Origin of the sequence: Bradyrhizobium lupini (genome assembly GCF_040939785.1) — a bacterium.
In the GTDB taxonomy this organism is placed as follows: Bacteria; Pseudomonadota; Alphaproteobacteria; order Rhizobiales; family Xanthobacteraceae; genus Bradyrhizobium; species Bradyrhizobium canariense_D.
The window spans coordinates 4,204,931-4,260,044 of sequence record NZ_CP162553.1 but is presented as its reverse complement, the minus strand read 5'-3'; the positions used below and the strand labels follow the sequence as shown (position 1 = coordinate 4,260,044).

At 63.2% G+C, this 55,114-nt stretch carries 58 protein-coding genes, 1 tRNA gene, 1 other RNA gene and 2 pseudogenes (2 of these 62 cut by a window edge); 37 read left to right on the top strand and 25 right to left on the bottom strand.

All coding sequences use genetic code 11. The features are described from left to right. Positions 1–477, bottom strand: the 5' portion of a protein-coding gene (locus AB3L03_RS20110; RefSeq protein WP_368506929.1) for a hypothetical protein. Its footprint begins 630 nt before the window's first position; the window shows 477 of its 1,107 coding nt (coding positions 1–477); its start codon is at positions 475–477; its stop codon lies off the left edge, out of view. Between the two features lie 263 nt (positions 478–740). Between AB3L03_RS20110 and AB3L03_RS20105 the strand changes: the two genes are divergently transcribed. Continuing rightward, positions 741–1,226, top strand: a complete 486-nt coding sequence (locus AB3L03_RS20105) for a hypothetical protein (RefSeq protein ID WP_368506928.1) — start codon at positions 741–743, stop codon at positions 1,224–1,226. Positions 1,227–1,762: 536 nt separating this feature from the next. On the opposite strand, the gene AB3L03_RS20100 is transcribed toward AB3L03_RS20105, so the two are convergent. Continuing rightward, complete coding sequence (locus AB3L03_RS20100; protein ID WP_368506927.1) at positions 1,763–2,263, bottom strand: type II toxin-antitoxin system VapC family toxin; 501 nt, start codon at positions 2,261–2,263, stop codon at positions 1,763–1,765. Beyond that, positions 2,264–3,013: a hypothetical protein gene (locus AB3L03_RS20095; protein WP_368506926.1), complete on the bottom strand. Its 750-nt coding sequence runs from the start codon at positions 3,011–3,013 to the stop codon at positions 2,264–2,266. Between the two features lie 514 nt (positions 3,014–3,527). Between AB3L03_RS20095 and AB3L03_RS20090 the strand changes: the two genes are divergently transcribed. The 4 genes from AB3L03_RS20090 (at position 3,528) to AB3L03_RS20075 (ending at position 7,384) form a co-directional block, all read left to right on the top strand. Beyond that, entirely contained in the window at positions 3,528–4,067 is a 540-nt protein-coding gene (locus tag AB3L03_RS20090; protein ID WP_368506925.1) for a hypothetical protein, read from the top strand. A 105-nt stretch (positions 4,068–4,172) separates the two neighbouring features. Continuing rightward, the gene (locus tag AB3L03_RS20085) at positions 4,173–4,937 is read left to right on the top strand and encodes a hypothetical protein (RefSeq protein WP_368506924.1); all 765 of its coding nucleotides are present in this window, start codon (positions 4,173–4,175) and stop codon (positions 4,935–4,937) included. A 339-nt stretch (positions 4,938–5,276) separates the two neighbouring features. Next, positions 5,277–5,591 carry a hypothetical protein gene (locus AB3L03_RS20080; RefSeq protein WP_368506923.1) on the top strand — a complete coding sequence of 105 codons (315 nt, stop codon included), beginning with the start codon at positions 5,277–5,279 and terminating at the stop codon, positions 5,589–5,591. Between the two features lie 593 nt (positions 5,592–6,184). After that, positions 6,185–7,384 carry a DNA methyltransferase gene (locus AB3L03_RS20075; protein WP_368506922.1) on the top strand — a complete coding sequence of 400 codons (1,200 nt, stop codon included), beginning with the start codon at positions 6,185–6,187 and terminating at the stop codon, positions 7,382–7,384. Here the strand turns inward: AB3L03_RS20075 and AB3L03_RS20070 are convergent, their stop codons facing one another. Genes AB3L03_RS20070 through AB3L03_RS20060 form a run of 3 tightly spaced genes read right to left on the bottom strand, consistent with a single transcriptional unit; the run spans position 7,385 to position 10,834 of the window. Next, positions 7,385–9,211, bottom strand: coding sequence for a hypothetical protein (locus AB3L03_RS20070; protein WP_368506921.1), 1,827 nt, complete (start codon positions 9,209–9,211; stop codon positions 7,385–7,387). 11 nt (positions 9,212–9,222) lie between these two features. After that, entirely contained in the window at positions 9,223–10,281 is a 1,059-nt protein-coding gene (locus tag AB3L03_RS20065) for a hypothetical protein (protein ID WP_368506920.1), read from the bottom strand. Positions 10,282–10,291: 10 nt separating this feature from the next. Beyond that, complete coding sequence (locus AB3L03_RS20060) at positions 10,292–10,834, bottom strand: hypothetical protein (RefSeq protein WP_368506919.1); 543 nt, start codon at positions 10,832–10,834, stop codon at positions 10,292–10,294. A gap of 21 nt (positions 10,835–10,855) precedes the next feature. Here AB3L03_RS20060 and AB3L03_RS20055 point away from each other — a divergent pair, with 21 nt between their 5' ends. Next, positions 10,856–11,440, top strand: a complete 585-nt coding sequence (locus tag AB3L03_RS20055) for a hypothetical protein (RefSeq protein ID WP_368506918.1) — start codon at positions 10,856–10,858, stop codon at positions 11,438–11,440. A gap of 37 nt (positions 11,441–11,477) precedes the next feature. On the opposite strand, the gene AB3L03_RS20050 is transcribed toward AB3L03_RS20055, so the two are convergent. The 3 genes from AB3L03_RS20050 to AB3L03_RS20040 form a co-directional block, all read right to left on the bottom strand. Next, positions 11,478–12,215 (bottom strand): hypothetical protein, encoded by a 738-nt coding sequence (locus AB3L03_RS20050; RefSeq protein WP_368506917.1) that lies wholly within the window; start codon positions 12,213–12,215, stop codon positions 11,478–11,480. 785 nt (positions 12,216–13,000) lie between these two features. Continuing rightward, a tRNA-Arg gene (locus tag AB3L03_RS20045) sits at positions 13,001–13,078 on the bottom strand. A 163-nt stretch (positions 13,079–13,241) separates the two neighbouring features. Beyond that, complete coding sequence (locus AB3L03_RS20040; RefSeq protein ID WP_204512749.1) at positions 13,242–14,741, bottom strand: ATP-binding protein; 1,500 nt, start codon at positions 14,739–14,741, stop codon at positions 13,242–13,244. A 382-nt stretch (positions 14,742–15,123) separates the two neighbouring features. Between AB3L03_RS20040 and rpmH the strand changes: the two genes are divergently transcribed. From rpmH to dapE, 14 genes are all read left to right on the top strand, one after another. Continuing rightward, a complete protein-coding gene (gene rpmH, locus AB3L03_RS20035; protein ID WP_008542748.1) occupies positions 15,124–15,258 on the top strand; it encodes a 50S ribosomal protein L34 in 135 nt (44 codons plus the stop codon). Positions 15,259–15,284: 26 nt separating this feature from the next. Then, positions 15,285–15,698, top strand: a complete 414-nt coding sequence (gene rnpA / locus AB3L03_RS20030) for a ribonuclease P protein component (protein WP_204512750.1) — start codon at positions 15,285–15,287, stop codon at positions 15,696–15,698. Positions 15,699–15,711: 13 nt separating this feature from the next. Further along, positions 15,712–17,553 (top strand): membrane protein insertase YidC, encoded by a 1,842-nt coding sequence (gene yidC / locus AB3L03_RS20025; protein WP_368506916.1) that lies wholly within the window; start codon positions 15,712–15,714, stop codon positions 17,551–17,553. A gap of 125 nt (positions 17,554–17,678) precedes the next feature. Next, positions 17,679–18,332: a ribosome biogenesis GTP-binding protein YihA/YsxC gene (gene yihA / locus AB3L03_RS20020; RefSeq protein WP_085351580.1), complete on the top strand. Its 654-nt coding sequence runs from the start codon at positions 17,679–17,681 to the stop codon at positions 18,330–18,332. After that, positions 18,332–18,697 carry a DUF423 domain-containing protein gene (locus tag AB3L03_RS20015; protein WP_368506915.1) on the top strand — a complete coding sequence of 122 codons (366 nt, stop codon included), beginning with the start codon at positions 18,332–18,334 and terminating at the stop codon, positions 18,695–18,697. The genes yihA and AB3L03_RS20015 overlap by 1 nt, the downstream gene beginning before the upstream one ends. Positions 18,698–18,928: 231 nt before the next feature. Beyond that, entirely contained in the window at positions 18,929–19,816 is an 888-nt protein-coding gene (argB, locus tag AB3L03_RS20010) for an acetylglutamate kinase (RefSeq protein WP_007597683.1), read from the top strand. Positions 19,817–19,884: 68 nt separating this feature from the next. Continuing rightward, the gene (locus AB3L03_RS20005) at positions 19,885–20,871 is read left to right on the top strand and encodes a DUF1036 domain-containing protein (RefSeq protein WP_368506914.1); all 987 of its coding nucleotides are present in this window, start codon (positions 19,885–19,887) and stop codon (positions 20,869–20,871) included. A 202-nt stretch (positions 20,872–21,073) separates the two neighbouring features. Beyond that, positions 21,074–21,766, top strand: coding sequence for a pyrimidine 5'-nucleotidase (locus tag AB3L03_RS20000; RefSeq protein WP_085351583.1), 693 nt, complete (start codon positions 21,074–21,076; stop codon positions 21,764–21,766). 25 nt (positions 21,767–21,791) lie between these two features. Next, the gene (locus AB3L03_RS19995; protein WP_085351584.1) at positions 21,792–22,697 is read left to right on the top strand and encodes a LysR family transcriptional regulator; all 906 of its coding nucleotides are present in this window, start codon (positions 21,792–21,794) and stop codon (positions 22,695–22,697) included. A 109-nt stretch (positions 22,698–22,806) separates the two neighbouring features. After that, positions 22,807–23,166 carry a carboxymuconolactone decarboxylase family protein gene (locus AB3L03_RS19990; protein WP_094183287.1) on the top strand — a complete coding sequence of 120 codons (360 nt, stop codon included), beginning with the start codon at positions 22,807–22,809 and terminating at the stop codon, positions 23,164–23,166. A gap of 4 nt (positions 23,167–23,170) precedes the next feature. Then, the gene (locus AB3L03_RS19985; protein WP_368506913.1) at positions 23,171–23,455 is read left to right on the top strand and encodes a hypothetical protein; all 285 of its coding nucleotides are present in this window, start codon (positions 23,171–23,173) and stop codon (positions 23,453–23,455) included. A gap of 296 nt (positions 23,456–23,751) precedes the next feature. After that, positions 23,752–24,597 (top strand): 2,3,4,5-tetrahydropyridine-2,6-dicarboxylate N-succinyltransferase, encoded by an 846-nt coding sequence (dapD, locus tag AB3L03_RS19980; protein ID WP_085351667.1) that lies wholly within the window; start codon positions 23,752–23,754, stop codon positions 24,595–24,597. A 102-nt stretch (positions 24,598–24,699) separates the two neighbouring features. Beyond that, complete coding sequence (locus AB3L03_RS19975) at positions 24,700–25,350, top strand: DUF805 domain-containing protein (RefSeq protein ID WP_018453026.1); 651 nt, start codon at positions 24,700–24,702, stop codon at positions 25,348–25,350. Next, the gene (dapE, locus tag AB3L03_RS19970; protein WP_018453025.1) at positions 25,347–26,513 is read left to right on the top strand and encodes a succinyl-diaminopimelate desuccinylase; all 1,167 of its coding nucleotides are present in this window, start codon (positions 25,347–25,349) and stop codon (positions 26,511–26,513) included. The genes AB3L03_RS19975 and dapE overlap by 4 nt, the downstream gene beginning before the upstream one ends. A gap of 164 nt (positions 26,514–26,677) precedes the next feature. Here dapE and truA read toward each other — a convergent pair whose 3' ends face one another. From truA to def, 3 genes are all read right to left on the bottom strand, one after another. Then, positions 26,678–27,415 carry a tRNA pseudouridine(38-40) synthase TruA gene (truA, locus tag AB3L03_RS19965; protein WP_026232440.1) on the bottom strand — a complete coding sequence of 246 codons (738 nt, stop codon included), beginning with the start codon at positions 27,413–27,415 and terminating at the stop codon, positions 26,678–26,680. Positions 27,416–27,535: 120 nt separating this feature from the next. Beyond that, complete coding sequence (gene fmt, locus AB3L03_RS19960) at positions 27,536–28,459, bottom strand: methionyl-tRNA formyltransferase (RefSeq protein ID WP_018453023.1); 924 nt, start codon at positions 28,457–28,459, stop codon at positions 27,536–27,538. 12 nt (positions 28,460–28,471) lie between these two features. Continuing rightward, positions 28,472–28,996, bottom strand: coding sequence for a peptide deformylase (def, locus tag AB3L03_RS19955; RefSeq protein WP_007597693.1), 525 nt, complete (start codon positions 28,994–28,996; stop codon positions 28,472–28,474). A 171-nt stretch (positions 28,997–29,167) separates the two neighbouring features. Here def and AB3L03_RS19950 point away from each other — a divergent pair, with 171 nt between their 5' ends. From AB3L03_RS19950 to AB3L03_RS19940, 3 genes and pseudogenes are all read left to right on the top strand, one after another. Next, entirely contained in the window at positions 29,168–30,367 is a 1,200-nt protein-coding gene (locus AB3L03_RS19950) for a DNA recombination protein RmuC (RefSeq protein WP_018453022.1), read from the top strand. Positions 30,368–30,429: 62 nt separating this feature from the next. Then, positions 30,430–30,731: pseudogene (locus tag AB3L03_RS19945) on the top strand (GIY-YIG nuclease family protein). Between the two features lie 86 nt (positions 30,732–30,817). Beyond that, on the top strand, positions 30,818–32,182 hold the full coding sequence (locus AB3L03_RS19940) for an MFS transporter (protein WP_018453019.1): 1,365 nt from the start codon (positions 30,818–30,820) through the stop codon (positions 32,180–32,182). 139 nt (positions 32,183–32,321) lie between these two features. Here AB3L03_RS19940 and AB3L03_RS19935 read toward each other — a convergent pair whose 3' ends face one another. From AB3L03_RS19935 to ffs, 5 genes are all read right to left on the bottom strand, one after another. Next, positions 32,322–32,759 (bottom strand): hypothetical protein, encoded by a 438-nt coding sequence (locus tag AB3L03_RS19935; protein ID WP_007597700.1) that lies wholly within the window; start codon positions 32,757–32,759, stop codon positions 32,322–32,324. 26 nt (positions 32,760–32,785) lie between these two features. Next, positions 32,786–33,388, bottom strand: a complete 603-nt coding sequence (recR, locus tag AB3L03_RS19930; RefSeq protein WP_368506912.1) for a recombination mediator RecR — start codon at positions 33,386–33,388, stop codon at positions 32,786–32,788. A gap of 1 nt (position 33,389) precedes the next feature. Then, positions 33,390–33,719, bottom strand: coding sequence for a YbaB/EbfC family nucleoid-associated protein (locus AB3L03_RS19925; protein WP_007597704.1), 330 nt, complete (start codon positions 33,717–33,719; stop codon positions 33,390–33,392). A 105-nt stretch (positions 33,720–33,824) separates the two neighbouring features. Continuing rightward, entirely contained in the window at positions 33,825–35,642 is a 1,818-nt protein-coding gene (locus AB3L03_RS19920) for a DNA polymerase III subunit gamma/tau (RefSeq protein WP_247820943.1), read from the bottom strand. Between the two features lie 95 nt (positions 35,643–35,737). Next, an RNA gene (gene ffs, locus AB3L03_RS19915) (signal recognition particle sRNA small type) lies at positions 35,738–35,834 on the bottom strand. A gap of 193 nt (positions 35,835–36,027) precedes the next feature. On the opposite strand from ffs, the gene AB3L03_RS19910 reads away from it, so the two are divergent. The 9 genes and pseudogenes from AB3L03_RS19910 to AB3L03_RS19870 all read left to right on the top strand — a co-directional run bounded on the left by AB3L03_RS19910 (position 36,028) and on the right by AB3L03_RS19870 (position 43,507). Then, the gene (locus tag AB3L03_RS19910; RefSeq protein ID WP_204512757.1) at positions 36,028–36,873 is read left to right on the top strand and encodes a transporter substrate-binding domain-containing protein; all 846 of its coding nucleotides are present in this window, start codon (positions 36,028–36,030) and stop codon (positions 36,871–36,873) included. Positions 36,874–36,997: 124 nt separating this feature from the next. Continuing rightward, on the top strand, positions 36,998–37,660 hold the full coding sequence (locus AB3L03_RS19905) for an amino acid ABC transporter permease (RefSeq protein ID WP_368506911.1): 663 nt from the start codon (positions 36,998–37,000) through the stop codon (positions 37,658–37,660). Then, entirely contained in the window at positions 37,657–38,454 is a 798-nt protein-coding gene (locus AB3L03_RS19900) for an amino acid ABC transporter ATP-binding protein (protein ID WP_085351590.1), read from the top strand. Before AB3L03_RS19905 ends, AB3L03_RS19900 begins: the two co-directional genes overlap by 4 nt. Beyond that, positions 38,454–39,209: an SDR family NAD(P)-dependent oxidoreductase gene (locus AB3L03_RS19895; protein WP_368506910.1), complete on the top strand. Its 756-nt coding sequence runs from the start codon at positions 38,454–38,456 to the stop codon at positions 39,207–39,209. The genes AB3L03_RS19900 and AB3L03_RS19895 overlap by 1 nt, the downstream gene beginning before the upstream one ends. Further along, entirely contained in the window at positions 39,206–40,333 is a 1,128-nt protein-coding gene (locus AB3L03_RS19890) for a muconate cycloisomerase family protein (protein WP_368506909.1), read from the top strand. The genes AB3L03_RS19895 and AB3L03_RS19890 overlap by 4 nt, the downstream gene beginning before the upstream one ends. Positions 40,334–40,600: 267 nt before the next feature. Beyond that, positions 40,601–41,020, top strand: coding sequence for an HIT domain-containing protein (locus AB3L03_RS19885; RefSeq protein WP_018453010.1), 420 nt, complete (start codon positions 40,601–40,603; stop codon positions 41,018–41,020). An 11-nt stretch (positions 41,021–41,031) separates the two neighbouring features. Beyond that, the gene (gene nudC, locus AB3L03_RS19880) at positions 41,032–41,970 is read left to right on the top strand and encodes an NAD(+) diphosphatase (RefSeq protein ID WP_204512760.1); all 939 of its coding nucleotides are present in this window, start codon (positions 41,032–41,034) and stop codon (positions 41,968–41,970) included. 7 nt (positions 41,971–41,977) lie between these two features. Beyond that, complete coding sequence (locus tag AB3L03_RS19875) at positions 41,978–42,931, top strand: sugar kinase (protein ID WP_204512761.1); 954 nt, start codon at positions 41,978–41,980, stop codon at positions 42,929–42,931. 67 nt (positions 42,932–42,998) lie between these two features. Next, positions 42,999–43,507: pseudogene (locus tag AB3L03_RS19870) on the top strand (Lrp/AsnC family transcriptional regulator). A gap of 144 nt (positions 43,508–43,651) precedes the next feature. Here AB3L03_RS19870 and AB3L03_RS19865 read toward each other — a convergent pair. The 6 genes from AB3L03_RS19865 to AB3L03_RS19840 form a co-directional block, all read right to left on the bottom strand. Beyond that, on the bottom strand, positions 43,652–45,151 hold the full coding sequence (locus tag AB3L03_RS19865; protein ID WP_368506908.1) for a phosphomannomutase/phosphoglucomutase: 1,500 nt from the start codon (positions 45,149–45,151) through the stop codon (positions 43,652–43,654). A gap of 190 nt (positions 45,152–45,341) precedes the next feature. After that, positions 45,342–45,851, bottom strand: coding sequence for a TIGR02281 family clan AA aspartic protease (locus AB3L03_RS19860; protein WP_026232438.1), 510 nt, complete (start codon positions 45,849–45,851; stop codon positions 45,342–45,344). 260 nt (positions 45,852–46,111) lie between these two features. Then, positions 46,112–47,047 (bottom strand): transporter substrate-binding domain-containing protein, encoded by a 936-nt coding sequence (locus tag AB3L03_RS19855; RefSeq protein WP_368506907.1) that lies wholly within the window; start codon positions 47,045–47,047, stop codon positions 46,112–46,114. 91 nt (positions 47,048–47,138) lie between these two features. Next, positions 47,139–47,729, bottom strand: a complete 591-nt coding sequence (locus AB3L03_RS19850; RefSeq protein WP_018453003.1) for an SCO family protein — start codon at positions 47,727–47,729, stop codon at positions 47,139–47,141. A 24-nt stretch (positions 47,730–47,753) separates the two neighbouring features. Next, positions 47,754–47,948 (bottom strand): hypothetical protein, encoded by a 195-nt coding sequence (locus tag AB3L03_RS19845; RefSeq protein WP_026232437.1) that lies wholly within the window; start codon positions 47,946–47,948, stop codon positions 47,754–47,756. A 274-nt stretch (positions 47,949–48,222) separates the two neighbouring features. Continuing rightward, entirely contained in the window at positions 48,223–48,693 is a 471-nt protein-coding gene (locus tag AB3L03_RS19840) for a hypothetical protein (protein WP_368506906.1), read from the bottom strand. A 293-nt stretch (positions 48,694–48,986) separates the two neighbouring features. On the opposite strand from AB3L03_RS19840, the gene AB3L03_RS19835 reads away from it, so the two are divergent. The 4 genes from AB3L03_RS19835 (at position 48,987) to AB3L03_RS19820 (ending at position 52,583) form a co-directional block, all read left to right on the top strand. Continuing rightward, positions 48,987–50,645 (top strand): FAD-binding dehydrogenase, encoded by a 1,659-nt coding sequence (locus AB3L03_RS19835; protein WP_026232436.1) that lies wholly within the window; start codon positions 48,987–48,989, stop codon positions 50,643–50,645. After that, the gene (locus tag AB3L03_RS19830) at positions 50,646–51,566 is read left to right on the top strand and encodes a PHB depolymerase family esterase (protein ID WP_368506905.1); all 921 of its coding nucleotides are present in this window, start codon (positions 50,646–50,648) and stop codon (positions 51,564–51,566) included. Between the two features lie 133 nt (positions 51,567–51,699). Beyond that, complete coding sequence (locus AB3L03_RS19825) at positions 51,700–52,050, top strand: RidA family protein (protein WP_007599359.1); 351 nt, start codon at positions 51,700–51,702, stop codon at positions 52,048–52,050. Between the two features lie 167 nt (positions 52,051–52,217). Further along, complete coding sequence (locus AB3L03_RS19820) at positions 52,218–52,583, top strand: nuclear transport factor 2 family protein (protein WP_368506904.1); 366 nt, start codon at positions 52,218–52,220, stop codon at positions 52,581–52,583. A 72-nt stretch (positions 52,584–52,655) separates the two neighbouring features. Here the strand turns inward: AB3L03_RS19820 and AB3L03_RS19815 are convergent, their stop codons facing one another. Together AB3L03_RS19815 and AB3L03_RS19810 are read right to left on the bottom strand one after the other, a co-directional pair. Then, a complete protein-coding gene (locus AB3L03_RS19815) occupies positions 52,656–53,576 on the bottom strand; it encodes an amino acid ABC transporter substrate-binding protein (RefSeq protein ID WP_247820938.1) in 921 nt (306 codons plus the stop codon). Between the two features lie 12 nt (positions 53,577–53,588). Continuing rightward, positions 53,589–54,884 carry a dicarboxylate/amino acid:cation symporter gene (locus AB3L03_RS19810; protein ID WP_027569994.1) on the bottom strand — a complete coding sequence of 432 codons (1,296 nt, stop codon included), beginning with the start codon at positions 54,882–54,884 and terminating at the stop codon, positions 53,589–53,591. A gap of 207 nt (positions 54,885–55,091) precedes the next feature. Between AB3L03_RS19810 and AB3L03_RS19805 the strand changes: the two genes are divergently transcribed. Beyond that, positions 55,092–55,114, top strand: partial view of an NADP-dependent oxidoreductase gene (locus AB3L03_RS19805; protein WP_018452994.1) — the start only. The gene runs 979 nt beyond the window's last position; the window shows 23 of its 1,002 coding nt (coding positions 1–23); the start codon lies at positions 55,092–55,094; its stop codon lies off the right edge, out of view.

Sequence of the window (55,114 nt, the reverse complement as noted above, 5' to 3'; positions counted from 1 at the left end):
CACCGGATTTGCTGGATCGCGTTGATGCTTGCTGTCGAGTAGCAGCTTACAATAGTAATACAGAGGCACTTCGGCGAGACGTCCAGCAAGAAGACGCGCCGCATCGTGCCTATCCACGTCGAGAGCAACTTGCGCCCAATGTCCATATGCGGCTGGCACCACAAATCGCAAGAACTGCGGATCTGAGCCACCTCTGTCCACGATGGCTCGCATTCCATCGAATTGAGCTTGGTAGCTGCGAGAGCCCGGTTCGGCAACAATCTCCCTGAATGTATTCTCGAAGTGCTCCAGCTTTTCTGGGTCCTTCACCTCGTGCAGCCCCTTCTTCACATAGTAGCCAGTCGTCCGACAGAACCCACATCTCGCCCGCGCCGCAGCTTCGGGATTTAAGATTGCATCGCCGTCCGAAGAGGAACGAGTTCTTTCGAAGTGCCTCACTATGAGCTTGAATTTCTGCCTTTGGGACAGCAAGGCCATGAAGCGCTCCCGCGAGAAGTCACGCTCCAGAGAAGGTGGGCCTGACATTGTTCAGGCGCAATAGAAGCTAGTGAACAGCGTCCTATTCAGCGATCGCTTCTATGAACGCCCGTTCATGCAGTGGGAACGGCGTGAGCGGACGTAAACCGAAAGCACGTTGAGGCTGAACTTCGACCACGATTTCTGAGGAGAGCCCGGCGGGCCGACGACGCCTCGTCGTCAGCTAGACCGCCGGCGAACTCTAACAGGAAGGTGGCAACCACATGTCCAAAATCAATTCAATGATCAAGAACAGCCTCCCGAAATACCTGCGGTCAGCGGCCTGCGTAGGCAGCCTTTTTGCCATGAGCGCGTCTGCCGACGCGGGCACAATCGTGGACAGAAAGATCGCGCAGTTCGGGCTCGAACCCCGTTTGACGTGCGGCAAGTGGGTGTATCCTCGGCCCGGGGCCAAAGTATGCATCGGCACGGGACACACGGAGTTCCTGCAGCACGATTTCCGGCTGGTAATCGATGGGCCTGAACCTGACGCCGCGGTGCGGAAAGTTCTGGAAGAGGCCGTCACCGCTGCTGTCACTGCGGCTCTGGGCACTGGCATTGCCACACCCACCCCCGATCCGGCGTCCCACGTCGCAGCGGCCCTGGTCGCGGCTAAAGCGGCATTTGTCAGCTATCTTGCGGCCCGCGGCATGGAACGGCTCCTGAGCCAATATGACATTCGCATCGATCATCGGACCTTCTGGTCCTGAACCCACCCCGCCCTCTGCAAGAGGGTAAGCGCCGCCTAATAAAACCGGGCTCAGATCGCTGGCAAACCCCGTCGATGTTCCGGCGGGGTTCTGCTTTTAAGAGGCATTGAGCGATTTTCACGCGGGTGCGGGTTGCCGCGCGAGTGCTCGGGCCAATTTCTTGGTGTCCGGGCGGCGGCGATAAGGTTGGGTGCCAGCAAACGGACCCCGGCAGCGCGCGTAGCTGTAGCGGCATCAATGGCAGACGCCGGGTGAAATTCGGCTTCAAAGTACGTTGTCGGGCACAATCAACGATTGCCGCTGTCCGCCGAGCAGTAGCTGTCGGCTGGCGTCGGTCCTTTTGGATATTCTGGTCACTCCCTCCGGGCGGCACTTACTCCCAGCGCATCACAGATGGGGGATGCCAACTTGGAAGATTTGGGCGCAGACACGCCACACGTCTGACGCGATGCTGGCAGGGTACATCCGGGACGGCGAGCTTTTCGTCGGTATGCGGCGTGGGCCCTGCTACGAGCGCGAGAACCGCGTTCGGCCGACTACAATTTATCGAACAGATCGGGGGTTTTTTCCGGCGGCTCGGGCAAATCTCCAAGTCGGATAACTTCCAAACCCTCCGCTTTGCTATAGCGCCGAATATCGTCATCGTTCGAGTAAATGCAGTCCGCGCCCTCGACCCTCGCGATGGCAATAATTTGCCGGTCGAATTTGAGCTTCGCCCAGCTCTCGGCGCCTTCCCTCTTATCGTTGTTGCGCGACGCCCGCCGATGCCGTTCTGCCGCTTCCACCGCTGCGCGCGGGCCGAACGCCGCAATCCTAAAGCGCGGCGTCCTGTTCAGAATGTCCAAATATTGGGGTGCGGCATCGCCAGCCCCGATGAGTAGCTCGCTAAGGGCCGGTGTCGGGACAACGATGACGTCCCTCTGTTTATCGAGCATTTGGATGAGATGCAGGAGCTTCACATCGACCGCGCCAAAGCCTTTTACGCGAGGGTCCAGCAAGGGGATGAGGAACGATGTATCAAAGACCACGACCGCCATCTAGTGGCGGTCCTTATCGTCGCGACGCAGGCCGAGAATATCGGTCAGCGCGTCATCACTCTGGTGCCATGTACTGCCCTCGACAGCGCGAAGCTGACCGACGACGTCACCCATTGGGCTGTCCTCAAGAACCTCGAAATCATAGATGTCGAACTGCTCCAGCTCCCAGGTGCCGTTTTCGTCTCGCATCCATTTGCCGCTACCTTGCACACGCACTATGCCGTTGAGGTAATACGGTGCGAGCCGTCGCGCGACGTCTTCGCCGCGCACGTTGCAATGATATTCAGCGTCCCCGTCTTTGAGCCAAACCGGTATAGTTTCGTCACGACCGCCGATGCGAATGATCCGACCATCAAGGGTGCCGACTTCCCGGAACGGTCCATAGCGCACCGGCTTTGGCCGCGCGCGACCGGGAAATTCGATGACCTTGCTCTGGCTCGGCGAAATGAGCACGGCAACGGCGCCGTCCTTTGCGAGCAGGTTATCGATGTTCTTGTACGCCTGCATCGCATCTTTGGGGCCATCCCCGCGACTGACCCGCGTCACGCGCTCCTCCACCTTCGGAAAGGCGACCGGCTCGATGTTCGACACCAGCACGGCACTGCCCGGTTCAAGGTGTGAGAAATGCACGCGCTCGCGCTCGCCCAATAGGCTGGCCAGCTCGGCCATGTACTCCGCCAGGCGGGCCATAGGCAGGCTATCGACGCTGAAAACGTCGATTTTCAAGCGATATTGCTCGTGCTCCGTCACGTCCGTCGTTCCTCCAATGTTCCAAACATAACACCACGCAAGGCAAATGGTATGTGGAGCTGGTCAATTTTTTCCTCACAAGGCCATACAAGCCGGTTCGACGCCAAGCCTGTGGCCAAGCCGTTGGGCAGCTAGCACGCACGCGAGTGTGCGTTGGTTGGAAACGTATTTTCCCCCGTCGGGGAAGGCCCCAAAGGTGAGGCTTGTGCCGACCCAGACTAGTGCCGACTGCGTTGGTCCTGACCAAGCTGACATGATCCCCGACCTGTTCAAGGGGGGGTGTGCTCGCGGACGATGATGTCTGGGGGCGCGTGTCGGCCTTCAGGGCGCCGCGCACCCTCCAAGAGCATTAACTCAGCACCCGGGCGGTAAATTAATTAAATCGCAAAAATAATCGCTTCGGTGTTAAATAATAATCCTGTGGGTGTTATAAAGAGAGCGTTTTAAAGCCCCGCAGCGCGGGACGTGCCATCTTTAGTCGTGAGGTTGCCGTTAGGGCGAGGGGGGATTTTCGATGAACATCATGCAGTTGAGCGCCTGCGCTGCCGCAATCGTGGCAGCGGCAGCATCGTTTCCCGCGTCTGCGCAAGATGTGGACCAGGCTACTCGAAGCCGAGACGTGATAAGCCAGCCTATCCTTCCTGCTCCGGAAAAGGGCAAGGGCGACATTATCGTGAAGTTCGGTGACGCGACCCGCATCTACTTCAAGAAGCCGATTAAGCGGATCAAGATCGATGACGAGTTTTTGGTCAAGGCCGCCCCTCAGACCGATCATGTCGTAGAGTTCAGCGGCCTCTCTCCCGGACGCTCAGCAATCACTGTCGAGGACGCGGATGGAAAGAGTTCTTCGTGGGATATCGATGTCCTGGTCGTGAGTGAGCCTCACGCAGTGAAGGTCTATCAAGCGGAGCACATCAACAGACAAACGGGCGAACGCCGTTCAGACAGCAGCTCAGATATTGGCGGTTACGTCACGCTCAGTTGTAATGAAATCGGATGTCGCGAGCTAGAGCCCGAGATACAGGCGAGATTTCCGGCGGGCACTCCACGCTAATGCTACCACCTGTGCTCCCCATTTCGGTGGATGCTCGGGGATCATTCTTTACTCACGGTGGCCTAGAGCTAATATCTCTATTATTTCAATTAGCGGTGTTAGCCAATGTATCGCATTGCTTTCATCCTAGGGCTTCTGGTCACCCCAGCTCTCGCTGAGGCGATCACGCACGACGAGGCTGTCAAGCTGGGTTCTCTCGGCGAGAAGGCCAAGAGCGATATTCAAAAGCACCTCGAAAGCAAGAACCTGAAAGTTAACCTGATAGAATTGATTTGGTCCTGTAGTTTCCAAAACGTTGTCTGCACGGCGAGCGCCAAACTCAAGTTCACTGGCCACGCCCTTGTCGTGTCGCCCGGGGGTAACACCCAGGTAGCGGAGTGCGAGGCGACCGCAACCCCGGAAGAGACTGACGCTGCTTCGTCCTGTCGGGTGTTCGCTCAAAATCTTAAATTCAACGAGCGCGAATGCGCGGTGGCGGCGCAGTATTTCAATATTTGCGCGAAGAGCCTCGATGAGAATGACGGCGAGTGCATCCCCGCCGACGTGAGCCATAAATGGTTACGCTGGGGCGACAACAGCACGCTCGCGATCGAGCTGCGACATCATCTGCCGTACTCTCGATTGACGTCGGACCAGGGCACATTCGACATTATGTGCAAGAATGTGTGCTACGAAAAGATGACCGCTCAGATGGCGCTGAAGAAGTTCTGCCGCCGCCCCGCGCCCGCAGGCTACGATGAGATCGTGATCCAGGAGGCGGAGGCCGCGATGCTGCGGCATTATTCGCGGGGAGAAATCAGTGCTGCTGATGCCCTCCGGTTGGCAGCGCCGGTCGCGAGGGTACTGAAGCCAGTTCGGACCAAGCCGTAGCCCGGCCCCGGTCCCTCAACCTGACGGAGGGTGGGATGAAATGCGCCATTCTGGCCCTGGGGCTGCTGATCAGCCCGGCCCAAGCAGCGAAATACGACACAGCCACCTGTGACCGGATTGTACATCTTTGACGCCTGCTCGGTGTCCGAAAAGCTGCCGCAGTGCTATATGGTACATCGCGCTGGGGCGGGCGAGAGTAAGGACCTAATCACGTTCTCGGACGCACACCCAGAGCTGGACCTAGGCCGCTGTGTGATCAGGTCTGCCACGGCAAGAGCACCGTGTTGAAAGCGACCAGAAACTTCTGCCCCCACTACCGGCCCGAGCCGTGAGTTGCCCATGTATCGTGTTGTGATAGCCCTGGTGCTGCTCATCACCCCGGCCGCTGCCGAGACCTACACCGCGCGGGAGTGCGAGACCATCGGCATGCTGTTCGCCAACTGTGCAATTAGGCCATCGTGCGAGGACGTCCGTAGCGGCTACGAGGCACGGCGCCTGAGGGAGATCATGGATAACCACGAGAGCTGGATCAAGGAAACTGAGCTGGAGCCGGGGCAGCGCCCCTTCAATCAGCTCTGCCAGCAGGTCTGCGATGGCAAGATGACGGCCGCCAGCGCCTCCCGGAAATACTGCCCGGCCCGGCCCAGGTCGTAGCCCAACCCGGCTTCATCTCTCCCACGCGCGATGTAGGTAATGTGTCCTCGGGGGAGACGAAGGTGGGTTTGCCTCCTTGCAGCGCATCTCCAGGACCATGCTTGAGCGAGGTAGGCACAACTGCATATCTCTGCCAGTCGAAGCCACGGCCCGCCAGTTCGCGTTTTCTTGAGCCATCCACACCTACACCCCTCCAAGAAATGAGGCGCCTTGGACGAACTCGCCTCGGTGTAGGCGTCGTCTGAGGGCCCCCCGGCTATCCTCCCGCGACTTGCGTCTACTAGGCTGAACGAACCCTGCGGATGCGGCGAATGCCTCGCCGGCCGAGAACCGTCGAGGCGACAGGGCTCGATCCATCTGGATACCTAGTGCTTCGCTGCGGCGGGATTAGCGACTAGCGCACATCACAGGTTGGGGCTGCCGCCGGCGACTGGTCCTCGATCGCGCCAACTCGTTGTACCCACATCTTTTTGCCTTCAATGGCCGGAAGTTTCGCTTTTGGCCTACTCATCGCCTTCCTTCGGGAGTCTCTTTGCCCTATGGCGATTCGCAGGTAAGGCGACGTTAACCAAACTTGATATTTATGGTTACCGATGTATGACCACCGGGACGATCTGGGGCTTTCCGACGAGGCGCAAGCCGTGCTGGTCGCGGCTGCGCGCGACCCCTCGCCCGTCCGTGGTCTGACACACGGCTATTACAAATATCCCGCCCGCTTCTCGCCAACGTTCGCGAGCGCGGCCATCAAGGCGTTCACGAAGCCCGGCGATCTTGTGCTCGATCCTCATGTCGGCGGTGGCACCACGCTCGTGGAGGCGCTGGCCTCCGGCCGTGAATCCGTAGGTGTGGACATCAGCTCGTTGGCCGAGTTCATCGCGAGCGCCAAATGCATGGTCTACTCGGAGGCCGAACTCGAAACATTGGAGCAATGGGCCGGCAAAGTTGCGTCCTTAGTTGACATTCATCGACCTTCCACACCAATCAGCGATTACCAAGAGCTCGGGTACTACAAGCACCTCGACAATAGGTCACGCTGGCGGCTGCGCAAGGCGATTGAGCAGTCGGTTGCCGCAGCAGTCATGCTCGGTACGCCGCGCCTTGAGGCATTCGGCCGGTGTGTGGTTCTGCGCAGCGCGCAGTGGGCGCTCGACGGGCGCAGTAAGCGCGCGACCATCAATGACTTCCGGCAGACCCTCCAGGAGACCGCTAAAGATATGGTCGTTGGCGCGCGCGAACTCCGTCGGTCGGTGAAAGCGCACGGCCGGCAGCCGGTCACGATTTTTCGACGCAGCGCGATCGGTATCCACCAAGAGGCCTCGTTGACTGCGATGCGCGCACCTCGGCTGGTGGTAACATCTCCACCGTATCCCGGAGTGCACGTTCTCTATCACCGCTGGCAGGTGGACGGCCGCAAGGAAGCGCCGCTGCCGTTCATGATAGCCAACAAGCTCGATGGCGCGGGGTCGAGTTACTACACGATGGGTGACCGGAAATATCCCGGCCTTCAAACTTACTTCGAGAACATCAAAGGCTCGATGTCGTCCGTCGCCGCGCTCGCGGACAAGAACACGGCCGTGGTGCAGATGGTGGCGTTCTCGTCGCCGGACTGGCAACTCCCGCGCTACCTCGAAGCCATGGAAGAAGCCGGTCTGACCGAATTTCGTCTGCCGATACTTGAGGGAGAAGCTGACGGACGGCTGTGGCGCAGCGTCCCCGGCCGCCGGTGGTACAGCGCTCAGCGCGGCACGACACCGGGCAGCCAGGAAGTCGTCCTATTCCATCACCGCCGCTAACTACTTCTCGGCGACATCCATCAGCTTGATCATGGTGAGCGCGACGCGCCGAACCTCGGCACGCCGAGCTGCGTCAGCGGCATCCACGTCGTCGTCTTTCTTCCCGATGGTCGCCTGATACATCTGGTACAGGTGGAAGGCGATGTGCGACGTGTACTTCGTGAGCTTGCGTTCAACGTCCTTTTCCATGTTGCGCTTCGCCAGCGCCTGACGAAACTCACGCAGCGCCACCATGTCCTGATTGATGATAAGGATGAGCGGTGCGCGCTCGGTGGGCTTGAGGAACGCTCCCGCATCTTCGTCGGTCCACTCGTCGGAGTTCCAGCATGGCTGGTCGTACTCGTCGCGCGTGATCGTCTTCAGCTCGTAGGGCGGGCGCCGCATTGAGCCCGTCTTGAACTCGCTATCTACCAACCGCGGCGCTTTCTCCTCCTTGACCGCAGGCTCCGGTGGATCGACAACATCAGCGTCGAATGACGTCACGAGCTGACGGCCCTTTGGACCCGTCGCTAACACCTCGAACGTGAGCCGCTGCCCTGTCTGCCACTCGGGGAGCGGGGACACCAGCATGGTGAAGCGGCCTGCGGAGGGGTCCGAAAAATGGATGTCGGGCTGAGTGCCGCTCAGCAGCTTGGCTGAAAACTTCCACGACGCATCATCGCCAGTGATCAGGCGATCTTTGCCGTCCCACCGCATACGTACATGCGTCCCAGTGTCGCCGCGGCGGACCTGCACTGGCTGGCGCGACGTGACCTTCAGCTTGATAGGATCATCCGAGAGCTTCGGGTCTGGCTTGTCCGCATCGGGTTTGACCAGAACGGAAAGTTCGAGCCGGCGCGACTCCTTGATGCCATTGAAGCGCGCGGTGACTTTAATGTTGGCCCGCACCGGGTATTCGTCTTTGTCGAAGTCCTGGGGCTCATTGAACAGAAGCGTCAGCTTGCCCTGGTCCTCTAGGCGTTCATGCTTCACGTTGAGTTCCAGAACCTTGGAGTCGCCCTCCACGGTGAATTGCTGGATCGCGGCCCAATGCCCGGATGGGATGGATTTGATGGCGATCTCACGCGACACGTTCGGCCGCAAGCGGATAATCGACGCAGCAGGTTGAGACGTCAGCACTGGATAGTCCGACGCCTGGCCAACATCGGGCGGCAACAGCGTGACGACGCCGCCCTTCACGACGGTCTTGAAGCCGAGTTCGTCGCCGCCGTGCGTGTCACCGGCTGAACCTATGCCTTCAACGAAGGAATGCCCCTTGTCGTGGTGCGACTCGATGAGCTGATCGAGCGTCTGCTTGACCTTCTCGTCGCCCGCTGACAATTCCGAAACTGCCTCTTCCGCCTCCTGTTCCAGGCGTATCAAATCGGGGTCGCCCTTCAAGGTCGCCACGACGCGCTTGGTGACGGCTTCCCGCACAGCGCCGCGATAGAACCCCTGGCGCGACCCCTGCATCAGGCGACCGATCGCTTCCTGCGCGAGTCCGTCAACGTCGATCATGATCATCATGCGCGAACGCAGATAGCGGAAGCCCAGTTCCTGCACAATGAAGGTGTTGTCGTCGAACTCCTGCCGCTGACCGTTCACCAAGAAAACCACGCAACGCTTGCCCCGGCTCGCCTCCAGATAGCTGCTGATCGGCGTCGCGCCTTGGCTCTCCAGCATGAACTCTTCGCCTGCCTCGAGATCGAGCGGGAGCGCCGCCTGCTTCTCGGCGCCTTTCTTGTCCTTCGGCGGCAACACGAACACGCGGATGGAAATAGTGCCTAGGTCTTGGACCGGAAGATCATCAAACAGAAGCGGCTCGGCCTGCAGTGCTGATTCAGACATTGCGATTTTCCTCACACCACCGGCAGCTGCGTGAACGACTTATCGAGCGCTGCCGGACCAAACCGGCGCACGCGCAGGGCAAGGCGCTGAGCGGTACCCTTCATCGGGTCCGCCGTGTCCTTCAGCGCGTACAGTTCGTACGGCATCACCGGGTTGAACAGCACATGGTTGAGTGACTGATACATCAACCTGGCAATCGACGACTCCGAAGCGCCGAAGTCATAGGCGATGTGGCAGAAGTGCGCGCCCTGGCCGAACTTCTCGGCATGGGCCTCCGCGATGGTTGGTACTCCGCCGTCCTCCGCTGCAGCGAGGTACGCAAAATACGGATCACGCCGGCCCTTTGGCTGGATTTCCCTCACAATGGACCAGCCGACGCCGGCACCTTCGCCCTGCTTGCGGATGTCGTTGGCACGACGCGAGATCACAACGGAATACTTGGCGATCGAGAAGGCGGAGGAGCCGCCCTGGCCAAACACGCCAATCAGATAGGGCTTGTCAGCTTTTTCGGTGCGGCCGAGCGAAAGGAGCGTGCGGTGCACGTTCTCTGGTGTCTGGCCCATCCCGTGATCGCGCACGGTGACGGCGAACTGCTTGGACTTCTTCTCGAAGTCCAGCTTGATTGAGAGGTCCTTGCGCACCTTGTCGGCAAGCGCGGACTTTGCCTTGCGCTCGTCATCGTCAAGGCGCTCGATCTGGTCGAGCCGCGGGAAGCCGAAGTAGCGGAGGACCGCTTCGCGCGGGGTCGCCGGCATAACCGCAGCGCGATTCTTCGCGAGCTCGCGCAGCCGGGCGAGTTCGATCAGCGCCTCCATGCCATTGACCAGGCGCTCGGCGAGAGGGTTCATCGGCTCTCCGGCCAGCTTGATGCGCCCGCCATTGCCCCGGTCGCGGCCCACGGGCACCCAGTGCAGGTTACCGGGCTGCCATCTGCCGGCTCGTTCAGTGTCGGAGAGCCACTGGTATTGCTCGGGCGGCACGATGGGCAGACCGGCCATGATGGCCTCCACCTGCCCGGTCGAACGGGCGCTCGACAGTCGGGTCAAAAGGTCAGGGGCATTCAACGGCATTCCAACTTCCTCACAGGCTGAAATCGACGGAATCCTTCGTACCGGACTGCATCATCCGGGCTTTGAGCGCATCAATCTCACGTTGGAGCGCCCCTGCGATCTTCTTAACGTCGGCCTCGGTGTACTCGTAGGCCGACCGGTTACCCAATTTAGCGATTACGCGAATGGCCTTGATCGCATTACGGGTTCGATTCTCAGCCAATTCAACGAATTTCTTGCGCTTTTCAGGGCTCCCTTTAACCTTTTCGGCCGATTTTTCTAGCATGAGCGCCTCCGTACAGCTTGAAATTCCGACAATAAAATCCAACAATATTTCCCCTAAATTATCCAAATACAGAGTCCAGGAGAATCTTGGCAAATTGGCATAATTCGACTTGAATTCGACCGATAGCGGCTTGGCCTGCTCGATGGGGTCCCGGGCACCGGCGTACGGCTTGCTTCCGAGGGCACGAAAAAAGATACTGACAGCGGTAGCTTTGATGATCTGGCGGACACTGTGTCCGCGGCGGATAGGCCGCAGGGGCTCGGAACGTGCGGGTGCCTTACGCTCCAACAACCTTCATGGACTGGGCAGATGACCAGCGACCAACACGCCAAGGGTAGCTTCGCGCTCGTGGGCGAATTCCTTCATCGCTGGTCACAAATGGAGCAAACGCTCCATCTCTGCGTCTCCGCGGGAACGAAGCTCGACGCTCTAATGAATACTGTCGTTTGCGCCAACTTGACCATTCGAGAGAAGTTGAACATCGTCCGAACATTGGTGGACATTTCGAGCATAGAGGACGCCCTGAAGGCCGATTTTAAAAAATTGCTCAGAGATATTGGCGACTACTCGACGGTAAGAAACATGCTTGTCCACGACCCTTTCATGATCGGCGAAGACGCTCCCGCCGTTTATTTCATGACCGTTAAGGCGAAAGGGTCGTTCGACACCCCCGGCGTCCTTTTTGATGAAGCGAGCTTTCGCGCCGAGTACCGGAAGATCAAGCAATTCACGTCAGGCCTAGAGCAGGTGGCAGTATGGCTCGAAAACTCCTCCTTCAGCCCCGATCGGCTCGACATTCCTATGCGAATCGTGAATTCACCAGCGCGTCCAAATCCCCGTGCCCGCCAGCCTAGTTCTGATCCAAACAATCCGAAATCTGAGCGCGACGCTTAGATTGAGAATACTAGGCCCTGTCTTGCACAAATGAGGCTTACGTCCACCCCGTCCGGTGCAAAGTCGCAGCTCGCGCGGTGGGATGCTTAGGCTGGAACTGCTCAGCGCCGTGTATAAAAGCGCCCTTCCAGTCTAACCAGCAGGACGGCGGGTCGGGGCAGATAGCCCGAGCTTTCGGCCACCTAGGGACAACAAGGCGAAATGCCTCATCGACCAGACTCTGCACCAAATCAGCCATGAGGCCTTCGGTACCTCGGATGGGGCGCTCGCAAACGAAAATTTTCGCCAGCGAGGACCCGAGCGAGTGCATCAAGAATTCCGCGCCGACAGAGCGACGACCAATATCCACTTCTACGCGGCTTGATTGATCAAACCGCACTTTGACGATGCGTGCATGAAGGTGCGTCGGCAGAAGTCTCAGCAGCTCCCTCATAGAGGAGATGAGACGTGCTTCGGCGCCCAAGCCGCACGCGGGATCGTACCAATAGTTCGCCCTATAGCCGCACCTGGAATTGAAGAATGCGTCAAAGACATCGCAGTTGACCGGAAACTGCAGTATCGCCCGGACACCGGGGACCTCATGAGTCAGGTGGTCTACAGCAAGACGCCATTTTTCTTCAGCAATTGCCGCGGCCAATGACGCGCGTACCCCCTCGAATACATCGTCAGCGCTGGAGGCCCGCTCCAGGCGGTCCGCGCGAACAGGATCGTGCTCGCGGATAGCTGCGAAGCTCCACTGATGGGTAGACGGCATCTCGAAGGGGCGGGTAACCAATGGCGCCTCATCCTTGCAAGAACGGCTAGAGCTGATGCGGGCAGCTCAGGATATATCCAAGTGATCCGATTGACGTTTTAGCGTACATCTCGGGGACGTGTTTAGTCACAGCGTGCATAATTGCATACGCCTGCCAATCGAAACTATGCCCCGTCAGTCCGCCGCCTTGTTTGCCATCCAACCCTACAGGACACCTGAAAATAAGGTGCCCAAGACGAAATCGTCTCGGTGTAGGCGTTGTTGAGAGGCTCAAACTCCAACGCTGGGTGGATTTTCCCTCGTGGCGCAGCCCAATCAGTCATCGCGCCGAGAGGATGATGAATTTGGAAGTTGATCCGAATGGCTGCCGGAAACCCGCTGCTCTGGCGGACGAAACTGGCGGAAATTTTGGAGACGGTTTTTTAGGCGTCGGCCTTTGTGCTCTGGCCAAAAGCCTCTGAACGCCTCGGTTTCGAGCCGCTTTTCGGCTGGAGGAAGCCCTATACCGCAGGGCCTGTTCGGCCGATTGGGCCACCTGATGACCTATTGATGCAGCGTTCGAGAGGCTGAATGCCGGGGAATCCGAGCTGCGGGCAAGGCTGAAAGCCGGTCAAAACGAGGCCGGCACCTGGCTGAAGCTGCTGACTGGGCTGGAAGCATGATCCGGCTCTGGTCGAGCGCCACACCGATTCGGCTTCATCAAGTACCTGCTGACGATCAGCGAGCGCGGTGGCGCCCGTTTGCTTACCAGGTGCTTACCGCGAACGTCTTACCGAGGTGCTCTGCGAGCTAAGTCATTGATAGACTGGCGCGCCCGGAACGATTCTGAACGTCCGACCCTCAGATTCGTAGTCTGATGCTCTATCCAGCTGAGCTACGGGCGCGTTTTTCGCTGACATTGCGGGCGTGGCCCGCAGGCAGCCCCCGGCGACGCCGGAGGGGTGCGAAAGAGCGCCCTGACTAACCGCTCTTGCCCCAATTGGCAAGGTCCGGATTGAGGTGATTTTGCTGGGAAATGACGGTTTCCGCACTCAGCCGCCGGCCGACCTACGCCCGCGCCCGCTCGTTGCGGACGGAGAGCAGTTCCACGGGGCGGTCGGGGATGACGATCCGGAAGGTGGCACCGATGGTGCCTTCGACCAGATGGATGTCGCCGCCATGGGCGCGGACCAGCTCGGCGGCGATGGCAAGGCCGAGGCCGCTGCCGCCGGGGCGGCCGGAGGTCTGGAACGCCTCGAACAGGTGTTCGCGAGTCTTCTGCGGCACGCCAGGGCCGGTATCGGAGACCTCGAGGATGGCGACCGCGCCCTCGCGTTTTCCCGTGATCCGGATCTGCTGCGCGCCGCCCTCGGCGGACGCATGGCTTTCCAGCGCCTGGGCGGCGTTGCGGACGAGGTTGAGCAGCACGCGGAAGAGCTGGTCGGGATCGGCATCGACCGCGAGCCCGCGCTCGATTGCGGCGACCCAGGAGATCGAGGCGTCGGAGGCAAGGCCAGCGGTCTCGCGCACCTCAAGCACCACCGGCTCGATCATGATCATGCGCCGGTCGGGCGCGGCTTCCTGGGCGCGGCCGTAAGACAAGGTCGACTGACAGAAGGCGATGGCGCGCTCGAGCGAGCGGACGAGTTTTGGCGCAAAGCGCTGCACCCGCGGATCCGGCACGCTGGCGAGCTGGTCCGACAGGAGTTGTGCCGAGGCCAGCAGATTGCGCAGGTCGTGATTGATCTTGGAGACGGCGAGGCCGAGGGCGGCGAGCCGGCTCTTCTGATGCAGCATCGACATCAGGTCGCGCTGCATGTCCGATAATTCGCGCTCAGCAACGCCGATCTCGTCGCTGCGATGGCTCGGCACGATGATCCCCGCTGAACTCTCGGGATTTTCGTGGAAGCCGACCAGGCTCGCGGTCAGCCGCCGCATCGGGCGCACGAAGAGATAATGCATGGCGAGATAGACGAGGCCGGCGGTCAGCACCGCGATGATCAGCGCGACCACCACGACGTTGCGGGAGAATCGATACATCGACTGCCGCAGCGGCAGCTCGTCGGTGACGATCTCCATGAACTGGGCGTTGCCGACGCCGGGCCCGACGATCCGGATGGCCTGGTTGCCGGTCTCCAGCATCATCCGGAACGAGCCGGTGATCGCCTCCCACGCCGTCATGTCGCGCAGGTCGATATCGTGCTCGATGGCGGCGGGCAGATTGTCGCTGGCGAGCAGGCGACGCTGCTGGCCCATCTTGATGGCGACGGCGCGCGCATTGATGCTTTTCAGGATCTCGCGCGAGAGCGAATCGGGGACCATGCCGAGCGGCGCCGCATCGAGCACCAGCGCTGCCGTGTTGGCCGCGGCGACGCGGTCGTTGAGCCGGTTGACCCAGAAGTTGGCGATGGCCGGCACGTAGAGCAGGATGGCCGCGATCATCACCAGGGGGACGGTGAGCAGCAGCAGCTTGCCGGACAGCCCAAGTCCGCGCGTCCCACGCGGCAGCCCCGCCGGCGGGTCCCGCTGATCCCCATCCTGGATCGGCTGGAGGTCTGTCGCTGCCACGAAATTCGCCCTCGCTGCCTTTACCGGGTTGAAGATTTGGCTGGTGAAGGGTTTGGCGCGTACGAAGATGCGGCCCGCCCCCAGCGCGGTCAAATTACAGATCGTCAATCTGCCAAGGTCGGATGTAAGCGCAGATTTGGCGAGTCGCTACCTCAAGGGTTAAAAACCCCGCACAAACAGCGATATTCGCCGGAATTGAGCTCTTGTGCGGCGTTGACGAAAAGAAGGCGCTCGCTTATAAGCCGCGCAATTGTCCGCGATGACCCGGTGTGACCGCCGGGAGCGGCTCTCTTGGGGCCGAAAAAGGCTCGTTTTGGGCAGCATCTTCCGGACTTTATCATCAATTCTACAGGCAAATTGCCCGGTCAGCGGAGAAAAACCCGTGAAGCGGACTTATCAACCCAGCAAACTGGTGCGCAAGCGCCGTCACGGCTTCCGTGCCCGTCTCGCCACGGCCGGCGGCCGAAAGGTGCTCGCCGCCCGCCGCGCTCGCGGCCGCAAGCGTCTGAGCGCCTGAGCCGGACCCCTTTTTGGGATTTCATCATGGATCGGCTGAGGCAGCGAGCGGATTTCCTCGCCGTTGCCAATGGCGCGCGGGTGAATAGCCCCGCGTTCGTCCTGCAAAGCCGCGGTCGCGACGATAGCGGCCCGATCCGGATCGGCTTCACCGTCAGCAAAAAGAACGGCAACGCCCCCGAGCGCAATCGCATCCGGCGCCGGCTTCGCGAACTGGTGAAGCGGCTCGATCCGGTGTCGATGCAGCCCCATCATGATTATGTGCTGGTCGGCCGAAGGGACGCGCTCTCGCGCGGCTTCGCCACCATGCTCGACGATCTGCGCATAGCGTTCGCGAAGCCCGCGCGGCATACGCACAAGGGACGCGGCTCAAAAAGCAGCCCAACAACCGACGGCTTAAAGCCCGGCCCCGCTCCTGCGACCAGCCGCAAACCGGATTGATGACGAGAGAATGATGACCGACAACCGCAATACCATCCTCGCCGTCATTCTGTCGGGCTTCGTGCTGATCGCCTGGCAATATTTCTACAACATGCCGGCGATGGAGAAGCAGCGCGCCCAGCAACAGGCGCAGCCCGAGCTGCAGAAGACCACGCCGCAGCCGACGGCTTCCGCGACGCCGGGCGCCACGCCGCAGGCCGGCAGCACGGCCCAGCCGTCGACGCCGAGCGCGAACCAGCAAGCCCAGCCGGTTCAAAGCCGTGACACCGCCATTGCTGCCAGCCCGCGCGTGAAGATCGAGACGCCGCGGATCGCCGGCAGCATCTCGCTGAAGGGCGGACGCATCGACGATGTCGCGCTGGTGCAATTCCGCGAAACGGTCGATCCGAAGTCACCGCCGATTATTCTGTATTCGCCCTCGGGGACCGCGGAGCCGTATTACGCCGAGTTCGGCTGGGTACCGGCGACGGGCGTGACGGCGAAACTGCCGGACGCGCAGACCGTCTGGCAGCAGGACGGCAGCGGCAGCCTGACGCCGACGACCCCGGTGCTGCTGAAATGGGACAATGGCGAGGGCCTCAACTTCCGTCGCACCATCTCGGTCGACGACCACTACCTCTTCACCGTCAAGGACGAGGTGAGCAATGTCGGCAACGCGCCGGTCACGCTCTATCCGTTCGCACTGATCTCGCGCCACGGCACGCCGCAGGTCTCCGGCTACTACATCCTGCATGAAGGCCTGATCGGCTATCTCGATGGCTTGCAGGAATACGCCTACAAGAAAATCGACGAAGCCAGGACGGTGAACTTCAAGGCCACCAATGGCTGGCTCGGCATGACGGACAAATACTGGGCCTCGGCGCTGCTGCCGGACACCAGTGCGCAGATTCAGGCGCGCTTCTCGTCGAACCCGAGTGGCAACGTCCACACCTACCAGACCGATTATCTGCTCGATCCCGTCACCGTCGCGATCGGCGGCTCCGCGACCGCGAACGCGCGGCTGTTCGCCGGCGCCAAGGAAGCCAGCGTTGTCGGCATCAATTTCCCGCTCGCCGGCCATGGCGGCTACAACAAGGAACTCGGCCTCAACCATTTCGATCTGTTGATCGACTGGGGCTGGTTCTACTTCATCACCAAGCCGATGTTCCTCGGCCTCGACTTCTTCTACCGCTTCTTCGGCAATTTCGGCATCTCGATCCTGCTCGTGACCGTGATCGTGAAGCTCCTGTTCTTCCCGCTGGCGAACAAGTCCTACGCCTCGATGGCGAAGATGAAGTCGGTCCAACCGCAGCTTCAGGCGCTGAAGGAGCGCTACCCTGACGACAAGGTGAAGCAGCAGCAGGAGATGATGGAGATCTACCGCAAGGAGAAGATCAATCCGGTCGCCGGCTGTCTTCCCGTGGTGATCCAGATCCCGGTGTTCTTCTCGCTGTACAAGGTGCTGTTCGTCACCATCGAGATGCGGCACGCGCCGTTCTTCGGCTGGATCAAGGATCTTTCCGCGCCGGACCCGACCAACCTGTTCACTCTGTTCGGATTGATCCCGTTCGATCCGACCACTATCCCGGTGTTCGGCCACTACCTGGCGCTCGGCATCTGGCCGATCATCATGGGCATCACGATGTGGTTCCAGATGAAGCTGAATCCGACGCCGCCGGATCCGACGCAGCAGATGATCTTCAACTGGATGCCGCTGATCTTCACCTTCATGCTGGCGGGCTTCCCGGCGGGCCTTGTGATCTACTGGGCCTGGAACAACACGCTCTCGGTGCTCCAGCAGAGCTACATCATGCGCCGCAACGGCGTGAAGGTGGAGCTGTTCGACAACATTCGAAACTCCTTCAAAAAAAACTGACGACTGAGGCGACGTAGCCGTCATTGCGAGGCAAAGCGACGAAGCAATCCAGAGTCCCTTCGCGGATGCATTTTTGGATTGCTTCGCTTCGCTCGCAATGACGCGGACAAACAGAAAGCCTTCGCATGAATGACGACAAAGATGCGAAGCTGATCGAGGTCGGGCGAAAGCTGTTCACGCGCGACTGGCAGTTCATCTGGGCCTCGCCCTCGACTGAAACGCTGCCGCCGATGGCGGGGCTGGAGATCGCTTTTGCCGGCCGCTCCAATGTCGGCAAGTCCAGCCTGATCAACGCGCTGACCGGCCGCAACGCGCTCGCGCGCACCTCGCATACGCCGGGCCGCACCCAGGAGCTGATCTTCTTCGAGGTCCCCGGGAAAAGTGACCTGCGCCTGGTCGACATGCCGGGCTATGGTTATGCCAAGGCACCGAAGAGCCAGGTCGCGTCCTGGACCGAGCTGATCCACAAATTCCTGCTCGGACGCGCGAGCCTCGCGCGCGTCTACGTGCTGGTCGACGCGCGGCACGGCCTCAAGGACGTCGATCTCGAAGTCCTGAAGACACTCGATCGCTCCGCGGTCAGCTACCAGCTGGTTCTGACCAAGGCCGACCAGATCAAGGCCGCCGAGCTTCAATCGCGCATCGTCGAGACCGAGGCCGCGCTCGCCAAGCGTCCGGCCGCGTTCCCGAACGTGCTCGCGACCTCGTCGCGGAGCGCAACCGGCATGGCCGAGCTGCGCGCCGCGATCGCCAAGCTGCTGGAAGAGCGCACCTCGTAATGGCGGCGTTCCGCCTGTTGATCGGGCTTGCCGGTATGATGGGCGCCGCCGGCGTCGCGCTGGCCGCCGCTTCCTCGCATGGCGGCGATGCGAGCCGGCTCGCCGCCGCAAGCGCCATGCTGCTGTTTCATGCAACCGCCATACTCGCGACCGTCGCCCTGCTCGGGCGCGGCCTTCTGCACGGCGGAATTGGCATCATCGCCGCGTCCGGCTTCGCAGCCGGCGCCGCGCTGTTCGCGGGCGACCTCACCTTGCGGCAATATGCCGGCCATTCGCTGTTTCCATATGCGGCGCCGACGGGTGGATCGGTGATGATCTTGAGCTGGCTGGCAGTGACGCTCGCGGCGGTGGTGGGAAAGAAATAGTGGCTCTTTGTTCCTTCTCCCCTTGCGGGAGAAGATGGCGCGAAGCGCCGGATGAGGGGTTCTCTCCACGAACTCACTATTGCGCGCGCGGAGAGAACCCCTCACCCGTCTCGCCGCTATCGCGGCGATCCACCCTCTCCCGCAAGGGGAGAGGGGAAGAACATCACTTTGCGCCCCGCCCGCCAATCGGATAGAACGCGGCCCGAGTATCCCGCCAGCGAGATCCGCCTCATGACCGAAATCTCCCCGCTCGACCAGGCCCGCATCCTGTCCGAAGCGCTGCCGCACATGCAGCAGTATGACGAGGAAACCATCGTCATCAAGTATGGCGGCCATGCCATGGGGGACGAGGAGACCGCGAAGAATTTTGCCCGCGACATCGTGCTGCTCGAGCAGACCGCAATCAATCCGGTGGTGGTGCATGGCGGCGGCCCGCAGATCGCGACCATGCTCAAGCGCCTCGGCATCGTCTCGGAATTCGCAGCCGGCCTGCGCATCACCGATGCCGCCACCATCGAGATCGTCGAGATGGTGCTCGCCGGCTCCGTCAACAAGCAGATCGTCGGCTACATCAACGAGGCCGGCGGCAAGGCCGTGGGGCTCTCTGGCAAGGACGCCAATATGGTGAAGGCGTCCAAGACGACGCGCACCATCATGGATCCGGACTCGCACATCGAGAAGGCGGTCGATCTCGGCTTCGTCGGCGATCCCGAGAAAGTCGATCTCACGCTGCTCAACCAGCTGATCGGCTACGAGCTGATCCCCGTGCTCGCGCCGCTCGCGACCTCGAAAGAGGGGCAGACGCTGAACGTCAACGCCGACACTTTCGCAGGTGCCGTGGCCGGCGCGCTGAAGGCAAAGCGGCTGCTGCTGCTCACCGACGTGCCGGGCGTGCTCGACAAGTCCAAGAAGCTGATCCCGCAGCTCTCGGTCAAGGACGCGCGAAAGCTGATCGCGGACGGCACCATATCGGGCGGCATGATCCCGAAGGTCGAGACCTGCATCTACGCACTCGAACAGGGCGTGGAGGGCGTCGTCATCATCGACGGCAAGATGCAGCACGCGGTGCTGCTCGAGCTCTTCACCAACACCGGCACGGGCACGCTGATCCACAAGTGAGAGAAGAGCGGACAGGAACAGTGCTGGGAGAGCGGCGGCCTCGCCGCTCCGTCCTGACGCGCTTCCTGATGACGCTCCCTGCCGCAGCCATCTCGTTCGTGTTCTCCTCCGCACTGGCCTTCGCCGACCTGAAAATCTGCAACCGCATGTCCTATGTCGTCGAGGCCGCGATCGGCATCGACGACAAGGCGGCGACCGCGACGCGCGGCTGGTTCAGGATCGACCCCGCCACCTGCCGCGTGGTGGTGCAGGGCACGCTCTCCGCCGACCGCATCCTGCTCAACGCCCGCGCGCTCGGCGTCTACGGCGCATCCCCGATCCCGCAGAACGGCAGCGACACGCTGTGCGTCGCGCAGGACAATTTCGTCATCGCGGCAGCGCGGCAGTGCCGCAGCGGCCAGACCCAAGCCGCCTTCACCCAGATCACCCCGACCCAAGGCGCGGACGGCAATTTCGTCGCCTATCTCGCCGAGGACTCCGAGTATGACGACGAGCAGGCCCGCCTCGCCGGCATCCAGCGGCTTTTGGTGATCGCAGGTTACGACGCCGCGCCGATCGACGGCGTCGACGGGCCGAAGACGCAAGGCGCGCTGGCCGCTTTCCTGAAGAGCCGCGGATTGTCGTCCGACATCCTGTCGTCGCCGAACTTCTTCAAGACCATGGTCGATGCCGTGCAGACGCCGTCTGCGACAGGCCTCACCTGGTGCAACGACACCGCGCACAAGGTGATGGCGGCGGTCGCCACCGACGACGGCAAATCGGTGACGAGCCGCGGCTGGTATCGCATCGACCCCAAGACCTGCCTGCACCCTGATGTGAGCGGCCAGCCGAAGCAGATATTCAGCTTCGCGGAAGCCATCGACGCCGATAACCGAATCGTCAAGCTGAAGGACAAGCCGCTGAACTGGGGCGGCGACAAGCAGCTTTGCACGCGCGAGACCAAGTTCGAGACCAACGAGCAGACCGACTGCGGCGCGCGCGGTTTCGCGGCCACGGGCTTTAGCGCGGTGGACATGTCGAGCGGCGGCAAGACGCTGCGGTTTGCAATGCCGTGACGGGTGCTGTTGTGACGGTACCGGTGCCACGCACGCCGCTGTCGTCCTGGCGAAAGCCAGGACCCATTACCCCAGGATTGGGTTTGGCGAAGAACGACGACCGCAGTGCCCCAATGATCGGTCACGGCGTATGGGTCCTGGCTTTCGCCAGGACGACGATTGAGGGTGGGGCGCCGCCGCGGTCAACGGATAGAGAGTGAAAATGACCTCCTCCCGCGCCTTTGCCCATATCGACACCTGGGTGTTCGACCTCGACAACACGCTCTATCCGCACCACGTCAATCTGTGGCAGCAGGTCGATGCGCGGATCACCGAGTTCGTTTGCAACTGGCTCAATCTGACACCGGTGGAAGCGCGCAAGATCCAGAAGGATTATTACCAGCGCTTCGGCACCACCATGCGTGGCATGATGACCCTGCATGGTGTACGCGCCGACGACTATCTCGCCTATGTCCACAAGATCGACCATTCCCCGCTGGAGCCGAACCCGGCGCTGGGCGAGGCCATTGCAAAACTGCCGGGACGAAAGCTGATCCTGACCAACGGCTCGGTCGATCATGTCGATGCGGTGCTGGCGCGACTCGGCTTTGCCACGCATTTCGACGGCGTGTTCGACATCATCGCCGCCGAATTCGAGCCGAAGCCGGCGCCGCAGACCTACCGGAAGTTTCTCGCCGACCATTCGGTCGATCCGACCCGCGCAGCGATGTTCGAGGACCTCGCCCGCAACCTCACCGTTCCGCACGAACTCGGCATGACCACGATACTCGTGGTGCCGGACGGCACCAAGCAAGTGGTGCGTGAAGATTGGGAACTGGCGGGCCGTGATGCGGCCCATGTCGACCACGTCACCGACGATCTGACTGGGTTTCTGCAGTCGCTCGCGATCGGCTGACCCCCGCAGCAACGCAGGAGCGACCGTGCCTCAGAAGCCGACAGACTTGGCTGCGATCGAATGGGAAGACCTGCGCTACTTCCTGCACCTGGCTCGCGAAAAAAGCCTCTCGGGTGCCGCACGAAAGCTGGGCACCACGCAACCGACAATGAGCCGGCGCCTCGAACTGTTCGAAAGCAAGCTCGGTGCGATCCTGTTCGACCGCCTTCCGTCCGGCCTTCGGCTCTCCGACACCGGACGGCAGATTCTCGATTATGCCGAGAGGATGGAGGACGCAGCACTGGCGGCGCAGCGGATCGCAGTCGGCAGCAGCGCTGGACTGACCGGAACGGTGCGCGTGACCTCGCCCGAATGGCTCGGGGCACGGATCCTCTCGCCTTTGCTGGCGAAGTTCTGCGCGGCGCATCCGACCGTCACCGTCGAGCTGGTTACTGACGCCGAGGCCTTGAGCCTCACGCGGCGGGAGATAGATGTCGCCCTGCGCTTCGGGCGCTTCCAGCAGGACGGACTGATGCAGCGGAAGATCGGCAGCATTCCGTTCGAGCTTTATGCTGCTGCTGCCTATCTCAAGGCAAAGGGACCGCCCGATTTTTCGGACGGTGGCGCCGACGCTGCGCTCATTACGATGAACGCGGCGCTCGCCGAAAGTGTTGCGGAGACGAAGTGGCTGCGTCGCTATTTGCCGCAGGCACATGTTGGATTCTGCAGCAATAGCCGCGATGGTCAGGCCGCTGCGGCCGCCGCCGGCGCGGGGCTGGTTTGCTTGCCGACTCGGCTGGCCTCGGCCTATCCCGCGCTTCGTTCGATCAAGACGCCGGCGCCCGTCCCGAGCCGCGAGCTGTGGCTGGGATTTCATCGCGACACCGGCAAGGTCCGGCGGGTTCGCGCCGTGGTGGACTTCATCGCGGGAGAATTCCGTCAATTCGCCTGACGCTTCGGCAAGCTGTATAGCGGCCATACGCCCATAGCTGATGGCTCCCGCGAGACTGCACGTCTATCTCTCGAGCTCGGCAACAACCCGCCGTTCGAGGAGAGAGACAATGATGATGGATTGGAGCGCCTATCGGAGCGACTTGCTGGCGCGGATCGGCGACATTGGTGCCCTAAGCCCGGCGACGCTGAAGGGCTATCGCGAACTTGGCGCGGCTGGCCCCCAGACAGGAAAGCTGGACGGAAAGACGCGCGAGTTGATCGCGCTGGCGGCGGCCGTGACCGCCCGCTGCGACGGGTGTATTGCGGTTCACGCCGCCGCCGCCGCACGTTTCGGCGCGAGCCGTGAGGAGCTCGCCGAGGCCCTCGGCGTGGCGATTGCGATCGGTGCGGGGGCGTCGTTGGTCTACTCGGCACGGACGCTCGAAGCGTTCGATTCGAGCCGGGCACCGAAGCCGGGCGAAGGCTGATCCGATGACGCAAACACCGCAACCTGTGGCCTTCTCCGGATGCGGTTCGGCCGCAAGCTCGTTTCAACGGTCGGTCTCCTCTTCGCTGACCGTCGAAGAGGTGGTCACCCGCTTGAAGCAGGGAATCATTGCGGCAGACCTCTGGATCCTGCACGAGATCGACCCGCAAATGCTGCTCAGTCGTGGCGGCTTCGCCATCGGCCCCGCGCGTCAGGTCCTGTTTTTCCACCCACGCCTGATGTCGCGGCTGCTGACCGCCGATAGCGCGGCGCTGCTCGAGGCCCCCTGAAGTTCGCCGTGATCGGCTTTCCAGACGGTCAAGCCGAACTGCGATGGCTTGATCCGGCTATGGCCTTCGCGCGCTACCGTTCACCGGCATTGACCGAACTCGGAAATGAGCTCGCCGGCCTCTGCGAGGGTATCGTGAACGGCACCGATCTCGCGGGCACATCAAAATAGCCGCCGGCCATGTCCCGGGCGCGTCCGAACGCGCCGGGACATGGCCGACTGCGTTCTTGACTCTCTCGCTCCAAGTCCCGAAAAAGCGATCCAAATTCCCCGCAAATGCTGCTCAAGGATCGCCAAATGTCCCTGTCCGTCCTCGAATCCACCATCAACGGCGCCTTCGAGGCGCGCGACGGCGTCTCGACCTCGACCAGGGGCGAGGTCCGCGAGGCCGTGGATCACGCGCTGGAGATTCTGGACAAGGGTGAGGCCCGCGTTGCCGAGCGCGGGGCCGACGGCAAGTGGAAGGTCAATCAATGGCTGAAGAAGGCGGTGCTGCTCTCGTTCCGCCTCAACGACATGGGCGCCATTCCCGGTGGCCCCGGCAAGGCGGCCTGGTGGGACAAGGTGCCCTCGAAGTTCGACGGCTGGGGCGAGAACCGCTTTCGCGATGCCGGTTTCCGCGCCGTCCCCGGCTCCATCGTGCGCCGCTCCGCCTTCATCGCCCGCAACGTCGTGCTGATGCCGTCCTTCGTCAATCTCGGCGCCTACGTCGATGAATCCACCATGATCGACACCTGGTCGACCGTCGGCTCCTGCGCGCAGATCGGCAAGCGCGTGCACATCTCCGGCGGCGTCGGCATCGGCGGCGTGCTCGAGCCGCTGCAGGCCGAGCCCGTGATCATCGAGGACGATTGCTTTATCGGCGCGCGCTCCGAGGTCGCCGAGGGCGTGATCGTGCGCAAGGGCGCGGTGCTGTCGATGGGCGTGTTCCTGGGGGCGTCGACCAAGATCGTCGATCGCGAGACCGGCGAGATCTTCATCGGCGAGGTGCCGGAATATTCGGTCGTCGTTCCCGGCGCGCTGCCCGGCAAGCCCATGAAGAACGGCCAGATCGGCCCGAGCACCGCCTGCGCCGTCATCGTCAAGCGCGTCGACGAGCGCACGCGCTCCAAAACCAGCATCAACGAGCTGCTGCGGGATTGATTCGCGGCACCAGCTGCCGTACGACACCGAGGGTCCATCGAACCCGCCCTCCCCCCATCGCGACCAACATCCGGGCGACCTTTCCCGCCCGGAGCCTTTGGAATGGACTGGATCTGGTATCTCTTCCGCTTCGACGGCCGCATCAACCGCGCGCTGCTGTGGCAGGCGCTGCTGCTCGTCATGATGCTGGCGTGCATGCTCGGGATGATCGACCAGGCCATCAAGGTGCTGAACGGGGCGGCAACTTTCGCCTTCAACTTCAAGGTCGACTTCGATTTCGGTGTCGACGACATCTTCAACGTGGTCGATCCCAGGGCCTATCGTCAGCTGGCTACGGCCGATCGCGCGACCCTCATCCTCAAAGTGTTCGGCACTTTGCTATTCCTGTGGATCTATCTCGCAACCGCGACCAAGCGGCTGCACGATCGCGACCGGAGCGGCTGGTGGCTGGTTCCGTTCTTCGTCGTGCCTGCGTTGTTCGACCAGTTCTCGGACCTGCTGCCCACCAATTCAAACTGGGTTCTTGCCGTCGCCTGGGCCGTGCACATTCCGTGGTTTTGGGGCCTCGTGGAAATGTTCATTGTGCCCGGCACCTCGGGCGACAACCGGTTCGGCCCCGATCCACTGGCCGTCCTTGAAGATGGCTCCGCGCCCGCACCTTCGACGAAAAGCTGGGACCAGCAGAGCGAGATCGAATTTGTCCCGCCCAGTGCTAGCCCACCCGGCGGCATGCATGTTAAGCGGGGCGCATGACCGATGCTCTCTCGATTGCCCGCGATCTCATCCGCTGCCCCTCGGTAACCCCCGCCGATGCCGGTGCACTGGGCGTGCTCGAAAAAGCCCTCAATGCGGCAGGCTTCACATGCCACCGCGTGACTTTCAGCGAGCCCGGCACCGCCGACGTCGACAATCTCTTTGCGCGGATCGGCACTGACGGGCCGCACATCACCTTTGCCGGCCACACCGACGTGGTACCGCCGGGCGACGAGAGCGCCTGGAGCGTCGGCGCGTTCTCGGGCGAGGTGAAGGACGGCTTTCTGCACGGCCGCGGCGCGGTCGACATGAAAGGCGGCATCGCCTGTTCGGTCGCCGCGGTGCTGGAGCATCTGGCCGCGAACGACGGCAAGCCGCGCAGCGACGGCAAAGGTTCGATCTCCTTCCTGATCACCGGCGACGAGGAAGACGTCTCCATCAATGGCACCATCAAGCTGCTGCAGTGGGCGGCCGAGCGCGGCGAAAAATTCGACCATTGCGTGCTCGGCGAGCCCTCCAATGTCGAGACCCTCGGCGACACCATCAAGGTCGGCCGCCGCGGCTCGCAATCCGGCACGCTGTATGTCGACGGCGTGCAGGGCCATGTCGCCTATCCGCACCGCGCCGCCAATCCGGTGCCTGATATCGCGCGGCTGATCGTGGCCATCTCGGACGAGCCGCTCGACCATGGTAGCGCGCAGTTCCAGGCCTCCAACCTCGAATTCACCTCGGTCGACGTCGGCAACACCGCCAACAACGTCATCCCGGGACAAGCGCGCGCAAAATTCAACATCCGCTACAACGACAACCACACTCAGGCGAGCCTGCGCGAGCTGGTCGAGATGCGGCTGACAAAAGCCTGCGGCAACCGCATTCGCGCCCGCATCGTCTGGGAGCCCTCGAACTCGAACGTGTTCGTGACCAAGCCCGGCCCGTTCACCGATCTCGCGGTGTCCGCGATCGAAGAAGTGACGGGCCGCAAGCCGGAGCTGTCGACCTCAGGCGGCACCTCGGACGCGCGCTTCATCTCAAGCTATTGCCCGGTGATCGAATTCGGCCTGGTCGGCCAGACCATGCACCAAATCGACGAACGCGTGCCGGTCAGGGACCTGGAGCGGTTGACCAAGGTGTATCGCGGGATTTTGGCGAGGTATTTTGGGTAGGCTCTTCCGCCTGCCCACTCCGCTGTCATCGCCCGACTTGATTGGGCGATCCAGTATTCCAGAGACGACAGTGACTGAGCCGAGAGGCCACGGCTACTGGATGCCCCGGTCAAGCCGGGGCATGACAGTGGGGGGATGTAGCGAGAGTACGCGCCCTCATCCCATCAGTAATCCACCTGCATCAGATACAGCCCGTCCGGCGGGGCGACGATGCCGCAGGCGGCGCGGTTGCGTGCGGCGAGCGCTGCGGAGAGATCATCGGCGGTCCAGCGGCCTTCGCCGACCCACATCAGCGACCCCACCATCGAACGCACCTGGCTGTGCAGGAATGAGCGCGCCGAGGTGACTATGGTGATCTCGCGCCCGTCGCGCAGCACGTCGAGCTGATCGAGCGTCTTCTCCGGCGACCTGGCCTGGCACTCGGTGTCGCGGAAGGTGGTGAAATCGTGCTTGCCGAGCAGGCGTTGTGCCGCCGCATGCATCGCATCGGCGTCGAGCCGGCGCGGCACGCGCCAGGCGTGGCCGGCATCGAGTGCGAGATTGGCGCGAGTGTTGACGATACGGTAGCGGTAGTGGCGCTTGATGGCTGAAAAGCGCGCCTCGAAACTATCAGGCACGATATCCGCTTCGAGCACCGCGACAGGATGCGGGCGCAGATGCGCATTCAAGCCGTCGCGAAAACGGCCCGGCGGAAACTGCTTGCCGACATCGACATGCGCGACCTGGCCGCGCGCATGCACGCCGGCATCGGTGCGGCCGGCACCATGGACGCGCGCATCCGCGCCGGTCATCGCCTTCACAGCGGCCTCCAACGCGCCCTGCACCGAGGGCAGCGTCTCCTGCACCTGCCAGCCGAAGAACGGCGCGCCGTCATATTCGATGGTGAGCTTGTAGCGGGGCATCTTGTCCAGTTTCGCTGTCATCGCCCGGCTCGACCGGGCAATCCAGTACTCCGCAGCCTATCCGTTCGACCGAGAAGCCTCGGCGTACTGGATACCCCGCCTTCGCAGGGTATGACAGCGTCAGGTGAATTTGGCGCCGGTCTTCAACGGCACGCCGCGCAGGAAGTCCGCGGCCTGCATGCGTGCCTTGCCTTCGCGCTGGAGCTCGATCAGACGGATTGCACCCTCGCCGCAGGCGATGGTGAGGTGATCGTCGAGCACCTCGCCGGGTGCGCCCGTGCCTTTCGCCAGCTCGCAGCGCAGGATCTTGACCCGCGCATTCTCAAGTTCGGCCCAGGCGCCGGGAAACGGCGACAGGCCGTGGATATGGCGCAGCACCTCGCGCGCGGGCCTGGTCCAGTCGATCCGCGCCTCGGCCTTGTCGATCTTGGCGGCATAGGTGACGCCGTCCTCGCTCTGCTGCTTCAGCTGAAGCCCGCCGCGCGCCAGCGCGGCCATGGCGCGCACCATCAGATCGGCACCGAGCCGCGACAGACGATCGTGCAGATCGAGCGCGGTCATGTTGTCCGTGATCGCGAGCCGTTCCGCCATAGCGACGTCGCCGGTGTCGAGGCCAACATCCATCTTCATCACCATCACGCCGCTCTCGGCATCGCCGGCCATGATCGCGCGGTTGATGGGAGCGGCACCGCGCCAGCGTGGCAGCAGCGAGGCGTGCAGGTTGTAGCAGCCGAGCTTTGGCGCATCGAGGATCGCCTGCGGCAGGATCATGCCATAGGCGACGACGACGGCCGCATCGGCGTCAAAGGCGCGAAACTCTTCCAGCGCCTCCGGCGTTTTCAAAGTCTTCGGCGTCAGCACGGGCACACCGAGCTTTCGCGCGGCCTCTTCCACCGGGGTCGGCTGCAATTGCAGCCCGCGCCGTCCGCCGGGCTTCGGCGCGCGCGTGTACACGGCCGCGATCTCGTGGCCATGCGCGACGAGCTCGAGCAGCGTCGGCACGGAGAAATCGGGCGTGCCCATGAAGATCAGGCGGAGGGGCATCGACAGAGAACCTCACTCCGCGCGCTTGGCGGCTTTCTCGAACTTCTTCAGCACGCGGTCGCGCTTGAGCTTTGACAGATAGTCGACGAACAGCACGCCGTTGAGATGGTCGATCTCGTGCTGGATGCAGGTGGCGTAGAGGCCTTCGGCGTCCTCCTCGTGCACCTTGCCGTCGAGATCGGTGTAGCGCACCCGCACCTTCGCAGGGCGCTCGACCTCCTCGTAATATTCGGGGATCGACAGGCAGCCTTCCTCGTAGACCGACAGGTCCTCCGAAGAGGCGATGATTTCCGGATTGATGAAGACGCGCGGCTCGGGCTTGGTCTCGCCGTCCTGGTCGGGCTTGGCGAGGTCCATGGTGATCAGCCGCAACGGCTGCGCGATCTGGATCGCCGCGAGCCCGATGCCGGGCGCGTCGTACATGGTCTCGAACATGTCGTCGGCAAGCTTGCGGATCTCCGGCGTGACCTTCTCGATCGGCTTGGAGACCAGACGCAGCTGCTTGTCGGGCAGGATGATGATTTCTCTGAGGGCCATGGCCGCGATTTAAGCCGCGCGTTCGATGCGGTCAATGCGGCCGGGAACCCCGTTAACCCTCCGCTAACCATAAAACTTCAGGTTTCGTTAACCATAAAAATTAACAGAGCATTTACCATAAATGTTCGCTATTCGTTCGTGTCTCGAAGCGAATCGGCTAGAAGCAGGGGCATGAACGAGATCATTTTCATGCTTGGCGACTGGCCGGTGCGCACCGTGGACGCGCTGATCGGCTTCGGCGCCCTGGTCCTTATTCTGCTGCTCGTGATTGCCGTCGTGATCGCGCGGTCAGGGCGGCGCGGCGCGGAACTCGCGATGGCCAACGCCATCCGCGCCGACGAGCTCGAGGAGCGCATCAGCCAGATGCTGCACGCCCAGAGCGAGGCTTCGGGGCGAGTCGACGCCATGACCCAGACGCTGGCCGGCCGCCAGGCCGACATGGCGCGCGCGGTCAACGAGCGGCTGGATTCGGTGACCCACCGCGTCGGCCAGTCCATGGAGCACTCGACCCGCAACACCATGGAGAGCCTGCACGCGCTGCACGAGCGGCTCGGCATCATCGACAGCGCGCACAAGAACCTCACCGACCTCACCACGCAGGTGACGACCCTGCGCGACGTGCTCGCCAACAAGCAGTCGCGCGGCGCCTTCGGTCAGGCGCGGATGGAAGCGATCGTCCAGGACGGTCTGCCGAAGGGCGCCTACGAGTTCCAGTTCACGCTCTCGACCGGCAAGCGTCCGGACTGCGTCGTGTTCCTGCCCGACCAGCGTCCGCTCTGCATCGACGCGAAATTTCCGCTGGAGGCGATGACCGCGCTGCATGATGCGCGCACCGACGAGGAAAAGCGCATCGCCACGCAGCGGCTGCGCGGTGACGTGATGAAGCATGTCAGCGACATCGCCGAAAAATATCTCGTCGCCGGCGAGACCCAGGAAATGGCGTTGATGTTCGTGCCGTCGGAATCGGTCTACGCCGAGATCCACGACGGTTTCGACGACGTGATCCAGAAGGCGTATCGCGCCCGCGTCGTGCTGGTGTCGCCGTCGCTTTTGATGCTCGCAATCCAGGTGATGCAGCAGATCATGAAGGACGCGCGCATGCGCGATGCCGCCGACCAGATCCAGACCGAGGTGATCAAGCTCGGCGACGACCTCGGCCGCCTGCGCGATCGCGTGCTGAAATTGCAGAAGCACTTTGCCGACGCGAACGAAGACGTCCGCCAGATCCTGATCTCCGCCGACAAGATCGAGAAGCGCGCGGGGCGGATCGAAGAGCTCGATTTCAGCAAGAGCGATGCGCCCGAAGCCCCGCATCTCGTGGCCACCGGCGCTGCCGAGTTGTTCCCGAGGAAGCTCCAGGCGGGGGAGTAGAATATAGAACACACTGTCGTCGCCCGGCTTGACCGGGCGACCCAGTATCCCAGAGACGGCAGATGGGCGGGCGCTGCTACTACGTGTACATTCTCGCCAGCAAGATGGGCGACACGCTCTACATTGGCGTAACGAACGATCTCATCCGCCGCGTGGCCGAACACAAATTGTAGTTAGTCGAGAGCTTCACGAAGGAATAGGGCGTTGTGAAGCTAGTCTATTTCGAGCAATTCGATGATCCCGAGAATGCGATAAAACGCGAGAAGCGCCTGAAAAATGGACGCGCGCCTGGAAGATTGCGCTGATCGAGAAGGATAATCCCGATTGGAACGATCTCTATGCGGAGATCGCGGGCCCTCCATAACTCCGGCCTCTGGAATACTGGGTCGCCCGGTCAAGCCGGGCGACGACACCTCACTTGTGGCTCTCAGAATCTGCTAACACCACCCCATGACCGCACCCGACGCGACGTCCCCTGCCGGCCCCGGCACGGCCCCCACCTCCTGGCGTGACAGCCTTGCCGTTTACCTGCAGCCGCGGGTGCTGATCGTGCTGTTCCTCGGTTTCTCGTCCGGGCTGCCGCTGGCGCTGTCGGGCTCGACGCTGCTGGTGTGGATGCGGGAATCCGGCGTCGATCTCAAGACCATCGGGCTGTTTGCGCTGGTCGGCACGCCCTACACGCTGAAATTCCTTTGGGCGCCGCTGGTCGATGCGATGCATGTGCCGCTGTTCACGCGCGCCTTCGGGCGGCGCCGCGGCTGGCTGCTGTTCTCGCAATTGCTGCTGATCGCAGCCATCCTGCTGCTGGCGCTGACCGATCCCGCGCGCTCGCCGTTCTACGTCGCGCTCGGCGCATTGCTGGTGGCGACGGCCTCGTCGACGCAGGACATCGTGGTCGACGCCTTCCGCGTCGAGAGCCTGCCGGAGAGCGAGCAGGCCGCCGGCATGGCGTCCTATGTCGCGGCCTATCGCATCGGCATGCTGGTCTCGACCGCCGGCGCGCTGTTCATCGTCTCCGGCTTCGAGAGCACCGGCATCACCCGCACGTCCGCCTGGATGTGGGGCTATGTGGTGATGGCGGCGATGGTCCTGATCGGGACGATCACGGCGCTGGTCGCGACCGAGCCCGAGCAGTCATTGCGGGCGGAAGCCGCGACGCAGACGCAGACCGCGCTCGCGCGCGTGCTGCACGCGGCAATCGGTGCCTTCTCGGAATTCCTGACGCGCAAGGACGCGCTTGCGGCACTCGCCTTCGTCGTGCTGTTCAAGTTCACCGACGCCTTCTCCGGCACGATGACCGCGCCGTTCGTGATCGACCTCGGCTTCTCCCGCAACGACTATGCGGCGATCGTGAAGGGCGTGGGCCTTGCTGCGACTCTGATCGGCGGCTTTGCCGGCGGCTTCGTCGCGCGGCGCTATTCGCTCGCGACCAGCCTCTGGATCGGCGGCGTGGTGCAGGCGCTCGCGAACCTCTCCTTCTCCTGGCTGGCCTTCGTCGGCACCAGCCAATGGGCGCTCGCCTTCGCCATCACCTGTGAGAACTTCACCAGCGCCATCGGCACGGTGATCTTCGTCGCCTATCTTTCGGCGCTCTGCCAGAACCCGCTGCACACGGCGACGCAATATGCGCTGCTCACCGCGCTTGCCGCAGTGGGGCGGACCTATCTCTCGTCAGGCGCCGGCTTCGTGGCTGATACCACCGGCTGGCCGCTGTTCTTCGTGATCTGCATGCTGGTGGCGATCCCGAGCCTGGTGCTGCTGGCCTGGTTGCAGAAGCGCGGGCATTTTGATGCGCTGGGGCCGGTGCGGGTTTAACGCAACGTCGTCATGGCCGGGCTTGTCCCGGCCATCCACGCCTTGCTACGCGGCGCCAAGAACGTGGATGCCCGGGACGAGCCCGGGCATGACGAAAAACAGATGCGCTTATATGTGTGGCGGGCAAACGGGGCGCCCCCTACTGCTTTTTGATCAGGCTCCATTTCGTGATCACGGCCTCGCTCATCTGGCCGGGATCGCTGGCGCAGGCGATCTCGTCGACCTTGACCGAGATCTCCTTGCCGGCGAACGTCTTCAGCTGTGCGGCCTGCGCATCGCCGCTGGGAACGAGCTGGAAGGTTTCGGGTCCGGTCTCGAGATTGCACAGCCCGCTCGGCGGCGGCAGCCGGCGCGGCTCGGAGGTGATCTGGTAGGTCGCAACCCGCTTGCCGACGTTCTTGACGTCGCGCACTTTCATCGTGTTCAGCTCGCCCGACAGCACCTCCCCGGCATTGATCGGCTTGCCGGGCTTCGACGGCGGCGGAGCCCCGTCGTCCTGTTGCGCGGAGATGGCCGGCGTCGCCAGCATCGTCAGCGTCGCGACCAAAGCCCATCGTGTGGCGAAAAGTTTCGTCATGTCGTCCGTTCCGTAAGTCTGGATGGCTAGAACAGGGTGCGCTGCCGCATCGCGGCCGATAGCGTACCTTCATCGAGATAATCAAGCTCGCCGCCGACCGGCACACCATGGGCGAGCCGGGTTACTTTTACTTTGGCGTCCTGAAGCAGGTCGGTGATGTAATGTGCCGTGGTCTGGCCGTCGACGGTGGCATTCAGCGCCAGGATGACCTCATGCACCTGTGCCTCATGCGCGCGCGCGACCAGCGCCTCGATGGTGAGGTCCTGCGGGCCGACGCCGTCGAGCGGCGACAATGTCGCACCCAGCACGTGATAGCGCCCTTGAGTGGCATTGGCCCGTTCCAGCGCCCAGAGATCGGCAACGTCGGCGACGACGACGATGATCGAGGGGTCGCGCCTCGGATCGGTGCAGACCGTGCAGGGACTTTGCGTGTCGATGTTGCCGCAGGTCTTGCAGACCTGGACCTTCTCGAGCGCGACCTGCATGGCCGAGGACAGCGGTATCATCAGCGCTTCGCGCTTCTTGATCAGATGCAACGCGGCGCGCCGCGCCGAGCGCGGACCGAGGCCCGGCAGCCGCGCGAGAAGCTGGACCAGCCGCTCGATTTCAGGACCCGCAACAGCGCCCATCCTACTGGCCGAACAGCCCCGACAGCCCCGGCGGCAGACCGAGCCCGCCGGTGAGCGACTGCATCTTCTCCTGCATGGCGGCTTCCGCCTTGCGGCGGGCCTCGCCGAAGGCGGTGACGAGCAGATCCTCGAGCACCTCGCGCTCTTCCGCCTTCATCAGCGAAGGATCGATCTTGACGCCCTTGACGTCCATCTTCGCGGTCATGCGCACGGCGACGAGACCGCCGCCGGAGATGCCCTCGACCTCGACGTTGGCGAGCTGGTCCTGCATCTCCTGCATCTTGGATTGCAGCTGCTGCGCCTGCTTCATCATGCCGAAAATATCGACCATCGGTGCTGTCCTTGGTTGGCGCGATGACTCATCGTCGCGCCTTCGCTGATTGTTTTGAGCGTGATCCAGTCGGAAAAGCGCTGCACGCTTTTTCCGGATCATGCTCTAGAGATCGTCGCCGTCGGAACCGTCGGGCGGATCGTCACTGCCATAGTCGGCGTTAATATCGGATTCCGGCGCCTCGGGGGCAAGCCTGCGGACCTCGACGACCTTCGCACCCGGAAACCGCGACAGCACCTCGCGCACGCGCGGATCGGCCTCGGCGGTGCGCGCATGTTCCTGCTTGGCCGCCTGGCTTACCGAGCGCAGCGTCGGCTGGCCCGGCTCGTTGGAGACGATCACGGTCCAGCGGCGCCCGGTCCAGAGCTCGAATTTTCGCGCGAGATCGGAAATCATGGTCTTGGAGGCGTTCGGCTCGAGCGCGACTTCCAGCCGGCCCTCCTCGAAACGAACGAGGCGCATGTCGCCTTCGAGCGCGCCCTTGGTCAGGAGGTCGCGCTTCTGCCCGGCCAGGGCAACGAGCTGGGTGAAGCTCGTGACGCGCAACACGGGCGTGGCAGCTTGCGGATCCGGCGCGGGTGTTGCCATCTGCGGACGAGCACCACCGCCGCCGAACGAGGACGGTGACGAATTCGGCATGCGAACGGGAGCCGCGGACGCCACCGGCCCGGCCGGCGCGTTGCGCGCGGCACTGCCGCCGCTCACGACCGGCGAACCACCGCCGTTCTGCTCCAGCATCTTGATCGCTTCGTCAGGCGTCGGCAGGTCGGCGACATAGGCGATGCGCACCAGCACCATCTCGGCGGCTGCGGCGGGCCGCGTCGCGGCCTGCACCTCGGTGATGCCCTTGAGCAGCATCTGCCACATCCGCGACAGCACGCGCATCGAGATCTTCGAGGCGAAATCCCGCGCGCGCACGCGCTCGGTCTCGCCATAGGCGACGTTGTCGGCGGTCGCCGGCACGATCTTCACGCGGGTGACGAAATTGACGAATTCGGCGAGATCCGAGAGCACGACGATCGGATCGGCGCCGACGTCGTACTGGTCGCGGAACTCCCTAAACGCGGACGCGATGTCGCCACGCGCCAGAGAATCGAAAAGATCGATGACACGGGTGCGGTCGGCGAGCCCCAGCATCTGCCTGACGGCATCGGCCTTCACGGTGCCTGCCGCATGCGCGATCGCCTGATCGAGCAGCGAGAGCGAATCGCGCACCGAGCCTTCCGCGGCGCGCGCGATGATACCTAGTGCTTCGGGCTCGATCTCGACGTTTTCCTTGGCCGCGATGTTGGCCAGATGCTTCATCAGCACGTCGGCCTCGACGCGGCGCAGGTCAAAACGCTGGCAGCGCGACAGCACCGTGACCGGAACCTTGCGGATCTCGGTCGTTGCGAACACGAACTTGGCGTGCTCCGGCGGTTCCTCCAGCGTCTTCAGGAAGGCGTTGAACGCCGCCGTCGACAGCATGTGGACTTCGTCGATGATGTAGACCTTGTAGCGGGCGCTGGCCGGCGCGTAGCGGACGCTGTCATTGATCTGACGGACGTCGTCGACGCCGGTGTGCGAGGCCGCGTCCATCTCCAGCACGTCCATGTGCCGGCTTTCCATGATGGCCTGGCAATGCACGCCGAGCGTCGGCATCTGGACCGTCGGGCCCTTCACCGAGCCATCCGGCATCTCGTAGTTGAGCGCGCGGGCAAGGATGCGCGCAGTGGTGGTCTTGCCGACCCCGCGGACGCCGGTGAGGATCCAGGCCTGCGGAATGCGACCGGTCTCGAATGCATTTGAGACGGTGCGGACCACGGCTTCCTGGCCGATCAGATCGTCGAATGAGGAAGGACGGTATTTCCGCGCCAGCACCCGGTAGGGCGTGCTGGCCCGGCCGGCGCTTTCAGGGTTGGGAGGGGCGCCAGCGTCGGTCATCGGTCGATCCGCAATGAAGTGTCTTTCGGCCGGCTTTGCGGAAAGGAGCGCGCTGGCGGCCCGAGCCGCCGGCGCAATTCGCTCGGAAAAAACAGGTAGGAGACTGACGAGCGACCCGATCCGGACCTCGTTAGGGCTGCTTCCTTCCGGACCTGACCCGGTTGGCGAGTGGCTCGTCCACCGCCAATCTCCCGGCCCCTATTTGGGGCCAAAAGGACCGGAAAGCAAGCGGGTATCGGCTTGAACAGGCGCGGCTTCATGGTGGCTTGCCCAGCATCCGGGCAATTCCTGGTCTGCCCAGCCGATAGGCTGTGCTTTCACTGCCGGAGGCGCCTTGGTAAGAACGCTGCCGGAACTTCTTCCAACAGAAAAGCGATTGATCCCAATGGTTACACGTCGTGATGTTGCATCGATTGTCGGACTTGGCGCGATTGGCGCGGCGACGCTGGCCTCCCCTGCCGTGGCGCAGACCGCCGATACCAACGAATCGACCTTCGCCCGCATCCGCCGCACCAAGAAGATGCGGATCGGCGCGGTCGGCGGCGGCGCGCCCTATTACATGAAGGATCTTTCGACCGGCCAGTGGAAAGGCTTTTACGTCGACATCGCCAAGGCGCTCGCCGAGGACATGGAGGCCGAGCTCGAGATCACCGAGACCACCTGGGGCAATTCGGTGCTCGACCTCCAGTCCAACAAGATCGACATCTTCTTCGGCCTCAACCCGACCCCGAAGCGCGCGCTGGTGGTCGACTTCTCGGTGCCGGTCTTCAACAACGCCTTCGGCATCCTCTGCAAGAAGGACTTCAAGCCGAAGAGCTGGGCCGAGCTGAACTCGCCCGACGTCAAGATCGCGGTCGACCAGGGCTCCTCGCACGACCAGGTCGTGAGCCGCCTGACGCCGAAGGCGCAGATCTCGCGGCTGAAGACCGCCGACGACGCCACCGCCGCGCTCCAGACCGGCCGCGTCGACGCGCAGTGCCTGATCACCATGCTGTCGCTCACGGTGCTGAAGAAAAATCCCTCGCTGGGCCAGTTCGTGCTGCCGACGCCGATCTTTGCTACCACGTCGAACGCCGGCTTCCGCCGCGAGACCGACAAGACCTGGCGCGACTACGTCAACACCTGGATCGACTTCAACAAAGGCCTCGGCTTCATTCGCAACGCCATCATCACCAACATGGAGCTGGTGGGCGTGACCGAGGCGGACATTCCGCCGGGCGTTTCGCTGTAGTCTTCCACTGTCATTCCGGGGCGCCCAAAGGGCGAACCCGGAATCTCGAGATTCCGGGCTCGATGCTTCGCATCGCCCCGGACGACAATGCCGGCGGTCAAGGCGTTCGACGAGTAACACACGCATGTATCAGTGGGACTTCGGCATCCTCTGGAGCTATCGCTGGCTCTTTCTCAACGGGCTCGGCGTCACCGTAGGCTTCACCGTGGTCATCGTCGTGCTTGGCCTCGTCTTCGGCCTGTTCGGCGCGTTCGGCACCCTGTCGCGCTTTCGCGCGGTGCGCCTGCTCGCGCTCACCTTCATCGAGGCGTTCCGCTGCACGCCGATCCTGGTGCAGCTGATCTGGTTCTATTACGCGCTGCCGATCCTGGCGGGTGTCGAGATGACCCCAATCACGGCGTCCGCGCTGGCGCTGTCGCTCTATGGCGGCTCGTTCTATTCGGAGATCATCCGCGGCGGCATCATCTCGATCGACCGCGGCCAGTCCGAAGCCGGTGCCGCGCTCGGTATGACCCCGGGACAGAACATGCGGCGCATCGTGCTGCCGCAGGCGATCAAGCGCATGATCCCGGCGCTGATGAACCAGTCGATCATCCAGTTCAAGAACACCTCGCTGGTCTCGGTGCTGGCGGTGCCTGATCTGGTCTATCAGAGCCAGGTCGCCGCCCATGACAGCTACCGTCCGCTGGAAACCTACACCGCCGTCGCGGTCGCCTATGCGGCGATCCTGATCCCCCTGACCATCATGGTCCGGCGCGGCGAGAAGCGACTGGCGGTCGGCGAATGAGCGACACCTCTTCCAAGATCGAGATCCGGGCGCTGCGCAAAAGCTTTGGCAGCAACGAGGTTTTGAAGAGCATCAGCCTGGATGTCGCGAAGGGCGGCGTCGTGGCGCTGATCGGCCCGTCCGGCTCCGGCAAGTCGACGCTGCTCCGCTGCATCAACCTCCTGGTGACGCCCGACGGCGGCAGCGTTCGCGTCGGCGACACCCGCTTTTCGTTCGGCGAGGGTACGAAGCTCCCCGATGTGAAGACGCTGGCCAAATTCCGTACCACCACCGGCATGGTGTTCCAGCATTTTAATCTGTTCCCGCACATGACGACGCTGCAGAACGTGATGGAGGGACCGGTCACGGTGCGGCGCATGGCCAAGGCGGACGCCGAGAAGCTGGCGCGGGCCCAACTCGCGAAGGTGGGCCTTGCAGAGAAGGCCGACCAATATCCGGCAACGCTCTCCGGCGGACAGAAGCAGCGCGTCGCGATTGCGCGGGCGCTCGCCATGGAGCCGGACGTGATGCTGTTCGACGAGGTCACCTCCGCGCTCGATCCCGAGCTTGTCGGCGAGGTCTTGAACGTCATGCAGCAGCTGGCGTCGGAGGGCATGACCATGGTGATCGTCACCCACGAGATCGCCTTTGCCCGCGAAGTCGCCGACCGTCTGATCTTCATGCGCGACGGCGTCGTGGTCGAGGAAGGCCCGGCGCGACAGGTGATCGACAATCCGCAGGAAGGAGCGACGCGCGCGTTCCTCAGCCATTTCCACCGCACCGGCGCGCTGCCGCCGGTTACAACGGCATCGTGATGTCCGAAATCGATCGCATCTATCTCGTCACCGGCGCCGCCAGCGGCATCGGCCGCGCCACCGCAAAACTGCTCGCGGGGCCCGGCACTGCGCTGCTGCTGCACACGCGCTCCAACGCAGCCGGCCTCGACGCCACGGCGGCGGAAGCCGAAGCGCAAGGCGCGATCGTCGCAAAATGCCTCGGCGATCTCGCCGAGGAGACCGCGGCCACCGACGCCGTCGCCGCTACGCAACGTGCCTTCGGCCGGCTCGACGGATTGATCCTGATCGGCGGCCATGCCCGGCGCGGCAGCGCCATCGGTACGCCGGCGGATCAGTTCCGCAAGGCAATGGACGAATCGGCGCTGGCGTTCACACGGTTGGTGGACGCCGCGCTGCCGCTGCTGCGTGCAGGGCGAGATCTGCGGATCGTGGCGGTGTCGTCGTTCGTCGCTCACGCGATCCGGCCGGAGTTCGCGCCCTTTGCAGCGACGGCCGCGAGCCGCTCCGCGCTCGAAGCGCTGGTGCGGCTCACCGCAGTCGAGCTCGCCAGGGAGGGCATCACCGTCAACGCCGTCGCGCCGGGCCTCATCGTCAAGGACAAGCCCAGCGAAAGCCGGCTTTCACCCGAACAGATCGCAGCGACCGAGGCGCTGATCCCGATGAACCGCCGCGGGCGGCCGGAGGAAGTGGCCGAGATCATCGCCTTCCTGGCGTCCCCCAAAGCGTCCTATGTCACCGGCCAGGTCTGGCACGTCAATGGAGGCCTGACATGACCGAGGCAACCGTCGAACGCATCAGGCTGTTCCTGATCGAGAGCCCGATCAAGATGGCGCGCCTCCAGGGCGTCGGCAACGTCAAGGGCACGGTGAAGCGCGTGCTGCTCGAGCTGACGTCGAACGATGGTGTGATCGGCTGGGGCGAGGCGGCACCGTGGGAAGTGTTCACGGGAACGCCGGAAGCGGCTTTCTCCGCGCTCGACATCTATTTGCGGCCAGTCGTGCTCGGCAAGCCGGTGCGGCGCATCCGCGCGCTGATGGCCGAGCTGGATCGCGCGCTGGTCGGGCATGCCGAAGCCAAGGTCGCGATCGAAATGGCGTTGCTCGACATCGTCGGCAAGTCGTCGGGGCTTTCGGTCGCCGACCTGCTCGGCGGCCGCGTACGCGACACGATCCCGCTGTCGTTCTCGATCGCCGATCCGGATTTCGCCGCCGACCTCGAACGCATGCGGAAGATGGTTCCGGACGGCAATTTGATCTACAAGATCAAGACCGGAGTGAAGCCGCATCGCGACGATCTCGATCATCTCGCGGCGATCCGCAAAGAATTCGGGGACAAGGTCGATCTACGCGTCGATTACAACCAGGCGCTGGCGCCGTTCGGCGCCATCAAGATCCTGCGCGACGTCGAGCAGTTCGCGCCGACCTTCATCGAACAGCCGGTGCCGCGCAAATATCTCGACGTGATGGCGCAGCTCACCGCAGCGCTGGAAACGCCGGTGCTGGCCGACGAAAGCTGCTTCGACCGCCGCGACATGATGGAGGTGGTGCGCCGCGAGGCGGCAGATGCCGTCTCGATCAAGCTGATGAAGGCCGGCGGCCTGTTCGAGGCGCAGGCGATCATGGCTATCGCCGACATCGCGGGCCTGCCCGGCTATGGCGGCACGCTGTGGGAGGGCGGCATCGGGCTTGCCGCCGGCACGCAGCTGATCGCCGCGACGCCGGGCATCTCGCTCGGTTGCGAATTCTACATGCCGCACCACGTGCTGACCGAGGACGTGCTGGAAGAGCGCGTCGCCAATCGCGGCGGCCACGTCGTCGTGCCCGACGGCCCCGGCCTCGGCATCCGCGTCAGCGAAGCCTCGGTCCGCGCCAATGCGCGGGTGCTTGCGGAGGGGTAGCCTCATAGTCGTCCTGGCGAAGGCCAGGACCTATTACCCCAAAGAGAAGTTGCGGCACGAAGTCGGTAACCCCGAATCTTCGCCAAACCCAATCCGATGGTAATGGGTCCTGGATCGGCGCTGCGCTTGTCCAGGACGACGATCGCGTATGCCGCCTCTGCGGAGCGCCATCCTTCCCCAATCAGATTCCGTATCGTATGGTCGCAGCAAATATTCAGGGGTTCCGCCCCGCCATGCCCGATCCCGTCGGGCCATCCGGAAACCTTCATGTCCGAACCCGCCTGGTCGCTGCACTCCCGCCTGAAAGAGGACACTATCGACATCGGCGATTTGCCGCTGTGCAAGGTCTTGGTCATCAAGGACGCGCATTATCCCTGGCTGCTGCTGGTGCCGCGACGCGCCGATGCAGTGGAGATCATCGACCTCGACGAGGTGCAGCAGGCGCAGTTGATGACCGAGATCTCCCGCGTCTCGCGCGCGCTGAAGGAGATCACCCAATGCGACAAGCTCAACATCGCGGCACTCGGCAACCTCGTGCCGCAGCTTCACGTCCACATCATCGCGCGCCGCACCAGTGACGCCGCCTGGCCGCGGCCGGTCTGGGGCGTGATGCAGCCCTTGGCGCACGACGCCACAGAGGTGCAGAGTTTCATCAGCGCGCTTCGCCGCAAGATCTGGTTGGGTTGAAAGAACAAGAAATGTCAGCATTCGACTCGTTTCCACTGGGACAACCCGCCTTCGTCACCAACATTCTCGACCGCGCCGCGCATCTGCGCCGCGACGACGAAAAGCTGTTCGCGATGGAGCAGAAGCCGTCGTCGCGCGCCTATGTGGTCTATCGCGACTCACTGCTGGTGAAGCGCGAGGGCGACACAGTGCGCGCGCTGCTCGGAATCGACGAGGCGCTGAAATGCGGCGCCAATCCCGGCACGATCTTCTTAGGCTTGCGCGACGGCGCCGCGATGTTCGGAATGGGCCTGTCGCAGGCCGCGTCCGAGAAGCTGATCGGGCGCGAAGACTACGCCCTCAGCGAGCTGCGCGGCATGGCGATGCAGGGCGCGGTGCCGCCGGAGGAGCTGTCGGCGATCGCGATGGCGAAGTCGATGGTGAGCTGGCATCAGCGCCACGGCTATTGCGCCAATTGCGGCACGCGTACCGCGATGAAGGAAGGCGGCTGGAAGCGGGAGTGCCCGAGTTGCAAGGCCGAGCATTTCCCGCGCACCGACCCTGTCGTGATCATGCACGTCGCCGCCGGCGACAAATGCCTGCTCGGCCGCCAGAAGCAGTTTCCGCCGGGCATGTATTCCTGCCTCGCCGGCTTCGTCGAGGCCGCCGAAACCATCGAGGACGCGGTACGCCGCGAGATTTTCGAAGAATCCGGGATTCGCTGCACCGAGGTGCAATATTACATGACCCAGCCCTGGCCCTATCCGTCGTCGCTGATGATCGGGTGCAGCGCGCGGGCGGTGAGCGAGGACATCGTCGTCGATCACTCCGAGTTGGAGGATGCGCGCTGGTTCACGCGCGAGGAGGCGGCCTTGATGCTGACGCGGACGCATCCTGACGGGCTCGCCGGCCCGCATCCGTTTGCGATTGCGCATCACCTGCTCGGCCGCTGGGTGCACGACAAGAGCTGAGACGGAGATGGCTGCACCAGGGATCGCGCCGCGCATCCTCTGCATCGGCATTCCCGTGCGCGACCTGACCTTTCGTGTCGAAACCGTGCCCGCGCGCGGCAGCAAGGCGAATGCCAGCCATCTCGCGGAGATTTGCGGCGGCAACGCACTCAATGCCGCGATCGCTATCGCTCGGCTTGGTGGCCGCGTCGCGTTCGCAGGTCCGATGGGCGATGCGCAGGAGACGTCGAGCGGCTTCATTCTCGACCGCATGACATCCGAAAATATCGACACAAGCCATATCGTGCGCATACCTGATGCGAGCACGCCCGTCTCTGCCATCATCATTGACGCGATGGGCGAGCGAACGCTCACGATCTATCGCGATCCGGCCCTGTGGACAGTCGAGCTGCCCGACGCCGACAAGCTGCTCGCCGATTGCCGGGCGGTTCTCGTCGAAAGCCGCTGCGCCGCGTTCGCAACTTCGCTCTGCACTGAGGCACGCCGGCGCGGCATTGCCGTCATCGTCGGCGTCGATCGCGCGATGGCGTTGCAGGACAGCCTGCTCACGACCGCGTCGCATCTGCTGTTCGCCAGTGACCAGGTGCAGGAGACAGCCGGCATCCCCGATGACGGCGCGGCATTGAAGCGCCTGGCCACGCTCACGCCCGCCTTCCTCGCCGCCACCCGCGGTCCGTATGGCACGATCTGGCTGAACGAGACCGGCGCATTGGAGCAGACGCCGGCCTTCCCGGTTCAGGCCGTCGATACGCTCGGCGCCGGCGACGTCTTCCATGGCGCCTTCACGCTTCGCTTCGCCGAAGGTGGCGGCGTGCGGCAGGCGCTGCGATTCGCCGCGGCCGCCGCGGCGCTGAAATGCACCCGTCATGGTGGCGGCCTGGCCGCCCCGCAACGCGTTGAAGTTGAAGAGCTTTTGAGCATGTCGCCGGCGGCGACGTTGGAGCGGGCGCCAAGATTATAGACTTGCTATAGAAAGATTTTCTCTATATCAGGGAAAACGTCCCTTGAAATGGAACAAAGTTCTTCAAATGACCGATCTCGCCGTCCCACTCCCCGAGACCAGCCGCCGCCTCGACGCCATCGACCGCAAGATTCTGATGGTGCTGCAGGACGATGCCTCCCTCTCCGTCGCCGAGATTGGCGACCGCGTCGGCCTGTCCTCGACCCCCTGCTGGAAGCGCATCCAGCGCTTGAGGCCGACGGCGTGATTACCAAGCGGGTGGCACTGGTCGACCAGAACAAGATCGGGCTCGGCATCTCCGTGTTCGTGTCGGTCGAGAGCTCCGACCATTCCGACGCCTGGCTCAAGAGGTTCGCCGACGCCGTCAGCGCCATGCCTGAGGTGATGGAGTTCTATCGCATGGCCGGCGACGTCGATTACATGCTGCGCGTCGTCGTCGCGGACATGCAGGCCTATGACGTGTTCTACAAGAAACTGATCAGCGCCGTGCCGCTGAAGAACGTCACCTCGCGCTTCGCGATGGAGAAGATCAAGTCGGTCACCGCGCTGCCGATCCCGGCTGTGGTTGCGGCTTAAGGCTCACCACACGCAAACTGTCGTCGCCCGGCTTGACCGGGCGATCCAGTATTCCAGAGACGATGATGGGGTACGGATAAGCCGCGGCGTACTGGATGCCCCGGTCAAGCCGGGCATGACAGCAGGTGAGACTAGCCTCGCGCCTCAAATCTTCTGATTGTACTCGCCGACTTCGGGATGGGTGCGCAGCACGCTGTTCACCATCTCGAACATGTCGTGCATGCGCTGCTCGGAGACCGGGCTCTCGACCACGACAACGAGCTCGGGCTTGTTGGAGGAGGCCCGCACCAGGCCCCAGCTGCCGTCCTCGACCGTGACGCGGACGCCGTTGACGGTGACGAGATCGCGGATCGACTGGCCGCCGATCTTGGCGCCATTGGCCTGCAAGGCCTCGAAGTGCTTTACCACCTTGTCGATGACGCCGTATTTGGTCTCGTCGGCGCAATGCGGCGACATCGTCGGCGACGACCAGGTCTTCGGCAGCGCGTTCTTGAGATCGGCCATCGACTTGCCGGGGGCGCGGTCAAGCATATCGCAGATCGCCAGCGCCGAGACGAGACCGTCGTCATAGCCGCGTCCATAAGGCTTGTTGAAGAAGAAGTGGCCGGACTTCTCGAAGCCGGCGAGCGCACCCGTCTCATGGGTGCGGCGCTTCATGTAGGAATGGCCGGTCTTCCAGTAGGTGGTTTTTGCACCCTGCTTCTGCAGCACCGGATCGGTGATGAACAGGCCGGTCGACTTCACGTCGACGATGAACTGCGCGTCCTTGTGGATCGCGGACATGTCGCGCGCCAGCATCACGCCGACCTTGTCGGCAAAGATCTCCTCGCCGGTGTTGTCGACGACGCCGCAGCGATCGCCGTCGCCATCGAAGCCGAGACCCACATCGGCCTTGTGCCGCAGCACCGCGTCGCGGATCGCGTGCAGCATCTCCATGTCTTCGGGGTTCGGATTGTATTTCGGGAAGGTGTGGTCGAGCTCGGTGTCGAGCGGGATCACCTCGCAGCCGATCGCCTCCAGCACCTGCGGCGCGAATGCGCCGGCGGTACCGTTGCCGCAGGCCGCGACGACCTTGAGCTTGCGCTTGAGCTTCGGGCGGCCGGTGAGATCGGCGATGTAGCGCGCCGGATAATTCTCGTGGAATTGATAGGAGCCGCCGGCCTTGTTCTTGAACTCGGCGCCCAGCACGATCTCCTTCAGCCGCGTCATCTCGTCGGGACCGAAGGTCAGCGGGCGGTTGGCGCCCATCTTCACGCCGGTCCAGCCATTGTCGTTGTGTGAGGCCGTGACCATGGCGCAGCAGGGCACGTCGAGGTCGAACTGCGCGAAATAGGCCATCGGCGTCACCGCGAGCCCAATGTCGTGCACCTTGCAGCCTGCTGCCATCAGGCCGGAGATCAGCGCATATTTGATCGAGGCCGAATAGCCGCGGAAATCATGACCGGTGACGATCTCCTGGCTGACGCCGAGCTCCGCGATCAGCGCGCCCAGCCCCATGCCGAGCGCCTGGATACCCATCAGGTTGATTTCCTTCTGGAACAGCCAGCGCGCGTCGTATTCGCGAAAGCCCGTGGCCTTCACCATCGGCTCGGATTCGAAGGCATAGGTGTTGGGCAGCAACACGGATTTCGGCTTGGGGAACATTGAGACGGTCTCGTGAAAAAGAGCCAGGATTTGATGCAGCCTTAGCGAATGCCGGGCTGCAGCGGAAGGCGGGAATGGCAGCTTATGGATGATAATTGCGGCAGTTTGGTAACGGGGAAATCTGTCCGCGAGAGCGATCGAAATAGAGATTTTCTTGAAATATGTGTCGCCGTCGCCTTTGGGAGGACCTTTACTGCTCCAGCACCATCTGACCGTTGGCGTATTCGAAGCGCCTGAGGCGGGAGAGGAAGGAGAGACCGAGCAGGTTCTCGGACAGTGCTTCGTCGGGCAGCACCATGGCATCGACGTCGCGCACGATTAGGCCGCCGACATCGAGCATGGCGATGCGAGTGCGCGCGGCCTTGATGGTGCCGTTGGCGGTGGAGACGGTGGCGTTGTAATCGCTGCGCGAGGGACGCAGGCCGAAGCGGGCGGCCGAGGTCTCGTTCAGCGCGACCACGGAGGCGCCGGTGTCGACCATGAAGCCGATGCGCTGGCCTTCGATCCGGCCCTCGGTTTGGAAGTGGCCGCGGCCGTCGCGGGGGATGTTGAGGCTGCGGCCGCCGGCCGCCGCGGTGGACGCGACTGCGACCGTACGCGGCACCGACGTCGCCGAGGCGGAGCTCATCCTGTCCGCCATCTGCGCCATGAAGGTGCCGAGGCCGATCATGATCGCCGCGAAGATCATTATGTTACGCATCACACCACTCGAAGCCGAAGCTCGATTTCACCACGCGGAAGGCCGCTCCGCGAGCGACGCTGCGGCCAGAGCGGTGCTATTTTGACGAAAAGGATGAGCGGACGGTTAATGCGCCGGTGTCGCGGATACGACATATGCTCATCCTGAGGTGCCCGCGAAGCGCGGGTCTCGAAGGGCCCGGCCACCAGCGGGGCCGTCATCCTTCGAGACGCTTGCTACGCAAGCTCGTCAGGATGAGGAATTGGCAACGGCGCCTGGGACTAGAACGGGCTCACCGAGAAATACCGCAGCCACAGATCGGTGTAGCGGCCCTTCTCCCAGACGCGGAACATCGCCCAGTTCAGGGCCTGGCGCAGCACGTCGTTGCCCTTGCGCACGGCGATGCCAATGCCCTCGCCGAAGAAACGGCTCTCGACGAAGGGGCCGCCGGAGAAGGCGCAGCAATCGCCGGAATCCGTGCCGTTGATCCAGAACGCGAGCGCGATGGCGTCGCCGAAGATGAAATCGACCTCGCCCTTGCGCAAGGCGCCGCGCATAGCGTCGTCGTTGGGATAGGGGTGCAGCTCGGCGTCGGTGAACAGGGCCTTGAGATAGGCCTCATGCGCGGAGCCGGAGATGACGCCGACCTTCTTGCCTTCGAGATATTCGGGCCGGATCTCCGGCATCACCGCGTCCTTGCGCGAAGCAAAGCGCGCAGGCACGCGGTAATAGGGATCGGTGAAGTCGACCCGGGCGCGGAGCTGCGGACTCACCGCCATCGAGGCGATGATGGCATCGCCCCGGTTGGAGGCGAGCGCATCGACCAGCGTCTCGAAGCGCCGCATCTGCACCGTGCAAGTGACCTTGATCTCCTCGCACAGCGCGCGCGCGAAGTCGACGTTGAAGCCGGCCGGATTACCGTCGGCGCCGGTGTAATTGAACGGCGGATAGTCGGTCTCGGTCAGGAAACGGATCACGGTCAGGCGCGACAGGTCCGGCCGCTCCGGCCGCCGCCGCGGGTCCCAGAAACCCGGCACCGCCTGCGGGGCGGCTTGCGGCGCGACCTGAGGTGAGGCTTGCGGCGCCGTTGGGGGCTGCTTGGCCGGGGCCTGCGCCTGCGCGCACGGCGCAGCAGCGAGCGCGCAGACGCCGACGACCAGCCCGGTCAGCAAGCCACGGGCGGATTTGGACGATTTCGCCTGTTGCGATGGAGCCATCGGCTGAAATGAACGATTTTCGTTGGGATCGGAGGGCCTTATAGCCCATCCGGCCGGGAACGCGAGCGCGGATTGCGGTCAACAGGGGAGCCTACAGATACCGCTTCAACTCCCCAGCGGCTTCCTCCGGCGTGCGCTTCAGGTTGAACGGCGAAACGAAGCGGCCGTCGCGATCCATCAGATAGATCAGCGCGGTGTGGTCCATGGTGTAGTCGCCGTCCTTGGTCGGGACTTTCTTGGCGTAGACCCGGTAGGAGGTGATCACCTTGGCGGTCTCGGCAGGATCGCCGCTCAGCCCTTCGAGGTGCGGGTCGAAGCTCGACAGATAATCCTTCATCGCGGCCGGCGTATCGCGCTCGGGATCGACCGAGATGAAGACGGCATTGACCTTGTCGGCGTCCTTGCCCATTGCGCGCAGCACTTCCGAGATCTCGAACAGCGAGGTCGGGCAGACGTCGGGACAATGGGTGTAGCCGAAGAAGATCAGGGTCGGCTTGCCCTTGAGGTTCTTGTCGGTGACGGTCTTGCCGTTCTGGTCGGTGAGCTGGAACGGGCCGCCGATCGCGGCCGGCTGCGCCACCTTGCCGACCCCGCCCATGGCCCAGAATACGATCAGCAGCCCGAGGACGAGGCTTGCGGCGAAGGCGGTCGCGATCACCAGCGGACGGGCGGTAGGGCTCATGAGCGGAAAACTTCCTGTCGCGTGTCAGAAGCAGGCGGCAAGACCGGTCCTGATCATTTCGAAGAACACCTGGCTGCCGTAGTGGAACCAGAGCGCGAGCGCGCCGAGCACGACCAGGCCGCCGACGCCAGCACCTGCCAACAGCAGCACGACCGGCGTCCGGCCGGCAGTGGGCGAATTGTCCGATACAGGATGGGTAGGGTGCAGTGGTTGAGCCATGACAACGATCGGGGTGAAGGGTTCCCTGCCTTTCAAATAGGCGCTGGGACGGGGCCGGGCAAGCGCGGCGGGGGGCTGGAGAACTTGTGATACGGAGGTTCTCCGTCATGCCCGGGCTTGCGCGGCCGAAGCCGCTTCCGCGAGGCGAAGGCCCGGGCATCCACGTGATTTCTCGCCCGGGCCAAAAACGTGGATGGCCGGGACATAGGCGAGCGAAAGCGACGCCCGGCTATGACGAGAATTCAGGGTTGAACGGAAGCAACGACGGCGCGGCCTACCGCGACGATGGCTTGTTGGCCGAGGCCTGCGCGTCGAGGTAGCAAGGCTTGTACATAGCCTGGAGCTGCCGGCCCTTCAGGAAGAGCATATGCGGGGTGAGGCCGCCGCGCTGATTGATCCAGCGCTTCACCTGCGAGGGATACATCGCATAGAGCATCTGGGTCGCTTCGGTATTGGTGACGGCGCGGCCGTTGCTGCCGAAATCCCACGCGGCGTGGAAGCCCAGTGTGGCGTGCGACGTCACGCAGATGCGGTCAGGCGGGATGGCGCCGAGGACGATGGTGCAGGCAGAGGCGCAGAGACCGTCGATGATGACGGTATCGCCCGACTGTCGCAGGTCCTGGTATTTGTCGACGTAGGTTCCGATCCGGCCGCCGCGGTCATCCGCGATCCGAACCACCGCGTGAGCAGCGCCCATGCTCGCGATCAGGAGAACCGCCGCAAGCAACCCCGTCAGAAACTTCATTGGCCCCCGCCCCAGTCGAATTCGAATCTGTGTGTCAGGTGGTGATGCCCTGCTAGGGTCCGTCGTAACCGCGGTTTTGTCTAGGCATGCCGGCTCGCTCAAAACAAATTCAAATCCAGTGTTGCGCCGGCGCTGCACTCAGCCGGTCTTTTTCCCGAAGTGGAACAAGTTAACGATGTCTTACGCGCCGTCCTCTTGATCTCAGTTGCAACCGCCGGCTTCAATCCGGGCAACTACAGGGAGGAACCTGTGGAGGGCGAAACACATGGAGGGGGAAACATATGGCCGAACAGATGGCTGAAGAGACTGACGTCATCGTTGTCGGCGCAGGACTGTCGGGCCTGGTGGCCGCAACCGAGATCGCGGACGCCGGCAAGCGCGTAATCGTGGTCGACCAGGAGGGCGAGCAGTCGCTCGGCGGCCAGGCGTTCTGGTCGTTCGGCGGATTGTTCCTGGTCGATTCGCCGGAGCAGCGCCGGCTCGGCATCAAGGACTCCTTCGACCTCGCGATGCAGGACTGGCTCGGCACCGCCGGCTTCGACCGCGACGAGGATTTCTGGCCGCGGCAATGGGCCGACGCCTATGTGGCGTTCGCGGCCGGCGAGAAGCGTGCATGGCTGCGAGCGATGGGCCATCGCATTTTCCCCGTGGTCGGATGGGCCGAGCGCGGTGGTTATGACGCGATGGGCCACGGCAATTCGGTGCCGCGCTTTCATGTCACCTGGGGCACCGGGCCCGGCATCGTCGAGCCGTTCGAGCGCCGGGCGCGCGAGGCGGTCAGAAGCGGCCGGCTGAGCTTTCGGTTCCGCCATCGCGTCGATGCGCTCTCGATCACCAACGGTACGGTGGATGGCGTCGGCGGCGCCATTCTCGCCCCCGACAATGTCGAGCGCGGCAAGAGTTCGTCGCGCAATGTTGTCGGCGAGTTTGCGTTGAAGGCCCAAGCCGTGATCGTGGCGTCCGGCGGCATCGGCGGCAATCACGAGCTGGTGCGGCAGAACTGGCCGAAGCGACTCGGCGCGCCGCCGAAATTCATGATCTCCGGCGTGCCCGAGCATGTCGACGGCCGCATGATCGGCATCACCGAGAAAGCAGGCGCGCGGCTGATCAACCGCGACCGCATGTGGCATTATGTCGAAGGCATCCAGAACTGGTCACCGATCTGGCCGCGCCACGGCATCCGCATCCTGCCCGGCCCCTCCTCGATGTGGTTCGACGCCACCGGCACGCGCCTGCCGGCGCCGTTGTTTCCCGGCTCCGACACGCTCGGCCAGCTCCAATACATCATGTCCACCGGCTACGATTATTCCTGGTTCATCCTGACCCAGAGCATCATCAAGAAGGAGTTTGCGCTGTCGGGCTCGGAGCAGAATCCCGACCTCACCGGCAAGAGCTGGCGTATGACCATCAAGCGCGCCACCAACAAGGGCGCGCCGGCGCCGGTGGAAGCGTTCAAAAGCCATGGTGTCGACTTCATCGTGCGCGACAAGATCGAGGATCTCGTTGCGGCCATGAACAAGCTGGCCGGCAGCGACCTCCTCAAGCTCGAGCACATCAGGATGCAGATCGAGGCGCGCGACCGAGAGATCGCCAACCCTTACGTCAAGGATGCGCAGGTGATGAACATTCACAATGCGCGGCGCTATATCGGCGACAGACTGATCCGCACCGCCTCCCCTCACCGCATCCTCGATCCCGCGCAAGGGCCGCTGATCGCGGTCAAGCTCAACATCCTCACCCGCAAGACGCTCGGCGGTTTCGAGACCGACCTCTCTTCGCGCGTGTTCGGCGAGGAGGGCAGCGTCATCCCCGGCCTCTATGCAGCCGGCGAAGCCGCCGGCTTCGGCGGCGGCGGCGTGCACGGCTATCGTTCGCTGGAAGGCACGTTCCTCGGCGGCTGCCTGTTCTCGGGCCGCAATGCGGGCCGGGCCGCGGCGAAGGCCGTGGGCTAGATGATGCGGCCGCGGCTGCGCATCGGGGCGTTTGTTGCGGCATTAGCCGCTGCCTCGGCTGCGTCCGCGGATACGATCGATATTGACGGTGTGAAGCGGTCCTACACTGTGCAACTGCCGTCGAAGCGGCTCGTGCCGCTCGTCGTCGTGCTGCACGGCAAGACGCAGCGCGGAGCCGACATGATGACGCGGACGGCGTGGCCGCAGGTCGCAAAGCGCGAAGGGTTTGCGGTGGTCTTTCCTGATGGCCTCAACCACGCATGGGCCGATGCGAGGACCAAGGCGGGACCGGCGCTCCGTGGCCCGCCCGCAGGCACCGACGACGTCGCCTTCATCGCAAAGCTCGTCGAGAAGCTGGTGGCGAACGGCACCGCCGATCCTCGCCGCGTCTATGTCACCGGCATCTCCAATGGCGGCGCCATGGCAATGACGCTGGTCTGCGCCCGCGCCGATCTGTTTGCTGCCGGCGCGAGCGTGAGCATGAACCTCACTGATGAGACCGCTGTCACGTGCCATCCGTCGCGGCCGTTGCCGATGCTGCTGATGAACGGCACCGCCGATCCGCTGGTCCCCTACGAAGGCGGCCGCGGATCGAGCTATTATGCCGCAGACAGTTTTTGGTCCACCGACGAGACGCTTGCGTTCTGGCGCAAGCTCAACGGCTGCGAGACCGATAATGCCGACATGACCGATTTGCCCGACAGGGCGCCAGCAGACCAGTCCACGGTGACGCGGATATCCTCGCGCTGTCCTGAAGGGCACGACGTCGTGCTTTATCGCATCAATCAAGGCGGTCATCGCATGCCCGGATTTTTTCCGGATGCCCGCTTCCCGAAGGTCGCCGCCAGCTTGCTCGGGTCGCAGAACGGCGACGTCGACGCAGCCGAAACGATCTGGACGTTCTTCGGCCAGTTTCCCTGAAGTGCAACTCAGGCATCGCCGACGACGCATGCGTGCCTGGCAACGCATGCGTGCCCGGCAACGCATGCGTGCCTGGGGTGGCACAGGGCAAGCCGCTGCGCTAGACAGGGCCGCCATTCAAAGGAGACCCCCAATGAGCATTCAGCGTCTTGAAACCGGCCCGCGCATGAGCCAGGTCGTCGTGCACGGTAACACAGTCTATCTCGCCGGTGTCGTCGCCAACAACGCCGCCGGCGAAAGCGTGACGAAGCAGACCCAGGACATTCTGGCGACTATCGACAGCCATCTCGCCAAGGCCGGCACCGACAAGTCCAAACTTCTTTCGGCCACGATCTACATCACCGACATGAAGACGTTTGGCGAGATGAACGCGGTGTGGGACGCCTGGGTCTCGCCCGGCAACACGCCGGCACGCGCCACCGTCGAAGCCAAGCTCGCGGCGGCACAATACACCGTCGAAATCATGGTCACGGCGGCCAAGTAAGTTCGCCGACAAACATTTGCGCGCGCTTGTCGGCGCATGATCCGATCGGGAAACCGCTTCACACTTTCCCGCATCATGCGCATGACCTCCGAGGTAATCGATCAGCGCGCGCAAACCTTCGATAATCATGTCAGCCGAACGACACGGCGCCATCGAAGGAGACGACAATGACCGATCCCATCACCATCGCTCGCCGCTACATCGATCTCTGGAACGAACGTGCAGCTGACCGCCGGCGCGAACTGCTGAGCCAGAACTGGACGGCGGATGCGAGCTATGTCGATCCCCTGATGAAGGGCGACGGCCATGACGGCGTCGATGCGCTGATCGCAGGCGTGCAGCAGCGCTTCCCTGATTTCAAATTCAAGCTGATCGGCGAGCCCAACGGCTACAGCGACCATGTCCGCTTCAGTTGGGGCCTTGGTCCTGACGGCATCGACAGCCCGATCAAGGGGACGGATTTCGCCGTGCTGAAGGACGGCCGTATCAGGAGCATCACGGGATTTCTGGACCAGGTGCCCGCCGGCACGTGAGCGCGCGCTGCTCGTTGCTGCGCCCTCTCCCCCGGTAAGGGAGAGGGCACACTTTCGTTCGTCGCACAGGCGCTAGTTATTCGCGCTCGCGGAATCGTCCATCGCCTTGAAGGCTTCCTCCAGCTGCAGCGAGATCGGCACGTTCAGCCGTTCGCCGGTCGGAAGCCGTGCGGTGAACCATTTGTTGTAGAGCGGAACGAGGTCGTGGTTGGAGCCGAGCTTGCGGAAAGTGCGATCGACCACCGCCGCCAGTTGCGGTTCGCCCTTGCGGAACATGATGCCGTAGGGGTCGTAGGACAGGTAATCGCCGGTGACGCGGAACTTGTCCTGTGCCTTGTGACGCACGATCAGGCTGGACAGCAGGATGTCGTCGGTCGCGAACGCATCGGCCTTGCCGTCGACGAGCATCTGGTATGACTGTTCGTGATCGGCACCGACAACGATGTTCAGTCCCAACGATGACTTCTTGTCGGCCGCCTGGATCGCCTGCTCGTTGGTGGTGCCCTTCGTCACCACGACGGTCTTGCCCTTCAGATCAGTCAGTGACTGGACGCTGGACGCCTTCGGCACCATCAGCTTGGTGCCGGCGACGAACATCAGCGGCGAGAAGGCGACGCGCTTGCCGCGCTCGGCATTGGCCGTGGTCGAGCCGCATTCCAGGTCGATCTTGTTCTGGAGCACGGCGTCGATGCGGTCATCGGAGGTGACCTTGACGTAGGCGATCTTCAGATTGGGATCGTCGACCTCGACGCCGATCTCCTCGACAATAGCCTCGCAAAGCTCGAGGCTGTAGCCGATCGGCCGGTTGGCCTGGTCGAGGAAGGAGAACGGCGGCGAGCTCTCGCGATAGCCGAGGCGCACGGTGTGCGCGGTCTTGATCGCCGACAGCGTCGGGCTAAGCCCTTCGCTGCCACCGGTCTGGGCGGAGGCACCCGTGGCCAGCAGGCACGCTGCCAGCAACAGGCCGCCCGATATCGCCATTGAAAGGCGCATGATGCACTCCGATCAATGGCCGGCCATCGCAGGCACTTCGCCGGGGATCATGTCCCCCGGCACGGCATCGCCAGGTTCAAGCTCGTGCTCGGGCCCGAGCTCGCCTTCCCACTTGGCCACGACCGAGGTCGCGAGCGTGTTGCCGATCACGTTGGTGGCGCTGCGGCCCATGTCGAGGAAGGTGTCGATGCCCATGATCATCAACAGCCCCGCCTCGGGGATGCCGAACTGCGAGAGCGTCGAGGCGATCACCACGAGGGAGGCGCGCGGCACGCCGGCCACGCCCTTCGAGGTGATCATCAGCGTTGCCAGCATCGCGAGCTGGGTGCCGAGCGGCATGTCGATGTGATAGCTCTGCGCGATGAAGACGCTCGCGAAGGTGCAGTACATCATCGTGCCGTCGAGATTGAAGGAATAGCCGAGCGGCAGCACGAAGCTCGATATCCGCGACGAGGCGCCGAACTTGTTCAACCCCTCCAGAGTTTTCGGATACGCCGCTTCCGAGCTCGCGGTGGAGAACGCGATCATCAGCGGTTCGCGGATCAGCTTCAGCAGATGGGCGTAGCGCGGCCCGATCACGATGAAGCCCACGACCACCAGGATGCCCCACAGGAGCGCGAGCGAGAGATAGAAGCCACCCATGAAGACGATGAGCTTCCAGAGCACTAGCAGGCCGTTCTTGGCAACCGTCGCGGTGATGGCGGCCCAGACCGCGAACGGCGCGAACAGCATCACATAGCCCGTCACCTTGAGCATGATGTGGCCGATGTCGTCGATCAGCGCCAGGATCGGCTTGGAGCGCTCGGGCATCGAGCCCATCGCCACCGAGAAGAACACGGCGAAGATCACGATCTGCAGGATCTCGTTCTGCGCCATCGCATCCGCGATCGAGGTCGGGATCAGATGGGTCAGGAATTTTTCGATCGAGAAGGCGGAAACCGGCAGGCCGGTCGACTGCGCCTTGTCAGGCAGCGTACCCGGGAAATTCGCGCCGGGCTGGAGCAGATTGACCATCACGAGGCCGAGCATCAGCGAGACGAAAGAGGCGCTGACGAACCAGCCCATGGTCTTGGCGAAGATGCGGCCGAGCTTGGAGCCCGAGCCCATATGAGCAATGCCGCCGACCAGGGTCGCAAATACCAGCGGCGCGATGATCATCTTGATCAGGCGCAGGAAAATCACGGCGATCAGGTTGATGGACGAGGCCCAGTCGCCCCGCGTGTCGGGCAGGAAATTGTAGATCGCCGCGCCCATGATGATGCCGAGCACCATCGCCACCAGAATGAATTGCGTAAACCTGTTCGACATTGAACACCCCCGCTACACCAACCGCTTCATGATGTCGCAGATATGACGACTGCGCAACACGCTTGGCGTGCGATCGTCGGGCGGATGTTCCCGTTGCGAAACTGGCGCCCGCGATCTAGCCTTCATGCAGCGCACAACGAAAGCGGCTTGCACGTTTTTCTTGCGGCCGCTGCATCAATAATCGTCAAACGACCGAGGGGAAACATCATGAGCGGCAGCATCAATCGTCA

Coding starts and splice junctions, on each gene's coding strand:
- fmt (WP_018453023.1), bottom strand. CDS start 28,459: ATGCCCCTCCGCCTGATCTTCATGGGCACGCCCGATTTCTCCGTGCCG.
- AB3L03_RS19850 (WP_018453003.1), bottom strand. CDS start 47,729: ATGAGCCCTACCGCCCGTCCGCTGGTGATCGCGACCGCCTTCGCCGCA.
- AB3L03_RS19860 (WP_026232438.1), bottom strand. CDS start 45,851: ATGCGTAACATAATGATCTTCGCGGCGATCATGATCGGCCTCGGCACC.
- AB3L03_RS19820 (WP_368506904.1), top strand. CDS start 52,218: ATGACCGATCCCATCACCATCGCTCGCCGCTACATCGATCTCTGGAAC.
- AB3L03_RS19865 (WP_368506908.1), bottom strand. CDS start 45,151: ATGTTCCCCAAGCCGAAATCCGTGTTGCTGCCCAACACCTATGCCTTC.
- AB3L03_RS19925 (WP_007597704.1), bottom strand. CDS start 33,719: ATGGTCGATATTTTCGGCATGATGAAGCAGGCGCAGCAGCTGCAATCC.
- AB3L03_RS19920 (WP_247820943.1), bottom strand. CDS start 35,642: ATGACCGACGCTGGCGCCCCTCCCAACCCTGAAAGCGCCGGCCGGGCC.
- AB3L03_RS19835 (WP_026232436.1), top strand. CDS start 48,987: ATGGCTGAAGAGACTGACGTCATCGTTGTCGGCGCAGGACTGTCGGGC.
- dapE (WP_018453025.1), top strand. CDS start 25,347: ATGACCGATGCTCTCTCGATTGCCCGCGATCTCATCCGCTGCCCCTCG.
- AB3L03_RS19940 (WP_018453019.1), top strand. CDS start 30,818: ATGACCGCACCCGACGCGACGTCCCCTGCCGGCCCCGGCACGGCCCCC.
- def (WP_007597693.1), bottom strand. CDS start 28,996: ATGGCCCTCAGAGAAATCATCATCCTGCCCGACAAGCAGCTGCGTCTG.
- AB3L03_RS20080 (WP_368506923.1), top strand. CDS start 5,277: ATGTATCGTGTTGTGATAGCCCTGGTGCTGCTCATCACCCCGGCCGCT.
- AB3L03_RS19935 (WP_007597700.1), bottom strand. CDS start 32,759: ATGACGAAACTTTTCGCCACACGATGGGCTTTGGTCGCGACGCTGACG.
- AB3L03_RS20055 (WP_368506918.1), top strand. CDS start 10,856: ATGACCAGCGACCAACACGCCAAGGGTAGCTTCGCGCTCGTGGGCGAA.
- AB3L03_RS19900 (WP_085351590.1), top strand. CDS start 37,657: ATGAGCGACACCTCTTCCAAGATCGAGATCCGGGCGCTGCGCAAAAGC.
- AB3L03_RS19890 (WP_368506909.1), top strand. CDS start 39,206: ATGACCGAGGCAACCGTCGAACGCATCAGGCTGTTCCTGATCGAGAGC.
- yidC (WP_368506916.1), top strand. CDS start 15,712: ATGACCGACAACCGCAATACCATCCTCGCCGTCATTCTGTCGGGCTTC.
- AB3L03_RS20070 (WP_368506921.1), bottom strand. CDS start 9,211: ATGTCTGAATCAGCACTGCAGGCCGAGCCGCTTCTGTTTGATGATCTT.
- AB3L03_RS20015 (WP_368506915.1), top strand. CDS start 18,332: ATGGCGGCGTTCCGCCTGTTGATCGGGCTTGCCGGTATGATGGGCGCC.
- argB (WP_007597683.1), top strand. CDS start 18,929: ATGACCGAAATCTCCCCGCTCGACCAGGCCCGCATCCTGTCCGAAGCG.
- AB3L03_RS19910 (WP_204512757.1), top strand. CDS start 36,028: ATGGTTACACGTCGTGATGTTGCATCGATTGTCGGACTTGGCGCGATT.
- dapD (WP_085351667.1), top strand. CDS start 23,752: ATGTCCCTGTCCGTCCTCGAATCCACCATCAACGGCGCCTTCGAGGCG.
- AB3L03_RS19950 (WP_018453022.1), top strand. CDS start 29,168: ATGAACGAGATCATTTTCATGCTTGGCGACTGGCCGGTGCGCACCGTG.
- AB3L03_RS20085 (WP_368506924.1), top strand. CDS start 4,173: ATGTATCGCATTGCTTTCATCCTAGGGCTTCTGGTCACCCCAGCTCTC.
- AB3L03_RS19815 (WP_247820938.1), bottom strand. CDS start 53,576: ATGCGCCTTTCAATGGCGATATCGGGCGGCCTGTTGCTGGCAGCGTGC.
- AB3L03_RS20075 (WP_368506922.1), top strand. CDS start 6,185: ATGTATGACCACCGGGACGATCTGGGGCTTTCCGACGAGGCGCAAGCC.
- AB3L03_RS19895 (WP_368506910.1), top strand. CDS start 38,454: ATGTCCGAAATCGATCGCATCTATCTCGTCACCGGCGCCGCCAGCGGC.
- AB3L03_RS20105 (WP_368506928.1), top strand. CDS start 741: ATGTCCAAAATCAATTCAATGATCAAGAACAGCCTCCCGAAATACCTG.
- AB3L03_RS19830 (WP_368506905.1), top strand. CDS start 50,646: ATGATGCGGCCGCGGCTGCGCATCGGGGCGTTTGTTGCGGCATTAGCC.
- AB3L03_RS20065 (WP_368506920.1), bottom strand. CDS start 10,281: ATGCCGTTGAATGCCCCTGACCTTTTGACCCGACTGTCGAGCGCCCGT.
- AB3L03_RS19845 (WP_026232437.1), bottom strand. CDS start 47,948: ATGGCTCAACCACTGCACCCTACCCATCCTGTATCGGACAATTCGCCC.
- AB3L03_RS19885 (WP_018453010.1), top strand. CDS start 40,601: ATGTCCGAACCCGCCTGGTCGCTGCACTCCCGCCTGAAAGAGGACACT.
- yihA (WP_085351580.1), top strand. CDS start 17,679: ATGAATGACGACAAAGATGCGAAGCTGATCGAGGTCGGGCGAAAGCTG.
- AB3L03_RS19825 (WP_007599359.1), top strand. CDS start 51,700: ATGAGCATTCAGCGTCTTGAAACCGGCCCGCGCATGAGCCAGGTCGTC.
- AB3L03_RS19840 (WP_368506906.1), bottom strand. CDS start 48,693: ATGAAGTTTCTGACGGGGTTGCTTGCGGCGGTTCTCCTGATCGCGAGC.
- rnpA (WP_204512750.1), top strand. CDS start 15,285: ATGGATCGGCTGAGGCAGCGAGCGGATTTCCTCGCCGTTGCCAATGGC.
- AB3L03_RS19855 (WP_368506907.1), bottom strand. CDS start 47,047: ATGGCTCCATCGCAACAGGCGAAATCGTCCAAATCCGCCCGTGGCTTG.
- AB3L03_RS20090 (WP_368506925.1), top strand. CDS start 3,528: ATGAACATCATGCAGTTGAGCGCCTGCGCTGCCGCAATCGTGGCAGCG.
- AB3L03_RS19905 (WP_368506911.1), top strand. CDS start 36,998: ATGTATCAGTGGGACTTCGGCATCCTCTGGAGCTATCGCTGGCTCTTT.
- AB3L03_RS19810 (WP_027569994.1), bottom strand. CDS start 54,884: ATGTCGAACAGGTTTACGCAATTCATTCTGGTGGCGATGGTGCTCGGC.
- AB3L03_RS20000 (WP_085351583.1), top strand. CDS start 21,074: ATGACCTCCTCCCGCGCCTTTGCCCATATCGACACCTGGGTGTTCGAC.
- AB3L03_RS19985 (WP_368506913.1), top strand. CDS start 23,171: ATGACGCAAACACCGCAACCTGTGGCCTTCTCCGGATGCGGTTCGGCC.
- recR (WP_368506912.1), bottom strand. CDS start 33,388: ATGGGCGCTGTTGCGGGTCCTGAAATCGAGCGGCTGGTCCAGCTTCTC.
- truA (WP_026232440.1), bottom strand. CDS start 27,415: ATGCCCCGCTACAAGCTCACCATCGAATATGACGGCGCGCCGTTCTTC.
- AB3L03_RS20100 (WP_368506927.1), bottom strand. CDS start 2,263: ATGGCGGTCGTGGTCTTTGATACATCGTTCCTCATCCCCTTGCTGGAC.
- nudC (WP_204512760.1), top strand. CDS start 41,032: ATGTCAGCATTCGACTCGTTTCCACTGGGACAACCCGCCTTCGTCACC.
- AB3L03_RS20005 (WP_368506914.1), top strand. CDS start 19,885: ATGACGCTCCCTGCCGCAGCCATCTCGTTCGTGTTCTCCTCCGCACTG.
- AB3L03_RS19990 (WP_094183287.1), top strand. CDS start 22,807: ATGATGATGGATTGGAGCGCCTATCGGAGCGACTTGCTGGCGCGGATC.
- AB3L03_RS19875 (WP_204512761.1), top strand. CDS start 41,978: ATGGCTGCACCAGGGATCGCGCCGCGCATCCTCTGCATCGGCATTCCC.
- AB3L03_RS19975 (WP_018453026.1), top strand. CDS start 24,700: ATGGACTGGATCTGGTATCTCTTCCGCTTCGACGGCCGCATCAACCGC.